42 protein-coding genes, 1 tRNA gene and 2 pseudogenes (1 of these 45 running past the window's edge) are annotated in these 57,671 nt (G+C 69.8%); 23 read left to right on the top strand and 22 right to left on the bottom strand.

Annotation, left to right across the window (positions count from 1 at the left end):
* Positions 1–1,651, top strand: partial view of an LCP family protein gene (locus tag IE660_RS08420; protein ID WP_203567920.1) — the 3' portion only. Its footprint begins 269 nt before the window's first position; the window shows 1,651 of its 1,920 coding nt (coding positions 270–1,920); the start codon falls outside the window, past its left edge; the stop codon is at positions 1,649–1,651.
* Between the two features lie 7 nt (positions 1,652–1,658).
* On the opposite strand, the gene IE660_RS08415 is transcribed toward IE660_RS08420, so the two are convergent.
* Together IE660_RS08415 and IE660_RS08410 are read right to left on the bottom strand one after the other, a co-directional pair.
* Complete coding sequence (locus IE660_RS08415) at positions 1,659–2,117, bottom strand: hypothetical protein (RefSeq protein WP_203567919.1); 459 nt, start codon at positions 2,115–2,117, stop codon at positions 1,659–1,661.
* 16 nt (positions 2,118–2,133) lie between these two features.
* Positions 2,134–2,219 (bottom strand) — tRNA-Ser (locus IE660_RS08410).
* Between the two features lie 202 nt (positions 2,220–2,421).
* Here IE660_RS08410 and IE660_RS08405 point away from each other — a divergent pair.
* Positions 2,422–3,426, top strand: a complete 1,005-nt coding sequence (locus IE660_RS08405; RefSeq protein WP_203567918.1) for an NAD(P)H-quinone oxidoreductase — start codon at positions 2,422–2,424, stop codon at positions 3,424–3,426.
* Positions 3,427–3,450: 24 nt separating this feature from the next.
* Here IE660_RS08405 and IE660_RS08400 read toward each other — a convergent pair whose 3' ends face one another.
* Complete coding sequence (locus IE660_RS08400) at positions 3,451–5,349, bottom strand: glycogen debranching N-terminal domain-containing protein (protein WP_203567917.1); 1,899 nt, start codon at positions 5,347–5,349, stop codon at positions 3,451–3,453.
* Positions 5,350–5,393: 44 nt separating this feature from the next.
* Here IE660_RS08400 and IE660_RS08395 point away from each other — a divergent pair, with 44 nt between their 5' ends.
* From IE660_RS08395 to IE660_RS08375, 5 genes are all read left to right on the top strand, one after another.
* Positions 5,394–6,614 carry an MFS transporter gene (locus IE660_RS08395; RefSeq protein WP_203567916.1) on the top strand — a complete coding sequence of 407 codons (1,221 nt, stop codon included), beginning with the start codon at positions 5,394–5,396 and terminating at the stop codon, positions 6,612–6,614.
* A gap of 61 nt (positions 6,615–6,675) precedes the next feature.
* A complete protein-coding gene (gene argG, locus IE660_RS08390) occupies positions 6,676–8,112 on the top strand; it encodes an argininosuccinate synthase (RefSeq protein ID WP_203567915.1) in 1,437 nt (478 codons plus the stop codon).
* A 132-nt stretch (positions 8,113–8,244) separates the two neighbouring features.
* Entirely contained in the window at positions 8,245–9,033 is a 789-nt protein-coding gene (locus IE660_RS08385; RefSeq protein ID WP_203567914.1) for an ABC transporter ATP-binding protein, read from the top strand.
* Positions 9,034–9,036: 3 nt separating this feature from the next.
* Complete coding sequence (locus tag IE660_RS08380) at positions 9,037–11,637, top strand: ABC transporter permease (RefSeq protein ID WP_203567913.1); 2,601 nt, start codon at positions 9,037–9,039, stop codon at positions 11,635–11,637.
* Positions 11,638–11,683: 46 nt separating this feature from the next.
* Positions 11,684–12,145 carry an SRPBCC family protein gene (locus IE660_RS08375; protein ID WP_203567912.1) on the top strand — a complete coding sequence of 154 codons (462 nt, stop codon included), beginning with the start codon at positions 11,684–11,686 and terminating at the stop codon, positions 12,143–12,145.
* Positions 12,146–13,159: 1,014 nt separating this feature from the next.
* Here IE660_RS08375 and IE660_RS08370 read toward each other — a convergent pair.
* Positions 13,160–15,082, bottom strand: coding sequence for an ABC transporter ATP-binding protein (locus IE660_RS08370; RefSeq protein ID WP_203567911.1), 1,923 nt, complete (start codon positions 15,080–15,082; stop codon positions 13,160–13,162).
* On the bottom strand, positions 15,079–16,995 hold the full coding sequence (locus IE660_RS08365) for an ABC transporter ATP-binding protein (protein ID WP_203567910.1): 1,917 nt from the start codon (positions 16,993–16,995) through the stop codon (positions 15,079–15,081). Before IE660_RS08365 ends, IE660_RS08370 begins: the two co-directional genes overlap by 4 nt.
* A 433-nt stretch (positions 16,996–17,428) precedes the next feature.
* On the opposite strand from IE660_RS08365, the gene IE660_RS08360 reads away from it, so the two are divergent.
* The 4 genes and pseudogenes from IE660_RS08360 (at position 17,429) to IE660_RS08345 (ending at position 19,717) form a co-directional block, all read left to right on the top strand.
* Positions 17,429–18,001, top strand: coding sequence for a WhiB family transcriptional regulator (locus IE660_RS08360; protein WP_203567909.1), 573 nt, complete (start codon positions 17,429–17,431; stop codon positions 17,999–18,001).
* Between the two features lie 87 nt (positions 18,002–18,088).
* The gene (locus IE660_RS08355; protein WP_203567908.1) at positions 18,089–18,871 is read left to right on the top strand and encodes an HAD family hydrolase; all 783 of its coding nucleotides are present in this window, start codon (positions 18,089–18,091) and stop codon (positions 18,869–18,871) included.
* A 253-nt stretch (positions 18,872–19,124) separates the two neighbouring features.
* Positions 19,125–19,415, top strand: a pseudogene (locus IE660_RS08350) (MFS transporter); the annotation flags it as partial.
* Positions 19,412–19,717, top strand: a complete 306-nt coding sequence (locus IE660_RS08345; protein WP_203567907.1) for a hypothetical protein — start codon at positions 19,412–19,414, stop codon at positions 19,715–19,717. The pseudogene IE660_RS08350 and the gene IE660_RS08345, both read left to right, overlap by 4 nt.
* A gap of 35 nt (positions 19,718–19,752) precedes the next feature.
* Here the strand turns inward: IE660_RS08345 and IE660_RS08340 are convergent, their stop codons facing one another.
* From IE660_RS08340 to serS, 3 genes are all read right to left on the bottom strand, one after another.
* Positions 19,753–20,583: a siderophore-interacting protein gene (locus IE660_RS08340; RefSeq protein ID WP_203567906.1), complete on the bottom strand. Its 831-nt coding sequence runs from the start codon at positions 20,581–20,583 to the stop codon at positions 19,753–19,755.
* Between the two features lie 12 nt (positions 20,584–20,595).
* Positions 20,596–21,873: a FecCD family ABC transporter permease gene (locus IE660_RS08335; protein WP_203567905.1), complete on the bottom strand. Its 1,278-nt coding sequence runs from the start codon at positions 21,871–21,873 to the stop codon at positions 20,596–20,598.
* Positions 21,874–21,943: 70 nt separating this feature from the next.
* Positions 21,944–23,224 (bottom strand): serine--tRNA ligase, encoded by a 1,281-nt coding sequence (gene serS, locus IE660_RS08330; RefSeq protein ID WP_203567904.1) that lies wholly within the window; start codon positions 23,222–23,224, stop codon positions 21,944–21,946.
* A 66-nt stretch (positions 23,225–23,290) separates the two neighbouring features.
* Between serS and IE660_RS08325 the strand changes: the two genes are divergently transcribed.
* Together IE660_RS08325 and IE660_RS08320 are read left to right on the top strand one after the other, a co-directional pair.
* Entirely contained in the window at positions 23,291–23,707 is a 417-nt protein-coding gene (locus IE660_RS08325) for an RbsD/FucU family protein (protein ID WP_203567903.1), read from the top strand.
* Between the two features lie 10 nt (positions 23,708–23,717).
* Positions 23,718–25,283, top strand: coding sequence for a diacylglycerol kinase family protein (locus IE660_RS08320; protein ID WP_203567902.1), 1,566 nt, complete (start codon positions 23,718–23,720; stop codon positions 25,281–25,283).
* A gap of 153 nt (positions 25,284–25,436) precedes the next feature.
* Here IE660_RS08320 and pheA read toward each other — a convergent pair whose 3' ends face one another.
* Both pheA and IE660_RS08310 read right to left on the bottom strand, forming a co-directional pair.
* Complete coding sequence (gene pheA, locus IE660_RS08315) at positions 25,437–26,339, bottom strand: prephenate dehydratase (protein WP_203567901.1); 903 nt, start codon at positions 26,337–26,339, stop codon at positions 25,437–25,439.
* Positions 26,340–26,370: 31 nt separating this feature from the next.
* Positions 26,371–27,225 carry a DUF2510 domain-containing protein gene (locus IE660_RS08310; protein ID WP_203567900.1) on the bottom strand — a complete coding sequence of 285 codons (855 nt, stop codon included), beginning with the start codon at positions 27,223–27,225 and terminating at the stop codon, positions 26,371–26,373.
* Between the two features lie 99 nt (positions 27,226–27,324).
* On the opposite strand from IE660_RS08310, the gene IE660_RS08305 reads away from it, so the two are divergent.
* A complete protein-coding gene (locus IE660_RS08305; RefSeq protein ID WP_203567899.1) occupies positions 27,325–28,629 on the top strand; it encodes a S8 family peptidase in 1,305 nt (434 codons plus the stop codon).
* A 28-nt stretch (positions 28,630–28,657) separates the two neighbouring features.
* Here IE660_RS08305 and eccCa read toward each other — a convergent pair whose 3' ends face one another.
* A complete protein-coding gene (gene eccCa, locus IE660_RS08300; protein ID WP_203567898.1) occupies positions 28,658–32,734 on the bottom strand; it encodes a type VII secretion protein EccCa in 4,077 nt (1,358 codons plus the stop codon).
* Between the two features lie 166 nt (positions 32,735–32,900).
* Between eccCa and eccD the strand changes: the two genes are divergently transcribed.
* Positions 32,901–34,331 (top strand): type VII secretion integral membrane protein EccD, encoded by a 1,431-nt coding sequence (eccD, locus tag IE660_RS08295; protein ID WP_203567897.1) that lies wholly within the window; start codon positions 32,901–32,903, stop codon positions 34,329–34,331.
* An 85-nt stretch (positions 34,332–34,416) separates the two neighbouring features.
* On the opposite strand, the gene IE660_RS08290 is transcribed toward eccD, so the two are convergent.
* From IE660_RS08290 to IE660_RS08280, 3 genes are all read right to left on the bottom strand, one after another.
* Complete coding sequence (locus IE660_RS08290; protein WP_203567896.1) at positions 34,417–35,073, bottom strand: hypothetical protein; 657 nt, start codon at positions 35,071–35,073, stop codon at positions 34,417–34,419.
* Complete coding sequence (gene eccE / locus IE660_RS08285; protein WP_203567895.1) at positions 35,070–36,248, bottom strand: type VII secretion protein EccE; 1,179 nt, start codon at positions 36,246–36,248, stop codon at positions 35,070–35,072. The genes IE660_RS08290 and eccE overlap by 4 nt, the downstream gene beginning before the upstream one ends.
* Before the next feature lie 74 nt (positions 36,249–36,322).
* Positions 36,323–37,843, bottom strand: a complete 1,521-nt coding sequence (locus IE660_RS08280; protein ID WP_328701902.1) for a DHA2 family efflux MFS transporter permease subunit — start codon at positions 37,841–37,843, stop codon at positions 36,323–36,325.
* A gap of 107 nt (positions 37,844–37,950) precedes the next feature.
* On the opposite strand from IE660_RS08280, the gene eccB reads away from it, so the two are divergent.
* A complete protein-coding gene (gene eccB / locus IE660_RS08275) occupies positions 37,951–39,351 on the top strand; it encodes a type VII secretion protein EccB (RefSeq protein WP_203567894.1) in 1,401 nt (466 codons plus the stop codon).
* A 15-nt stretch (positions 39,352–39,366) separates the two neighbouring features.
* On the opposite strand, the gene IE660_RS08270 is transcribed toward eccB, so the two are convergent.
* Positions 39,367–39,852 carry a hypothetical protein gene (locus IE660_RS08270; protein ID WP_203567893.1) on the bottom strand — a complete coding sequence of 162 codons (486 nt, stop codon included), beginning with the start codon at positions 39,850–39,852 and terminating at the stop codon, positions 39,367–39,369.
* Between the two features lie 286 nt (positions 39,853–40,138).
* On the opposite strand from IE660_RS08270, the gene IE660_RS08265 reads away from it, so the two are divergent.
* On the top strand, positions 40,139–40,447 hold the full coding sequence (locus IE660_RS08265) for a WXG100 family type VII secretion target (protein ID WP_203567892.1): 309 nt from the start codon (positions 40,139–40,141) through the stop codon (positions 40,445–40,447).
* A 48-nt stretch (positions 40,448–40,495) separates the two neighbouring features.
* Positions 40,496–40,786, top strand: coding sequence for a WXG100 family type VII secretion target (locus tag IE660_RS08260; RefSeq protein ID WP_203567891.1), 291 nt, complete (start codon positions 40,496–40,498; stop codon positions 40,784–40,786).
* A 149-nt stretch (positions 40,787–40,935) separates the two neighbouring features.
* On the opposite strand, the gene IE660_RS08255 is transcribed toward IE660_RS08260, so the two are convergent.
* Together IE660_RS08255 and aat are read right to left on the bottom strand one after the other, a co-directional pair.
* Positions 40,936–41,799 carry an Fpg/Nei family DNA glycosylase gene (locus IE660_RS08255; RefSeq protein ID WP_203567890.1) on the bottom strand — a complete coding sequence of 288 codons (864 nt, stop codon included), beginning with the start codon at positions 41,797–41,799 and terminating at the stop codon, positions 40,936–40,938.
* Complete coding sequence (aat, locus tag IE660_RS08250; protein ID WP_203567889.1) at positions 41,792–42,559, bottom strand: leucyl/phenylalanyl-tRNA--protein transferase; 768 nt, start codon at positions 42,557–42,559, stop codon at positions 41,792–41,794. The genes IE660_RS08255 and aat overlap by 8 nt, the downstream gene beginning before the upstream one ends.
* A gap of 131 nt (positions 42,560–42,690) precedes the next feature.
* On the opposite strand from aat, the gene IE660_RS08245 reads away from it, so the two are divergent.
* From IE660_RS08245 to IE660_RS08225, 5 genes are all read left to right on the top strand, one after another.
* Positions 42,691–43,362: an EcsC family protein gene (locus tag IE660_RS08245; RefSeq protein ID WP_203567888.1), complete on the top strand. Its 672-nt coding sequence runs from the start codon at positions 42,691–42,693 to the stop codon at positions 43,360–43,362.
* A gap of 72 nt (positions 43,363–43,434) precedes the next feature.
* Positions 43,435–44,538: an alanine racemase gene (alr, locus tag IE660_RS08240; protein WP_203567887.1), complete on the top strand. Its 1,104-nt coding sequence runs from the start codon at positions 43,435–43,437 to the stop codon at positions 44,536–44,538.
* 25 nt (positions 44,539–44,563) lie between these two features.
* Complete coding sequence (locus IE660_RS08235) at positions 44,564–45,331, top strand: DUF4282 domain-containing protein (protein ID WP_203567886.1); 768 nt, start codon at positions 44,564–44,566, stop codon at positions 45,329–45,331.
* A gap of 123 nt (positions 45,332–45,454) precedes the next feature.
* Positions 45,455–48,031: a circularly permuted type 2 ATP-grasp protein gene (locus tag IE660_RS08230; protein ID WP_203567885.1), complete on the top strand. Its 2,577-nt coding sequence runs from the start codon at positions 45,455–45,457 to the stop codon at positions 48,029–48,031.
* On the top strand, positions 48,022–48,804 hold the full coding sequence (locus IE660_RS08225; RefSeq protein WP_203567884.1) for a transglutaminase-like domain-containing protein: 783 nt from the start codon (positions 48,022–48,024) through the stop codon (positions 48,802–48,804). The genes IE660_RS08230 and IE660_RS08225 overlap by 10 nt, the downstream gene beginning before the upstream one ends.
* A 49-nt stretch (positions 48,805–48,853) precedes the next feature.
* Here IE660_RS08225 and IE660_RS08220 read toward each other — a convergent pair whose 3' ends face one another.
* From IE660_RS08220 to IE660_RS15840, 5 genes and pseudogenes are all read right to left on the bottom strand, one after another.
* A complete protein-coding gene (locus IE660_RS08220) occupies positions 48,854–49,756 on the bottom strand; it encodes a transglutaminase family protein (protein WP_203567883.1) in 903 nt (300 codons plus the stop codon).
* Positions 49,753–52,350 carry a circularly permuted type 2 ATP-grasp protein gene (locus IE660_RS08215; protein WP_203567882.1) on the bottom strand — a complete coding sequence of 866 codons (2,598 nt, stop codon included), beginning with the start codon at positions 52,348–52,350 and terminating at the stop codon, positions 49,753–49,755. Before IE660_RS08215 ends, IE660_RS08220 begins: the two co-directional genes overlap by 4 nt.
* Positions 52,347–55,922 carry a transglutaminase family protein gene (locus IE660_RS08210; RefSeq protein ID WP_203567881.1) on the bottom strand — a complete coding sequence of 1,192 codons (3,576 nt, stop codon included), beginning with the start codon at positions 55,920–55,922 and terminating at the stop codon, positions 52,347–52,349. The genes IE660_RS08215 and IE660_RS08210 overlap by 4 nt, the downstream gene beginning before the upstream one ends.
* A gap of 77 nt (positions 55,923–55,999) precedes the next feature.
* Positions 56,000–56,926 carry a transglutaminase-like domain-containing protein gene (locus IE660_RS08205; RefSeq protein ID WP_203567880.1) on the bottom strand — a complete coding sequence of 309 codons (927 nt, stop codon included), beginning with the start codon at positions 56,924–56,926 and terminating at the stop codon, positions 56,000–56,002.
* Positions 56,927–57,196: 270 nt separating this feature from the next.
* Positions 57,197–57,466 (bottom strand): annotated as a pseudogene (locus IE660_RS15840) (2-oxo acid dehydrogenase subunit E2); the annotation flags it as partial.
* Positions 57,467–57,671: the final 205 nt, after the last annotated feature.

Raw genomic sequence — 57,671 nt, 5'->3', positions numbered from 1 at the left:
CCGCCGGATGTTCCTCGGCGACCGCTCGGCCAACGCCCCCACCCGTGCTGAGGTCGAGGACGATGAGCCGCTGTTCGATCGCAACCACCCGTTCACCCGATCGCTGATCAAGACCGCCGCGAGCACGCTGGTCCCCGGGATCGGCCTGGTGCGCTCGTCGTCCGCGGCCCGGATCGTCGGCTGGGTCGCCGCCGGCACCTTCGTCGCGAGCCTGCTCGGTCTGGGCATCTGGGTCGCCAGTGACCCCGTCCAGGCCAGCACGACAGCAGTCAAGCCCACGGTGTTGCAGGGGGCCAGCACGGCGCTGATCGTGCTCGGCCTGATCTGGGTGACGCTGATCGTCGGCACACACCTGGTGACCCGTCCAGTCAGGCGAAACCGCACGCAGCGTGCGGTGGGAGCCCTGGCCGTCGGCGTGCTGTCGTTCGCCGTCGCCGCCCCGCTGGCCGTCGCGTCGCACTACTCGTCGCAGCAGGCCGGGTTGGTCAAGGACATCTTCGCTTCACAGGACGACAAGAAGTCCCAGACCCGCCCCACGATCGAGACCAAGGGCAAGAAGGCCGAGGACGTCTGGGCGGCCAAGCCTCGCCTCAACATCCTGTTGGTCGGGCTCGACAACACCGCAGTTCGTGACTACGACGAGGTCGACATCTCGACCGACACGATGATGGTCGCCTCGATCGACACGGCGACCGGCAACACCGTGATCATCCAGATCCCGCGCAACATGGCCCGGATGCAGTTCCCCAAGGGCACCGAACTGAACCGGCTGTACCCGCAGGGTTGGTACGACGGGGTTGACGGCGACAATGCCGCTTACTTCGCGAACTCGGTGTGGGCCCACGTGCCGGCCTCCCATCCCGACCTGTTCGCCAACACCGACTACAAGGGCGCCGACGCCCTCAAGCTGGGCATGGAGGGCACGCTGGGGCTCAAGATCGACTACTTCATGGCGCTCAACATCGACGGACTGGTGCAACTGATCGACGCCATGGGTGGGGTGCGGATCAACGTCAACCAGGAGATCCCGATCACCGACCGCTACGACCGCATCGTCGGCAAGATCGACCCGGGCCCCAACCGACTGCTCAACGGCTACTACGCCATGTGGTACGCCCGGGCGCGCAAGTACATGGACGGCGGCGACTTCTCGCGAATGAGCCGCCAGACCTGCGTGATCAAGGGCGTCATCGACCAGGCCGACCCAGCCACCATGCTCACCCGCTACGAGGCGATCGCCCGGGCGTCGAAGCAGATGATCAGCACCGACATGCCCCAGGAAGTGCTGCCGGCCATGGTCGAACTGGCTCGCCGGGTCAAGAACGGCAAGCAGACCCGGGTGCTGTTCGTCCACGACAAGGACGGATTCGTCACCTACAACCCCGACTTCGCGATGATGCGGGCGCGGGTGAAGCGGGCGATCGAGACCGTGGGCGATGCCCCGGGCGGCGCACCGGCGACCAAGGCCCCGACGAGTTCGGCGTCGTCGTCACCCGGGACGAGCGCTGGTCCCAGCAGTGCCCCTCCGTCACGCAGCAGTGCTCCCGGGAAGAGCGCGACGCCCGGTGCCACGCCCACGGTCGAGGCGGAGAGCCTGACCGATGCCTGCGCCTACAACCCGGTCAGTCCCAGCCCGACGCCGGGACGATAGGACCGCTTCAGCCGGGCACGATCAGGTTGGTGAGCCCACGGCTGTGGTCGAGCCGGCGTCCCAGGTCGGCTGTCAGGGCCTGCATCTGAGGGTCGTCGGCCCCACCCGGGCACCACAGGTGGGTGCGGCGCACCTCACCGTGGTGGAAGACCAGGCGAGCGCCCTCGTCGGTCTGCACCACCTTGGTCACGTCTCGCCAGGCCCCGGTCACGTCGGAGCCCGGGCCCTTGATCCGGTAGCCGTCGTCGTCGAAGGTGATCTTCATGCGCAGGGTTCGCATCGAGATCAGCGCCATCGCCAGCAGCACCACTCCGGCGGCCAACACCACAGCCGCGGCGACCACCGCAGCAATGTGCCAGCGCGACGACAACGCTGCCACCAGCAGACCGGCACCGACCATCGTGAGCACTGCTGAGACCAGGAATGCCCGCACGGGTAGTCGTGGCTTCAGCACATAGGTGGTCACGCGGTCTCCTTCCTTGTGGCGGCGAGGGTGGGATTCGAACCCACGGAGGTTGCCCTCGGCCGCTTTCAAGGCGGCTGCACTAGTCCACTATGCGACCTCGCCCTGGGGCCTGACGCAGGGTCCGGCTCGGGCCAGCCCCATGCTACTGCCAGACCCGCCCGGGGGCTCGCAGCCCCGACGCCATGCGTGGCTGGTGGCGCACGTCGCTGATGGTTTCGTGCCACGCGATCGCCGCAAACCCTTCGAATCAGGGCCTCTGCGTCGATCGCGTGGCACGAAACCATCACTCTGGCAGGCTGAAGGCATGCGCGCAGTCACCGTGGAACCAGTCGAAGGCACCGATGAGCGTGGGCGCCCGCGTCGCCCCGGACCGGAACAGCTGCGGATCACCGAGGTCGAGGCACCCACGCCGGCACCGGGCGAGATCCTGGTCACCACCGTGGCGGCCGGCATCAACCGCGCCGACCTGCTGCAGCGTCAGGGGCTCTACCCGCCCCCGAAGGGGATCAGCGACGTGATCGGGCTCGAGGCGGCCGGCACGGTCGCGGCGCTCGGCGAGGGCGTCACAGAATGGGCGGTCGGCGACGAACTGGTCGCCCTGCTCGCCGGCGGCGGCTACGCCGAACAGTTCGTCGTCCCGGCCGGGCAGGCGATGCGTCCACCGGCGGGAATGGACCTGGTCACCGCAGCCACAGTCGTCGAGGTCGCGACCACCGTTGCGTCGAACATGCGGCACGTGCACCTGCGTGAGGGCGAGACCTTCCTGGTGCACGGCGGGGCAGGGGGCATCGGCTCGTTCGCGATCCAGTACGCCAAGGCCAAGGGATGCCGGGTCGCCACCACAGCCGGGACAGCCGAGAAGCTCGAGTTCTGCCGCAGCCTGGGCGCCGACATCGCGATCGACTACCACGACGACTGGGTCTCAGAACTCAAGCAGGCCACCGACGGCCACGGCGCCGACGTCATCCTCGACATCATGGGCGCGAAGTACCTGCCGCTCAACGTGACCGCCCTGGCCCGTGACGGGCGCTGCGTGATCATCGGCATGCAGGGTGGTGCCAAGGGTGAGCTCAACATCGGCGAACTGCTCGGCAAGCGGGGCACGGTGACCGCCACCAGCCTGCGCTTCCGCCCCGTCGAGCAGAAGATCGAGATCTGCCGGATGGTCGCCGCCGAGGTGTGGCCGCTCTACGAAACCGGGACGATCGTGCCCGCACCGGTCGAGCGGTTCGCCTTCGACGACGTCGCCTCGGCCCACGCCCGACTCGAGTCCGGCGAGGTCACCGGCAAGCTGGTGCTCACGTTCTAGCTCCGTTGGCCAGGAGCGAGCGTCTCAGCGCAGGGCCTGCTCCACGACGGCCGCACTGGCCGCTGCCCAGGCCTGCGGCTTGCACGAGGCTGGGTACGGCAGCGGTGGGAACACCTCGTCGGCCGGCTGCCCACTGAACAGCTCAGGCAGCCGGTGGTCGTAGCCCTCGGCCGCCCGCACCAGTCCCTCAGCGACCGTGCGGGCCTGGTCGGTGAACCCCTCGCGCAGCATGCCGGCGACGATCCACGCGGTGTCGTGGGTCCACACCGAGCCGACGTGGTAGCCGATCGGCCAGTAGCCGCCGTTGGTCGTCGACAGGGTACGAATGCCGTAGCCGGAGAACATCGTTGGGTGCATCAGCCGGTCGACCACGATGCGCTGCTCGTCGTCGTCGAGGATGCCGGTGCCGAGCAGGTGTCCCATGTTCGACGCCACCCCGTCGACCGGCTGCTTGGCTGCGTCCAGGGCCAGCGCCGGGTAGCGGCCGAGGTCGTCCTCGACCCAGAACTGGGCGCGGAACCGCTCCTTGAGCGCAGCCGCCCAGGCCTCCCACTCGGCGGCCTCCTCGTCCTCACCGATCGAGCGCAGCAACTCCGCCGCACCCACTGCCGCGGCGTGGGCGTAACCCTGAACCTCGGCCAGCGCGATCGGGGCATCGGCCTGGCGTCCGTCGGCCCAGCGGATCGAGTCCCCGGAGTCCTTCCAGCCCTGGTTGGCCAGTCCCTTGGCGTTGACGTCGTGGTACTCCACGAAGCCGTCGCCATCGGGGTCGGAGTGGTCGCGCAGCCAGCCGAGCGTGCCGCGCAGCGCCGGCAGGAACTCGGCCAGGTCGGCCTGCCCGTCACGCACCAGGTCAGCGAGCAGCATCATCCACAGGCAGGTGGCGTCGATCGTCCCGTAGTACAGCGGGGGCAGCGTGACCTCGGCCCGCTCGCCCGCGTCCTCAGCGGTGTCGTGCAGGGTCAGCGGGGCACGGCGCACCTCATGAAGGATCTTGCCCGGCGCCTCGGCGGTGTCGGGATCGGTCGTCGCCCCCTGCCGGGCGGCGAGCGCACGCAAGGTGCCCAGGGCCGGTTCGGACGACCACGGCCGCGCCAGCGTCGCCGAGATGATCGAGTCGCGCCCGAACAGGGTGAAGTACCACGGCGCCCCAGCAGCGAAGAAGTTCTGCGCCGGGTCGGCCAGGTCGGCCATCCGCAGGCCGTTCAGGTCGGCCACCGACCGGCGGACGAGCCGCTGCACCGACGCCGGCAGGTCGTCCGACGGTTCGTGGACGATCGGACCCAGGCTGTGCGCCCCGAACGGGGTGCCGGTGTCTGACATCGCCAGCGACCACTCCACCCCGACGGTGCCGCGTGCGGGCACCACCACCTGCCAACGGAGGGCGATGTCGAGTCCGTCGACGACCACCTCGGCGCCCGGGGCGCTGACCGTGGCGCGGGTCTTCTGGTCGCGCCATGACCACGAGACACCGTCGTCGGTGACGTCGGGGGCAGACAGCCGCACCTCGTGCCCGCGACCGGACTTCACCTGCTCCATCTCGGTGTCGTCGCGGGTCAGGCGCATGACCAGCTCCAGCGGCAGGTCGACCAGGCCCGCGCTGGTCACCAGCAACTTCTCACGGATCGCCTCGCCGTCGACGCGACGGCTGCGCTGCACGGTGACCGCGGGGGCGACCCCGAACTCGGTGGTGCGCACCCCGTAGTAGTGCTCGACCGCATCGCCGCCGTACCGGTGGGCACCCATCGACTCGACCACCCGGTCGGTCACCGACAACTCCAACGACGAGACCACCCGCTGGTCGGCGCAGTAGAGCCCAGCGACGGTGATGTCCGCGGGAACGGTCTGGCCGCTGGCGTCGGACCACGCCTGCAGCGGGGCGTGCAGTTCGACCTCGAGGTCATGCAGGAAGGGCTGGTACATGGCACCCATCCAAGCACCGGAGGCGAGCGTGAAAGACTCGGCCGGTGAACTTCGACGCCTACCGCGAAGTGCTGCGGATCCCTGCGGTGCGGGCGATCGTCGCGCTGGGCAGCCTGGCCCGGGTTCCGCACTTCGCGCTGGGCATCGTGCTCACCCTCTACGTCATCGAACGTTTCGACGCCAGCTACGGTGCGGCCGGACTGGTCGGGGCAGTGCTGACCATCGGCATGGCGATCTCGGCGCCCTACCGGGGCCACCTGCTCGACAGCATCGGCCTGCGTCGCACGACGATCCCCTCGATCGTGGTGCTCGCGCCCACCTACCTCGGCATGGCCCTGGCCGACCGTTACTGGATGATGCTGCCGCTGGCAGCGGTTGCCGGGCTGATGAGCTTCCCGATCTTCTCCATCACCCGCTCGGCCGTGATCGGGGCAACCCCTCCCCCACTACGGCGTTCGGCGATCTCGCTGGACTCGACCGTGGTCGAGGTGGCGTTCATGGCCGGGCCACCCATCGGTGTCGCGCTCGCGACCACCTGGGACGCCCGCTGGGCACTGCTGTTGCTCGCCGGGCTGTTCCTGGTCGGCTGCTCGGTGATCACCTGGTGGAACCCGTCGATCCGCGACGCCCATCGCCCTGAGGGCGAAGTGGACGAAGCGCCACGACCTGCCGCCACGAACCGCCGGGCACGGGGCCTCGCCTGGGTGACGCCGCGAGCGGTCGGCATCCTGGCTGCGGTCGGTGTGACCGGGTTCATCCTGGCCGGCACCGACCTGGCCATCATCGCTGCCCTGCGCACCTGGGACCGGGCGCCGCTGATCGGCATCACGCTGGCGATCTGGGGCCTCGGCTCGGCGCTCGCCGGGCTGCTCTACGGCGCGCTCAGCCGCCCGGTACCGCTGCTGGCGATCGTCCTCGGCCTGGGCATCACCACCGCCCTGGTGGCACTGAGCACCGGTGTGGTGGTGCTCAACGTGCTGCTGCTGGTGGCGGGTCTGTTCTGCGCTCCCGCGCTGGTGGCAGGCGTCGACCAACTGCAGCAGGCCGTCTCGGACCGTTACCGCGGACAGGTGATGGGCTGGCAGGGCTCGTTCATGACCGGCGGCAACACGATGGCGCCACCGCTGGTCGGCCTGGCGATGGAGCAGTTCGGGTGGCGGGCCGGCTTCCTGCTGGCCGGACTGCTCGGGGTGGTGGCGGCAGTCGGACTGCTCGGCCTGGTCGGGCTGCGCCGTCGCGGACGCCGCGTCGTCCGACCCGCATGACCGGGTCCTTGAGCCCTGCCTGACCAGCGCACGGAATAGTTATTAGGTCGTCGGAATAGATATGCGATACGCTTCACGGGTGTCCAAAGTCCTGACCTCACTGCCCGCCGGCGAACGCGTCGGCATCGCCTTCTCCGGCGGCCTCGACACCTCGGTGGCCGTGGCCTGGATGCGCGAGCACGGCGCCATCCCCTGCACCTACACCGCCCACATCGGCCAGTACGACGAGCCCGACATCGAGTCAGTGCCCGGGCGCGCGATGCAGTACGGCGCCGAGCTGTCGCGCATGGTCGACTGCCGCGAGCAGTTGGTCGAGGAGGGCCTGTCGGCCCTGGCCTGCGGCGCCTTCCACATCCGCAGCGGCGGCAAGGCCTACTTCAACACCACCCCGCTGGGCCGCGCAGTGACCGGCACCCTGCTCGTCCGGGCAATGGCTGACGACCAGGTCAACATCTGGGGCGACGGTTCGACCTTCAAGGGCAATGACATCGAGCGGTTCTACCGCTACGGCCTGCTCGCCAACCCGCAGTTGCGGATCTACAAGCCCTGGCTGGACGAGGCCTTCGTCGAGGAGCTCGGCGGACGCCACGAGATGAGTGCCTGGCTCACCGAACGCGACCTGCCCTACCGCGACTCGCAGGAGAAGGCCTACTCCACCGACGCCAACATCTGGGGCGCCACCCACGAGGCCAAGACCCTCGAGAACCTCGACGTCTCGCTCGAGACCGTCGAGCCGATCATGGGCGTGAAGTTCTGGGACCCGTCGGTGACGATCGAGACCGAGACGGTGAGCATCCGCTTCGAGCAGGGACGACCGGTCGCCATCAACGGCCAGACCTTCGCCTCGCCGGTCGACCTGGTGATGGAGGCCAACACCATCGGCGGTCGCCACGGCATGGGCATGAGCGACCAGATCGAGAACCGGATCATCGAGGCCAAGAGCCGCGGCATCTACGAGGCCCCCGGCATGGCGCTGCTGTTCGTCGCCTACGAACGGCTGCTCAACGCGATCCACAACGAGGACACCCTGGCGAACTACCACTCCCAAGGGCTGCGGCTGGGTCGGCTGCTCTACGAGGGACGCTGGCTCGACCCGCAGTCGCTGATGCTGCGTGAGTCGATCACCCGCTGGGTGGCCAGTGCGGTCACCGGTGAGGTGACGCTGAAGCTGCGCCGGGGTGATGACTACACCATCGTCGACACCACCGGCCCCTACCTCAGCTACCACCCCGACCGGCTCTCGATGGAGCGCGTCGAGAACGCCGCCTTCGGTCCCACCGACCGGATCGGGCAGCTCACCATGCGCAACCTCGACATCGCCGACACCCGCGAGAAGCTCGAGCTCTACGGGGCCCAGGGCCAGCTCGGTGGCGCGCAGGCCAAGCTGGTCGGCGAACTCGAGTCCGGTCAGGCCGGCGTCATCCCGACCCTGGGTCTTCGCACCGAGGACGACGAGGCGCGCCTCGACCAGGCGGCCATCGACTCCGGCGTCGACTGAGCCGGGCCGTACGCGTTGTGCGCGTCACCTGGGGGTCACCTCAGGGTGGCTCAGGGGGTGAGCCCCATGGTCCAACAGCCCCTTGGGATGATCTGATCGAGGTATCAGAAACCTCACCCAAAGGGATGCACCATGTCGGTTCCGGCAGCCACCGCTGAACACCTCGTCAAGACCTACGGAACCGGTGATGCCCAGGTCGTCGCCCTCGACGACGTGTCGGTCGAGGTGCTGCCCGCGCGGCTGACCGCGGTGATGGGGCCGTCGGGCTCGGGCAAGTCGACGCTGATGCACTGCATGGCGGGCCTGGATCGTCCGACTTCTGGCCGTGCCCTGATCGGCAGCACTGACGTCGGCACCCTCAAGGACGCCGCGCTCACCAAGCTGCGCCGCGAGCGGATCGGGTTCATCTTCCAGCAGTTCAACCTGGTGGCCACGCTGACCGCCAAGGAGAACATCCTGCTGCCGCTGGCCATCGCCGGACGCAAGCCCGACCCAGAGTGGTACGACGCCGTGATCGAAGCGGTGGGGCTGGCCGATCGGCTGTCGCACAAGCCGTCGCAGTTGTCCGGCGGCCAGCAGCAACGCGTGGCCTGCGCCCGCGCGTTGGTCGGTCGTCCCGAGATCGTCTTCGCCGACGAGCCGACCGGCAACCTCGACTCGACCAGTGCGGGTGAAGTGCTCAACTTCCTTCGCCACAGCGTCGACGACCTGGGCCAGACCGTGGTGATGGTCACCCACGACCCGGTCAGTGCGTCCTATGCCGACCGGGCGCTGTTCCTGGCCGACGGACGCATCGTCGAGGACGTCGAGGATCCCACCCACGACCAGGTGCTCGAAACCATGCGTCGGCTCGATCCGCGCCGCACCGGACGCGCCGAGGCCGTCCGACTGCCACGCCACGCCGAGACGACGGAGGCCTGAGCGATGCGGAAGGCCACCTTCGGGTCACTGTGGAGCCGCAAGCTGCGGCTGCTCATGGCCGTCACCGCGATCGTGCTCGGTGTCGCCTTCGTGTCGGCATCGTTCGTGTTCTCCGACATGCTCAAGGGCTCCTTCGACCAGATCATCAAGGGCAGCATTCCCGACGTGCAGGTTGCGCCCGACACCTCCGCCCAGGTCGACGGTGCACAGGCGGGACGAAGCCGGCTCACGCCTGAGGTGATCGAACGGGTGAAGCAGGTGCCCGGTGTCACCTCGGCCCACGGCGAGATCGCCGGCATGGGCGTCATGATGATCGACACCAAGGGCAAGGCCCTGGCGACGTTCGGTCCCCCGCAACTGGGCTTCAACTGGGCGACCGCCCCCGCCTACGGGGGCCAGGACGGCGTCACCCTCTACTCCGGCCACGAGCCGCAGGCGGACGACCAGATCGTGGTCGACCCCGAGTCACTGCGAAAGTCGGGCCATTCGCTGGGTGATCGGGTGAAGGTGATCACCCCCAATGCAGGGACGATCGAGGTCACCGTGGTCGGCACCGGGGCGTTCGGTGAGGGCGGTACCGCCGGTGCCAGCTACACCTTCTTCACCACCCAGCGTGCCCAGGAACTGTTCCTGGGCGGCGAGAACACCTTCACCGGTGCCTGGGTGGTCACCGCCCCCGATGCCGACCGGGTCAAGGTCGCCTCCGACATCCAGCAGGTGCTGCCGGCCGGCTACGCCGCACGGGACGGCGACTCGCTGGCCAAGGAGCAGGAGACCTCGATCGGGCAGGCGCTCAACTTCGTCAACATCTTCCTGCTGGTCTTCGCCGGCATCTCCCTGCTCGTGGCGACCTTCCTGATCGTCAACACCTTCACCATCCTGGTGGCTCAGCGTTCACGTGAGCTGGCCATGTTCCGGGCGATGGGCGCCAGCCGTGGCCAGATCCGAGGCATGGTGCTCGCCGAGGCGCTGGTCATGGGCGTCGTCGGTTCGATCATCGGACTGTTCGCCGGTGTGCTGCTGGCGCAGGTGATCAAGGTGGCCATGGCCGCTGGCGGCTGGGACATCGGCGATGCCCCGATCAGCCTCGGACTCAACGCCGTCATCGCCTCTCTGGCGACCGGCATCGTGGTCACCCTGATCGCCGCCCTGGGACCAGCCCGCCGCGCCACCAGGATTGCCCCGATCGAGGCCATGACGCGTGCCCAGACCGAGAGTGACCAGGGATTGGGCAGGCGTGCCGTCGTGGGAGTGGCGATGGCACTGGCAGGCGCTGCCGCACTGGTGCTCGGGCTGTTCGTCGACGTGCCGAGCCCGGTCACCTGGGCAGGCGTGGGCATGGCGCTGGCCATGATCGGCGTGGCGGTGGCGACGCCAATGTTGGGACGACCGGTGGTCTGGCTGGTGGGCAAGGTCTACCGAGCCCTCTTCGGAGAGGTGGGCAAGCTCGCCGAGCTCAACTCCGTGCGCCAGCCACGTCGCACCGCGGCCACCGCCTCGGCCCTGATGATCGGTCTGACCCTGGTGTCATTGATGGCGATCTTCGGCGCCTCGTCGTCCAAGTCGGTCGCCGAACAGGTGAACTCGACGGTGCGCGGCGACTTCATGGTGGCCCGACAGGGGTTCCAGGAGTTCCCCGCACAGGTCAACGAGTCAGTCTCGAAGGTCGAGCAGGTCGACCGGGTGTACGCCATGAAGGCAGCGATGGTCTACAACGTGCCCGAGGGCCAGGCCATGCCGCCACAGGAGTACCTCAACGACGTGACCGGGCGGCACATGACGGTGGTCGGCGGCATGGAGGCAGACTCGCTCGACCAGGCCTTCCCGCAGAGGATCACCGAGGGCAGGATGTTCTCGGCTCCCGGCGAGATGATCGTCGAGGCCGACACCGCAGCGGCCGAGAAGTTGGGGCTGGGCTCGGTGCAGCGGGTCTACTCCCCCCAGGCCCAGCGGGTGCTGACGCTGACGGTGGTCGGGATCTACACCCGAGGCGATGGTTCGGCCATCGTCGAGAAGTGGGTGTCGACCAAGACCCTCACCGACATCGGGCTCGGACAGCAGGACATGTTCCTGTCGATCCACCTCAAGCCGGGGGCTGACCACGCCGCCGCGCGCAAGGCCTTGGACGAGACACTGGCCGACATGCCGCTGGTCAGCGTGATGGACGTCAACGAGTACACCGACCTGGTGCTGCAACAGGTCGACCAGACCATGGCGTTGTTGTACGCACTGCTGGCACTGAGCATCGTGATCGCCGTGCTGGGCATCGTGAACACCTTGGGCCTGAGCATCGTCGAGCGGACCCGCGAACTGGGCCTGTTGCGGGCGATCGCCCTGACCCGCGGCCAGGTGCGGCGGATGATCACGTTGGAGTCAGTGGTGATCTCACTGCTCGGCGCGATCGTCGGCGTGGGACTGGGCACGGTCTTCGGCATCTCGCTGCAACGTCTGATGGCCGACGACGGCATCAACCGCCTCGACGTTCCGGTGGGGCAGCTGGTCGCCTTCGTCATCGCTGCAGCGGTCGTGGGCGTGCTGGCCGCGGTCTGGCCCGCCCACAGGGCTGCCCGGACGAACGTGCTCGAAGCCATCGCCAGCGAGTGAGTGCAACTCGCTTGGCTGGCAGCCCGGTTGGTGGTGTGATCGGTGCATGACCGAGCAGAGCATGGCCACCATGATCGTCGCTGAGCGTCTGGTCGACGCCCCGGCAGCGGTGATCTTCGAACTGATCGCCGACCCCAGCCAGCAGCCGCGCTGGGACGGCAACGACAACCTCGCCGAGGCACCCGCCGCCCAACGGGTCACCAAGGTCGGAGACGTCTTCGTGATGCACAACACGTCGGGCAAGACCAAGGAGAACCACGTCACGGTCTTCGACGAGGGACGAGCCATTGCCTGGAAGACCGCCGACGCCGGCACCACTCCCCCTGGCCACCAGTGGGGCTGGGAGCTCGAGGAGTCCGACGACGGCACCCTCGTCCGCCACACCTACGACTTCAGCGCGCTGACTGATCCGCAGCGGCTCGAGCGGGCCCGGCGGATGTCGCCCACCAACCTGATGGCCTCGATCCAGAGGCTCGCCGCCCTGGCCGAGGGGGAAGCTCGACGCTGAGCCACCGACCTCGGTGTTCATGGACGACACGGCCCCGCCAGCTCATACTTGGCGGGGTCGTGTCCATTCCACAACCAGCCGGCCATCGCAGTGCGGCGACACACCGCAGCCTCGACGAAACCGATCCTCGGACGCCCACTCCGTGGGGCCGAGACGAAGGGGTGGGAGGGTCGCAGAGATGTCCACACCCATCAGTGGAGAACCTGTGCACATCTGCAGAATGCTGTGCACAAGTGGAGCGCTTCTGTGAACCGGGTTGTGGACGAGAAAATCCTTGGAGAAAGTTCTCGAAACACCCTTGCAACGCTTGCGAAAGCTCGATAGAACTCTCTTACGCAGTTCGCAAGAACGGCGGATCGGAACTCCAGGCACACCACCTGATTCCCGGTCAAGGACGGCTCCGGCCGCACCTGGCGGGGAGGGTCTCGAACCAGCGGGCCTCGGCCCAGTGTGGATCGTGGACCAGCACTCAGGTCGGTGCCGGACCTTCGGCCCTGTCGATCTGGTTGAGCACGAAGGCCCCTCGGGGCGGACGTGATCGCGAGATCTGACTCATGTGGCCGTGCGGTGCGGCGCTGGTCGCTCGTGGCAGCGGCGGCGGACCGTGTGGGAGCTGCGGTGTTGGCGGTGCCACACGCTGACGACCGGGGGCCTGGAGTACTCATACTACGCCAGGCCCCCACCCTTATGTCCGGCCCTCCCGGCGACATCAGAGCGCCCACCGCCTTGGCTGGTCGAGTGTGAACCGCCCCCTGCCCGTCCTCTGGCTGGTCGAGCAGTCCGCGAGGAACGAGCGGACGTGTCGAGACCACCCTGCCCCGCGTCCGTTCGAAGACTGTTTCGGCGTTTGACGCGTCGGCCCGGCCATCGCCGAACCTGACATCACGTGGAGTGTGAGGAACTGCTGGGTAGACCCAGCGATCCCTCACAAACGGTCTCGGGTGCCGGGGTCTCGAGACGCGCGCTCCTCAACCAGCGTGCAGTGGGCTCGCCCTCGAGCGACCTCGGCGCGACTCAGGTGGTCCAGGCCCGCCACAGGGCGGCGTACTCGCCGTCCAGTTCCATCAGTTCGTCGTGTGAGCCGAGCTCGGCGATGCGTCCGTCGATCACCACCGCGATCCGGTCGGCGTCGTGGGCGGTGTGCAGCCGGTGGGCAATGGCGACCACCGTTCGTCCGGTCATCAGCGAGGCCATCGACCCCTCGAGATGACGGGCGGTCTTCGGGTCGATCAGCGAGGTCGCCTCGTCGAGCACCAGCGTGTGCGGGTCGGCGATCACCAGCCTGGCCAGCGCCACCTGCTGCGCCTGGGCGGGCGTCAGCTTCTGGTTGCCCGAGCCGATCCTGGTGTCGAGCTTGAGCGGCAGTCGCCTCGTCCACTCGCCGGCATCGACGGCGTCCAGCGCCTCCCACACCTCGGCGTCCGTGGCGGTGTCCTCGCGGGCCAGCACGATGTTGTCGCGCAGGGTGCCGACGAAGACGTGGTGCTCCTGGGTGACCAACGCCACCTCGGTGCGCAGCCGGTCGAGCTTGAGCTCCATCAGGTTGGCGCCACCGACGGTCACCGTCCCGGTCCGAGGCCCGTTGATGCCGGCCAGCAGCCGCGACAGCGTCGACTTGCCCGAGCCGGACGGACCGACCACCGCGAGTCGCTCGCCGGGCACCAGATCGAGGTCGACCCCGTGCAGCACGTCGTGGCCCTCGCGGTAGGCGAAGCGCAGGTCGCGACCGACCAGGTGGGCGTCGTCGGGCTCGGCATCGGTCGGTGCCCGGTCGGCCGGCACCTCGGCGATGCCCAGCAGTCGGGTCGTCGACGCCATGCCGACCTGGGCTCGGTCGAGCACCTGCACCAGCCGGTCGATCGGCTCGACCAACTGCTGGATGTAGAGGGCGGCAGCGGCAATCTGGCCCAGCGTCACCCAGCCCTGGATGTAGCCATAGCCACCGAACACCACCACGAGCAGCAGCGGACCCTGGTAGGCGAAGTCCATCCGCAAGAACATCAGGTTGCGCAGGGTCATCGTGTAGCGCTCGGCCTGGCTTGACTCCTCGCAGTCCTCGTCGGTCAGTGCCGACCGTCTCGCCTGCAGCCCGAGCGCCTCGGCCGTGCGGGCACCCTCGACCGACTCGGTCAGCGTCGAGTTGATCACCGAGTAGGTGCGGCCCTCGGTGATGTAGCCAGCCAGCGAGTACTTCAGGTAGGTGCGAACCGCCGTGTAGAGCAGGACGAGCCCGAGCACCGACGGGATCGCCAGCAACGGGGAGTTGACGAACAGTGCCACCAGCGTGAGCACCGACATCGCCCCGGCGATCACGAACTGCGGCAGCGCCCACTGGGCCGCCGAGGCCATCGTCGACACGTCACGGGTGACCCGGGTGACCAGGTCACCGGTGCCGGCGCTCTCGACCCGCGACAGCGGCAGCTGCAACACCGTGCGGACGATCTGCTCACGGGCCGCCGACAACACGTCCTGACCGAAGATCGCCGTGATCCAGCGGGCGACGAAGGTGAACACCGCCTGCAGTGCGACCACCGCGAACGCGGCCCAGCAGATCGCCGCCAACTGCCCGCCCAGTGAGGGGTCCTGGCGCTGCACCCGGTCGACCAGTCGTCCGAGGATCTGTGGCACCACCAGACCGGCCACGCTCGACAGTGCGGCGAACACGGTCAACAGGACGACGACTCGGCTTCGGTCACGCAGCAGCCCGCGCAGGAAGGCGATCGCCTTGGAGTTCGACGCCACGGGCAGACCCAAGCGCGGGTTGCGGGAGTCGGCCAGCACCTCGTCGGCGCGAGCGCGGCGCAGGTCGTGGCGCCTGGTCCAGCCCTGCAACCAGCGCTCGCCGGGCTGGGTCCACATCGCCCGGTCAAGACGCTCCGAGGTTGCCGTGCCGTCACGCCAGGTCTCGGCCGAGGTGGCCAACGGTTGCTCGCTCATGGCTGCACCTCGAGGTCGGCCTCGTCGATCCCGCGCTCGACCACACTCCGGTAGGCCGGTGAGTTCGCCATCAGGTCGTGGTGGGTGCCGCGATCCACGCAGACGCCGTCGACCATGAAGACCACCTCGTCGGCCTCGTGCAGGATCAGCGGCGACACCGTCGTGATGATCGTGGTGCGTCCGCGGCGAGCGTCGGCCAGCCGGGTCGCGATCCGGGCCTCGGTGTGCGCGTCCACCGCCGAGGTCGGCTCGACCAGCACCAGCACCTCGGGCTCGGCGACCAGGGCGCGCGCCAGCACCAGCCGCTGCCGCTGTCCCCCGGACAGGCCTCGTCCGCGTTCGTCGATCCGTCCCTGCCACCCGTCGGGCAGGGCGTCGTAGACCTCTTCGGCGTTGGCCACGCGCAAGGCCTGCTCGGCGATGTCGCGGGTGGCTCGTCCGTGCGGGTCGATGAGTTCCTGCAGGGTGCCCGCGAAGATCATCGCGCCGGTGTCGCTGACCAGCACCCGCGAGCGGAACTCGGCCAGGTCGAAGCGGGAGGCGTCAATGCCACCAAACGTGACTCCCCAGGGACGATCGGCGATCTCGGCATCGCGTCTGGCCAGGTCGGCCAACTGGGCGTCCTTCTCACCGCGGGCGCGGCGGGCGGCTCGTCCCTTCAGCGCCTCGTCGACCTCGTGGCTGACGGGGTCCTCGACGCCGGTGAGGTAGCGACCGATCCGATCGGCCAGCGCCGCGGTGTCGTCGGGGACGGCCGAGACCACCACGGTCATCCGTCCCGGGTGCGCGACGAAACCACTGCGTTCGTCGACGATGTCGACCTCGCCAGGCAGCGGCACCGGATGCTCAGCGGTACGCCACGGGGCGGACTGCCCGAGCACGGTGACCGTCTTGCGGGCGGCGACCAGCGCCTGCACCAGCTTCTGGACGAACTCGAAGATCGTGCTCAACGGCCACACCATGAACACCGCGTAGCCGAAGAAGCTGACCAACTGCCCTACGGTGAGTTGCCCGCGCAGCACCTGCGAGACCCCCAGGTAGGTGAGCACGACCAGCAGGGTGCCGGCCAGCAGCACGGCCAGTCCGTCGACGCCGGCCTGCCACATGCCGGCCTGCACGCCGGACTGGCGCACGCGCTGCGACTGGCGGGCGTAGTTGTCGCCGAAGGTCTGCTCACCACCGACCCCGCGCAGGATCCGCAGGCCGGCCACGATGTCAGTGGCCATGCCGGTGAGGTCGGACGAGCGGGTGCGCTCGCGGGCGCGAGCGGCCTGCAGCGGCTTGAGCAGCGGTGCCGCCGACAGGACGAGCAGGGGCGCCCCGATCAGCACGGTCAGCCCGAGCTGCACCGACTGCTGCAGGATCAGCACGGTCACGAAACCGAAGCTGATCAGTGCACCGATCACCCGGGCGACGACCTCTTGGAAGGCCCCGAAGGTGTCGCCGTCGGACCCGGCGACCGAGAGCACCTCGCCCGTGGGCGTGCGTCGTGGCAGCACGTGGCCCATGCTCAGGGCCCGCCTGCTGACCAGACCGATGGTGCGGTAGATCGAGATCACCCAGCCGGCCACCGAGGTGGTGTGCATGGCGACCCCTGCGGCCACGCTGATGCAGACCACCAGGAACATGGCCCCTGCCCATGCAAGGGTGGTCGACATGTCACGGGCGGCGATGCCGGTGTCGATGGCTTTGCCGAGCAGCCAGGGATTGATGGCCGAGGCAGAGAACCAGAGCACCGACAGCACTGCCGTGACGGCCACGACCCCGGCCTGTCGGCGCAGGAACCAGAGCAGGAACCGCCCTGGGCTGCGGGTGTCGGGAACCTCGTCTGTGGTCGGCAGGACGTCGGTGTGACCGACCGGTGCGGTCGCGGGCAGGCCGTAGGCCCGGACGCGGGGTGGGAACAGGTGCATGACGAGTGACCAGCCTAGGCGTCGGCCCTCCGACGGCGCACCTCGACGGCAGGTCGAGCACCCAACCACGGATGCCTGTCAACATTCCTACATCTCGTAGTAGGCGCAAGTGGTGACATTCGTCACTCTCCGAGGTCTCTCAGGCGCCATTCGTTCACCATGTATGGCCCATTCGTTACAGGTCGATTGTGGACAAGAAGGTGCGACCCCCAGGCACTGAGTAGTCGTACTCAAAGGGCCGTGTTGCGACTACTCATCGCGGCATGAGGATCGCACCCAGACAAGTTGAGCGACCGCCGCCACTGGGCGCGCTTACCCGGTTCACAAGGCTGTGAAAGCCTAGTCAGGCGGCCGATCCGGGGGAACCAATCATCCAGATGAGGCCGTCTGACGCTTTGTCAGCACACATCTGGGAACGAGAGAAGCAACGCACATGAGCATCACCGCCCCCCGCGAAACCGTCACTCCTGCCTGCACCGAATACGCCGGTCTGTTCCAGCACCGACTGCTCGAGGACTCCGCTGCAGCAGGCTCTGTCGATGAGCGCCGCCAGCAGGCGATGATGACGCGCAAGGCCGAGAACCTCTGCCTCGAGTGCCCCCTGATGACCCAGTGCCTCTACAACGCCGTGGTCAAGTTCGACGTCGCCGGTTACGTGGCCGGCACCACCCCCCGCCAGCGCTCCGAGATGCGCAGCATCCTGGGCATCCGCGTGCAGCCGGAGGACTTCGACACCCTGGCCGGGGTCACCACCCCGAACCGCCAGGTCGACCACGACGAGGTCGTCCGCCTGCGCAACGCCAACCCCTACGAGTCGCTCGAGTCGATCGCCCAGCGCCTGGGCTGCTCGCTGTCGACCGTCAAGCGCCACCTGCGCAAGGCCCGCGCCGCCCAGGAGCAGCCCAAGGCCCGGCTGCGCCGCGTCGAGCCGACGCTCGCCCAGGTGATCGCCGCCTACCAGGCCGTGCTCACTCGCCGCAGCCAGCGCACCACCCGCGCCGCCTGATCCAGTCCAGGGCGCGACACCGAGTGTTCACTGCCCGGCCGGGCCGGTCGTCACCGAGCGTTTCCCCGCGACTGGCAGGCTGGTGACATGGCTTGGCGTCCCCAGCTCATCGCCCTCGACATCGACGGCACCCTGCTCGACTTCGACGGCACGCTGCCCGGCCACGTCACGCAGGCCGTCCGTCGGGTCGTCGACGCCGGCACGCCGGTGGTGCTCGCGACCGGACGAGGCTGGTACTCGACCCAGGGCATCCACGAAGCACTCGCGCTGCCCAAGGGCCCGGCGGTCTGCTCCAACGGCGCGGTCGTGGTCGAGCACCCTCCGTTCAGGCTGCTGAGCGTCGAGACCTTCGACCCGGGGCCGGTGATCCGACGGGTCAACGAGCTGCACCCCCAGGCCGCGATCGCGGTCGAGGTCGTCGGGCGCGGCTACCGGCTGAACAAGCCCTTCCCACAGGGGGACCTCACCGGCGAGCTGCACTACCAGTCGTTGGACGACCTGTGCGCCGAGCCGGTGAGTCGGGTGGTCGTCCGTGACCCGGAGGCCGAGCGTGAGGCCTTCTTCGCCCTGGCCGACCAGATCGGCATGCACTCGGTCAGCTATGCCATCGGCTGGTCGACCTGGCTCGACCTCGCCCCCGAGGGCATCACCAAGGCGCACGCCCTCAACCGGGTGACCGCCGACCTCGGCATCGCCGCTGACGACGTGCTGGCCATCGGCGACGGCCTCAACGACCTCGAAATGTTGCACTGGGCCGGCCGCGGTGTGGCCATGGGCGATGCACCCGACGAGGTCAAGGACGCCGCCGACCACGTCACCGGGTTGTTCGCCGAACAGGGCACCGCCACCGAGCTCGGCCTGTGGTTCTGACCGCTCACCGATCTGGACCGAACCCGCATCACCCGTGACCAGCCGGGGGCAGCGTGGCCCCATCGCGCCCACGCGCGGACTGGGGCCAGGCGAACGGAGAGCGGGATGGCCAGGTCTGGACGTGGGACTCTCTCGGGCGGCAAGGTCGCCGCCTACGCGCTGGGCGACGTGGCCAACAACCTGTCGTTCCTGATGACCTCGATGTTCCTGATGGTCTCGCTGTCGGCGGCGATGACCCCACGACGGCGAGTGGAAGACCGGCACCCGCTCCGAAGGCGGCAGCTACTCGATCCTGTCGTTCATCCGCAAGACCGGCCAGGGCGTCGGTGGCGCGGTCGGTGCGGCCATCATCGGCGCCTTCGGCTACGTGGCCAAGGCACCCACCCAGTCAGGCGAGGCCCTGCAGGGCATCCGGCTGGCGACCGGTGCCGCCCCGGCGGCGCTGGCCGTGATCGCCGGGCTGATCATCTTCGCCTACCCACTGACCGAGCGCTGTCACCGTGGACTGGTGGGCGAGCTCACGAGCGTCGTACCCAGCAGATGAGTGACAGCACGGTCGGTGACGTCCGCTCCGAGATGGTCGAGGTCGGCGATGGACGCACCACCCAGGTCACCCGCCGCGCCCCGGCCACCGCACCCGTGGTCACCCTGGTCGAGCAGGACGGGGCCGGCGCCACCGAGATCGGCCGGCTCTACGGCTGGGACGTCAACGACGACAGCTACGACGACCTGGTGCTCAACACCTCGACCTTCACCTTCGAGCACGTCGCCGGGCTGATCGCCGACATCCACCGCAGCAAGTACTCCGCCAGCGCGCCCCCGACCAGCCCGACCAGTTCGTCCTGAGTGGGCCACCACCCACGCGCTGAAGACCAGCACGGTCACATCTCGGCGCGGCCGAGCCTCCAGTAGCCCATGATCGCGCTGGTCTCGCGGGTGACCCCAGCCTGCTTCGCGGCCGTGGCGATCGCCCTCGCCCACCCGGCCTCGCCCGCCACCCAGACGTAGGAGTCGCGACCCTCACCCTCGCTCCAGAGCAGGGTGTCGGACTCGTCCTCCTCCCGCTCGCGGTCGACCCGGAAGGGCAGGCGCGACTGGACGCGCTGGCCACGATCACGCACCGCCCAGATGACCTCGACACCCGCCGGGCACGCCACCTCGCGGACGTCGTCAGCGTGCGGTACTTCGATCAGCACCCGACCGGTGCTGTGCTCGGGCAGTGCTCGGGCGATCATCGTGGCGGCCACCAGCGCGGTCTCGTCGGCCACCAGCAGGACTTCGCGGGCGCTGCCCGGGCGCCAGGCCACCCCGTCGGTCTCGTGGCCCTCACGTTCCGACGAGGCGGCCACCAGAACCGCGGACGAACCGAGCGGGGCGCTGTCCGCCCAGGTCGAGACCGGCCCGGCCGAGTCGGGGTGCACCACGACATCGATGTCCACCTCGTCCATCTCGGGTCGGCGACCCGAGATGGTGTAGGTGCGCATCACCCCTCGCCCGGCGGCCTGGAGGGTCCGCCAGGTCGGGAACCACTCCTCGGCCTCGGCCATGGTGCGCAGGTCGCCCGGTTCACCGAGCACGAGCTTCACCCGCTGGTCGAGCAGGGTCGGGCTGACCGTGGACAGTTCGGGTCCACCGAGGGTGATGCGGACGAAGGTGGTGCTCAGCCGGTGCCGGGCGACCAGGCTGACCAAGTAGGGGCGGTAGGACGACATGGGGTGTGCTCCTCAGCGGCGGGACATCAGGTGGACGAACAGGGGGGCGCCGACCAGCGCACAGGCCAAGCCGACCGGCACCTGGTGGGGGGCCAGTGCCGCCCGTCCGGCGGTCTCGGCGAGACTGCAGATCAGGGCACCGAGCAGCACCGCCACCGGCAGCATCCGGCGGTGCAACGGACCCACCAGCACACGAGCGGCGTGCGGTGCGACCAGCCCGACGAAACCGATCACCCCGACAGCTGTGGTCGCCGCGGCGGTCAACACCACCGCCCCGGCGAGCAGCAGCAACCGGTTGACCGGCAGGTGCACGCCGAGCAGCCTTGGGGTGTCGGCATCGAGTTGCAGCACGTCGAGTTGGCGGTGCACGGCCAACAGGGCGACCAGGGCAACCAGCAACAGGGTGGCCAGCAGGGCGAGGCGACCCAGGGTGGCGCCGTAGGTGGAGTCGAGGATGAAGCTGATCCGCCCCGAGGCGATGCCCTGCAGCCAGTTCTGCACATCGCCGAGCAACAGCCAGCCGTCACCCCCGAGCAGACCGACCACCGGGGCCGCTGCCACCAGCACGGCGAGCACAGCGGTGACCAGCCATGGCCGTTGCTGGGTGAGGCCGGGGCCGTGCGCCGTCGAGGCGGCGGCGAGCATCACCGCCAGGACCACGACCACCACCTTGACCAGCCGCACCGGCACGCCCAGCGCACGCGCGGGCTCGTCGCCCAGTTGCAGCAGGTCGAGCCAGCGGGCGACCAGTGCCAGGGCGATGGTTCCGGCGATCGCCACGGGCACCATCTGGATGATCGCCGCCGCACCGGGGTTGGACAACGATCCGGCCCCCCAGGCGAACAGGCCCTGCGTCTCGCGGCTCCGCAGCAGGAACAGCACCTGGGTGACCGAGGCCATAGCCAGTGCCAGGACCGAACCGACGAGCACCAGCCCGGCCGGGCCGCCCGCCCGACGCGACAGGGCGAGGGCGAGGTGGGCGCCGGCGTTGACGGCGAGCGTGTCGGGGGCGACCAGTGGGTTGCGGGTGCGCGCCTGCAGGCCGGCGCCGGCGGCGCCGAGGCAGCAGCCGACGAGCAGTGCGGCACCCCATCGCGGGATGCGGCCGATCGCGACCGCGTGGGCGATCGGGTCGTCGTCCGAGGTGAGCGCACGCAGGTACTCGGAGACACTGAGGTCGACCGCGCCCTGGGTGAGGTGCAGCCAGGTCAGCGACACCAACAGAACCGCGACCAGCACGGGTACGCCGACTCGGGCGGCCTGCGCCGCCGTGAGCCCTCGTCCAGTCACCCGGTCAGTCCGTTGAGTGTCAGCCCAGCACCTGGGCACAACGCTTGTCTTGCGAATTGGACGTTGCCGCTCAGTGAACCTCGACCGGGGTGAAGCTCTCCCGTCCACCGAGGTAGGGACGAAGCGCCTCGGGGATGCGGACCGAGCCGTCGGCCTGCTGGTGGTTCTCGAGCAGCATGATGATCATCCGGGTCATCGCGCACAGCGTGCCGTTGAGCGTGGCCAACGGACGAACCCCGTCGTCGAAGCGGGCCCGGATGCCCAGGCGGCGGGCCTGGAACTCAGTGCAGTTCGAGGTCGACGTCACCTCGCGGTAGCGGCTCTGGGTGGGCAGCCAGGCGTAGCAGTCGAACTTGCGGGCCGCCGACAGCCCCAGGTCACCCGAGGCGACGTCGAGCACCTGGAAGGGGATCTCGAGCGCGGTCAGGAACTCCTTCTCGAACTGCAGCAGCCGATCGTGCTCGGCCTCGGCCTGGTCGGGGTCGCAGTAGACGAACAGTTCCCACTTGTCGAACCAGTGCACCCGGAAGATCCCCCGGGTGTCCTTGCCGTAGGAGCCTGCCTCGCGCCGGAACGCCGGCGACAGACCCGCGTAGTGGCGCGGCAGGGTCGACGCGTCGAGGATCTCGTCGGAGTGGTAGGCCGCCAGCGGCACCTCGGCGGTGCCGACCAGGTACAGGTCGTCGGCCTCGAGCCGGTAGACGTCCTGGGCGGCCTGCCCGAGGAAGCCGGTGCCCTCCATCGCCGCAGGCTTCACCAGCGACGGCGGGATCATCGGGGTGAACCCCCACTCGAGCACCTTCGACAGCGCGAACTGCGACAGCGCCAACTCCAGCAGCGCCCCAGGCCCGGTCAGGTAGTAGAACCGCGAGCCCGACACCTTGGCGCCACGCTCCATGTCGATCGCGCCGAGCATCTCGCCCAGCTCCAGGTGGTCACGCGGCTCGAACCCCTCGGCCGCGAAGTCGCGGGGGGTGCCGTGCGACTCGAGGACGACCCCGTCCTCCTCGCCGCCCTCAGGCACCCCGTCGATGACCAGGTTGCCCAGCTGCTTCGACAACTCCAGGTGCCGGGCCTCGGCGGCGTCGGCGTCGGCCTGGGCCTGCTTGACCTGGGCGGCCAGTTCCTTGGTGCGGGCGAGCAGGGCCGCCTTCTCGTCCCCGGTCGCCTTCGCCACCTGGCGGCCGAGGTCCTTCTGCTCGGCGCGCAGGGTCTCGAAGCTGCTGATCCCACTGCGCCGGGCCTCGTCGGCGGCGAGCAACTCGTCCACCAACGACACGGACTCGCCACGGGCCTTCTGCGAGCGCCGGACGCGGTCGGGATCGGTGCGCAGCACCTTGGGATCGATCATGTCGACACCCTACCGAGCCGGGCGCCGGCGCTAGGCTGCTGCCATCGAGCGAGGAGGCCCGCGGACATGCTGCGCTACCGACTGATCCACCCCGACCTGCTGCAGGTGCTCGCAGCCGCCGGCCACGGCAGCAAGGTGCTGGTGGCCGATGCCCTCTACCCGCACAGCACCGGCGCGAACCCGGCTGCCAAGCGCATCCAGCTCAATGTGCGCGAAGGGCTGGTCGCCGCCTGCGACATCGTCGAACTGATCGACCAGGCCACCTTCATCGAGGAGGCCGCCTTCATGCAGACCGCCGAGGGCGCAGATTCCGAGGCGGTCGGCGACTACCGGCGGCTGCTTGGCCACCGCGACATCCCGTGGACCGGCATCGAGCGGTTCGCGTTCTACGAGGCGGCGATGTCGCCGAGCGTGGCCGCGGTCGTGGTGAGTGGCGAGACACGCCCGTACGCCAACCTGTTGCTGACCATCGGCGTGCCGTGACGGTGGGCCGGTGAGGCGTCACCGCTGGAGCTTGATCCTGCTGGCCCTCGGGTCGGTGGGACTGGTGCTGTGGAGTTGGCTGACGCTGGGCACGAACCGGTTGCGCTGGCTCGACCGGATGGCGCCACCACCCCTGCAACCCGACTCGATGGCCGGCGAGATCGCGGCGGCGGTCGCGGTGGCCACCCACCCGTTGGTGTTGCTGGTGGCGCTGTGGATCCTCGCCGCCTGGGCCCAACGCCGACGGTTCCGCAACCTCACCCAGGCGCTGCTGCTGGCCTCGGTGCTGGGCTGGGCGGTGCCTGCCCTGCTCAAGCGGCTGATCGGCCGCCCTCGTCCCGCTGGCCCCTTCGCCGACCACTTCACCAGCGCCGGCGCGGCCTACCCCTCGACCCACGCGACCATGGTGGTGGTGACCGCGCTGATGGTGGGCGCTGCAGCCGCCACCACCCGCCAGCCCCGCACGGTGCAGTTGTTCTGGCGCCTGTTGATGACGCTGGTGGTCGTGGTGGTCTCGCTCGACCGGTTGCTGATGGGTGCCCACTGGACGACCGACCTGGTCGCCGGCTGGCTGCTCGGTGGCACGATCACCGCGCTCTCGTCGTGGGCGACCGGGCTGCGCACCGTGCCGGCGTGGGAGATCATGCGTCCCCTGCCGACCATGCGGCAGGGCAGCGGCACTGCGGCCGTGATCTACAACCCGGCGAAGGTGACCGACGAGTTCGCCTTCAGACGACACGTGCGCGAAGACCTGACCAGCCGCGGCTGGGAGCAACCGCTGTGGCTGACCACCACCCCCGACGACCCCGGCTGGGCGATGGCAGCCGAGGCGATCGAGCGCCGGGTCGACCGGGTGCTGGTGGCCGGCGGCGACGGCACGGTGCGGGTGGTCTGCTCGGCGATGGCGCACTCCGGCATCCCGGTGGCCCTCGTCCCGGCCGGCACCGCCAACCTGCTGGCCAAGAACCTCGGGGTGCCGATGGACGAGCAGGCCGCCCTCGACATCGCCTTCGACGGCGACCCCTACGCGATCGACCTGGTCAGCCTGCGACTGGACGACCAGCCCACCGGCGAGCACTTCGCGGTGATGGGGGGTATCGGCATCGACGCCAAGGTGATGGCCGACACCAACGAGGACCTGAAGCGGGCGGTGAAGTCGGTGGCCTACTTCCTGGCGGTGATGCAGAACGTGGGGCATCGTCCGGTCGAGGCCACGGTCACCCTCGACGGACGCGTGGTCAGCCATCGTCCGTCGAGCCTGATGCTGGTGGGCAACGTGGGCGAGATCCAGGTCGGCCTGCAGATGTTCCCCCGAGCCAGTGCCAGCGACGGCCTGATCGACGTGCTGGTCTCGGGACCGCGCGGACTGGCCGGCTGGCTCCGGTTCGCCCTGGAACGGGTCTACCGGCAGCTCACCCAGAACGTCGACAGCCACCAGGGCAAGCATGTGCGCATCGAGGTCGCCGAGCCGCTGCCCTACCAGTTGGACGGCGACACCATGGGCACGGCGACCGTGTTCGAGGCCCAGGTGGACGAGCGCGCGGTCACGCTGATGCTGCCCCGCCGCCAGCCCTGAGCGGCTCCCTCCGCACGTTCCCCCGTGGCCGTGTTCTGAGGCCGACCCGCGTTCGGCGTGCAAGAAAATAGAGTGTGAGCACCAACGTTGGTGCTCACACTCGATTTTGGTGCGGGGGACGGACGTGCGGTTGCCCGGGAAGGGCTGGACAGGTCAGCCCAGCGACTCGTACCAGGAGCGGGCTGCCTGGTGTTCGGCGTTCGACGCCCCATGGGCGAGCTTGCCCGGCTCGTGGTCGGCACGCGGGTAGGAGCCCAGGAAGACCACGTCCTTGCAGACCCGCTTCAGGCCCATCAACGCCTCGGCCATCCGGGCGTCCTCGAAATGGCCGTCGGCGTCGATCGAGAAGCAGTACGAGCCGAGCGTGGTCTTGGTCGGACGAGACTCGATCCGCGACAGGTTCACCCCTCGCGAGGCGAACTGCTCGAGGATCTCGAGCAGGGCACCGGAGTGGTCCTCACGCATGTAGGCGACCAGCGTGGTCTTGTCGGCCCCGGTCGGGGACGAAGGCTGGTGCCCCGGCCCACCCACCAGGACGAAGCGGGTGATCGCCGAGTCGTTGTCGGCGATGCCGTAGGCCGCCGTCTCGAGCCCGTACATCTCGCCGGCCACCTTGGCGCAGATCGCTGCGTCGTAGCGCGACTCGGGATCAGCGACCTCGGCGGCGGCAGCAGCCGTCGAACCGCCCTCGGTGATCGAGGCCTGCGGCAGGTTCGTCTGCAGCCAGCGCCGGCACTGGGCGGCGGCGTGGGGGTGGGTGAGCACCCGACGGATGTCGTCCAGCCCCGTTCCCGGACGCACGTAGACCCCGAACTGCACCGCCAGCAGCACTTCGCGCACGATCCTCAGCCCATTGCTGGTGGCGAGGCTGTCGAGGGTGGCCGACACCCCGCCCTCGACCGAGTTCTCGATCGGCACCAGCGCCGCGCGGACGCGTCCGTCGGCCACCGCCGACAGCGCCTCGGCGACTGAGCCGAAGGGCTCGCCATCACCCTCGCCGAGGGTCAGCAGCGCCTGGTGGGTGAAGGTTCCCGCGGGACCGAAGTATCCGAGCACCCGCCAAGCCTATTGGCTGGCTGGAGGCACCTCAGGGGGTGCCCACCGTGGTCTTCTTCCAGGCGTCCTCGCGCTGGGTGCGGTGCTGGTCGCTGACCTCGGGGCCGTCGGTGGCGATCCAGCCGACCCAGCGTCCGGTCCTGGCCTGGACGATGCGCACCTCGACGACCGTCGAGCCACCTGCCCAGGCCACGTCGATGCGTGCCTTGGCTCCAGGGTGCTCGTCCCCGAAGTCGGTGAGGTCGGACGACCCGGCGGGGGTGTAGCGCACCTGGTCGAGCTTGCCGAACAGCCGCAGTGCCACCAGTTGCGCCAGCGCCTCGGCCGATGCCTGTCGGTCGGCGGGCAGGATCACCCAGCTGAGCGGTCCGACGCCGATCATGGTGCCGGGTAGCCCTTCGTCCTGTGGTCCGGGAACGGCCGCGAACACCGCCTGGTCGAACATGCCCTCGACCTCGTTGGGCGAACTGACGTCCCACCCCGGCGCGGGCACCTGGAAGACCACGTCGCCGCTGAGCATGCTGACCTTGGTGCCCTCGACCACGACCGCCTCGTAGGGATTGACCGTGACCACGGGGGCCGGGGTGTCGGCGGTGCTCCAGCCGGCCGGATTCCTGGCGGCGTCACGCCGGTTGAGGACCATGCCGGTCACCGTGAGCGCCACCGCAGCGACCAGCACGCCGACCAGCACCCACTTGAGCACCCGCACCAGCCGGTCCATCCGGTCCTCGACGGGACGAACCGGGGCCTGGTCGACGACCGGTGGGAAGGGTGCACGGTGCCGGTTGGCCAGCCACCGGGTCCAGCCCGTGCCGTCCCAGAACCGCACGCGCGCGGGCACCGACGGGTCGGTGTACCAGCCACGGCGCATGGGTCGGGGGGCCATGGACGCCACCTTAGTGGCCGACCGCGCCAGCTCCGTGATGCCGGCGAGGGCCAGCTCGGCCCAACGATTGGCGGCCCCGGGGCTCGGTACCCTTGCAGCGTGCCCAGCGTCCCCCGATCCTCCCTGCACCGACCGCGCGTCCGCTTGGCAACGGCGGCTGTGGTGGGGGTGCTGGTGGCCGGGCAGTCGACGATCGTGGCGCAGGCCCAGACCGGGGTCGACATGGATGCTCGACGGTGCATCGTCACGCCGGCCAGTTCGCCGGCTGGTTTCAAGCCCTGGCAACTCGACCGGCTGGGCATTCGTGACCTGTGGAAGATGAAGGACGCGCAAGGTCGTCCGCTCGACGGCACTGGCGTGAGCATCGCGGTGATCGACACCGGGGTCTCGAACGTCAACACCGCCTACTTCGACACCCGCAACGTGACCACGCTGAACTACATGCCGCCCGACGAGAACGCCGAGAAGGACGGGCTGGACTGCGACCACGGCACCGCCGTGACCGCACTCATCGTGGCGAAGCCGGACTCCGACCCCCGGACCAACTTCTCGGGGGTGGCGCCCGGGGCGAAGGTGGTCGCGATGCGCACGCTGATGGCCTCCGAACCCAAGGACGGGGTGCCGCAGGGCAACCCCGCACACATCGTGGCCGCCATCGACGACGCGATCGCCCGCAAGGTGCAGATCATCAACATCTCCCAGTCGATGCCGCGTGGCACCGCCGACTACGAGAAGGCGATCCAACGGGCACTCGATGCGGGGATCGTGGTCGTGGCCGCCGCCGGCAACGTGGACGACCAGGTGCCGGCCAGGGTCCGCGGACCGCTCTACCCGGCCAACTACCCGGGCGTGGTCTCGGTGGGCAACACCACCCCCGACGACCAGCCCAGCCCGGGGTCGTACTCGCACCCCAACCAGCACGTCACGATCGCTGCACCAGGCACGCTGGTGATGAGCCTGTTGCCGTCAGCGCCGGGGGACGATGACGACACCCAGGCCTACGCGCAGTTGAGTGGTACCTCGTTCGCCGCGCCGCTGGTCACCGGCGTCGTGGCGCTGATGCTGCAGAAGGAACCCGGGCTCACCCCGGCCCAGGTCAAGCAGCGTCTGATGGAAACCGCTGACCCGCCGACCCGGACCCTGCCCGACCCCCAGGTCGGCAACGGCGTGCTCAACCCGATGCGGGCGTTGACCGGTGTGATGGTGGACGCCAGCCAGGCCCCTCGTCCGACCCCGAGCTACACGCCAGTGGTCGAGACACCGCCCCCGACTCCCGATCCCACGCCGACGCGTGTGGCGATCGGCGCCGCTGTCGGGGCGGGGGTGCTGGCCGTGGTCGGGCTGGTGCTGCGCATCGTGCTGCCCGCCGCCGGACGACGCGGCTTCCGCGCCGCCGACCGCTGAGTGGCCTGGCACCCACCAGCTCTGCTGCTCAGCTGGCGGCGGCCTCGGCGCCGGGACCCATCCCGGTGCGGTCGGCGATCTGCACCAACACGTTGCCCGAGCGGGTGACCAGCGTGCCTCGTCCCGGCGGCAGCGGGCTGGGCCTGACGTTGCCGAACAGGGCGCCCTCGTCCTTGGTGCCGCTCATGATCAGGGCAGGGTTGATGGCGTCCTTCATCCGGGTGATCAGCGGGTCGGAGAACACGGTGCGTCCGGCGCCACCCATGCCACGGGCCATGATCAGGTGCAGGCCGACGTCCTGGGCCTGGCTGACCAGGTCGGCGAAGACCGCCATCGGGTTGCCGGTCGAGGTGGCCACCAACTCGTAGTCGTCGACCACGACGAACATGTCGGCGCCGCTCCACCACGACCGGTCACGCAACTGCTGCTGGCTGACGTCGGGGCCGGGCAGGCGGGTGCGCACCGCGTCGGCCGCGTTCTTCAGCAGCGTGGTGCTGGCCTGCTGCGAGGCGGCGTAGCCGATCAGGTGCTCCGACTCGATCTCGCCGAGCAGCGAGCGCCGGTAGTCGATGACGATGATCTTGGCTTCCTTGGGGGTGTAGCGCTCGGTGATGCCGTGCAGCAGCACCTTGAGCAGGTTCGACTTGCCGCACTCGGGAGCACCGAACACCACCAGGTGCGGGTCGGCGACCGGGTCGATGCCGACCGGGGCGAGCTCCAACTCGTCGATGCCGAACGGGATCGACCGGTTGACGCCGTCGTTGACCAACTGCGGCAGCGCGGTGAGCGGCAGGCTGGCCGGCAGCATCCGCACCTCGGCCGCGCGCGGGCCCTGCCACGCGGCGTTCATGCGGTCGATCATCGCCTTCTGCCCCGCCGCCACGTCGTCGGCCGACTCGACCGAGTCAACCCGGGGCAGTGCGATCAGGGTGTGCAGGCCGTCGGCGCTGATGCCTCGTCCGGGACGACCAGCCGGCACCAGGGCCTGGATCTTGCGGTTGATCTCGGACTCGAAGGCGTCACCGAGCTTCAACTCCAGCCGCGACTGGATGGCGTCACGGATGTGGGAGCGCATCTCGGACCACTTGTTGGTGGCGACGAACACGTGGATGCCGAAGCCCAGGCCACCGGTGGCCAGGTTGGTGATCACCTGCTCCTGCTCCTCGAACTCCTGGCGCACCGTGCTCCAGCCGTCGACGACCAGGAACACGTCGGTCGGGAACCGGTCGGCGGGAATGCTGCCGTCGCGGCGTCCCCGCCGGTAGGTGGCCATCGAGTCGATGCCGTTCTCGGCGAAGAACACCTCGCGCTGGGTGCGAAGCGAGGTCACCTCGGCGATCGTCCGGCGCACCCGGTCGACGTCGAGACGGCCACAGACCGAACCCATGTGCGGCAGGTCGCGCATCGAGGTGAGCGCACCGCCACCGAAGTCGAGGGCGTAGAAGCCGACCTCGGCCGGGGTGTGGGTGAGGGCCAGACCGGCCACGGCAGCGCGCAGCGCCATCGACTTGCCCGACTGCGGACCGCCGACCACCGCCATGTTGCCGCCGGAGCCGGAGAAGTCGATCCACATCGGGTCGCGGCGCTGGTGGCGCGGCCGGTCGATCAGCGCCACCGGGGCCCGCAGGTTGCCCAGGGCGCGAGTGTCGATCGCCTGCAGTCCTCGTCCGGGCACCTCGGTCACCCCACCGAGCAGCTGGTCCATGGTGGGCGGGGCGTCCAGCGGGGGCAGCCAGACCTTGTGCGCCGGCCAGCCGTGGCCCTTGAGCCGGTTGACGACCAGCCCCAGCAGGGTCTCCTCGTCCTCCTCCTCATCGGCCTCGACCTTGACCGGCTCGACCGGTTCGTCCTCGACGGCGACGACCACCGGCTCGGGGGCCGGTGGCGGTTCGACGACCTCGACATGGTCGGTGGTGAACGGCAGCACCGGCGGCACCCACCGGTTCTCGACGTGGCTGAGCAGCGGGTCGGCTCCTCCGGTGGACGAACTGGGCGCGCTGGGGCTGCCGTGCCACGGGCCCGACACGTAGGCGGCCTTGAAGCGCACCATGCCGACGGTGTCGAACTTGAGGTAGCCGTTGCCCGGGCCGGGTGGCAGCTCGTAGGCGTCGGGCACGCCGATGACGGTGCGCGACTCGGCCGGTGAGAAGGTGCGCAGCGCGATCCGGTACGACAAGAAGGTGTCCAAGCCCTTGAGCTTGCCCTCCTCGAGTCGCTGCGAGGCGAGCAGCTGGTGCACCGCGATCGATCGTCCGACTCGTCCGATCTGCAGGAACAGGTCGATGAACTCAGGTCGCGCGGTGAGCAACTCCGAGAACTCGTCGACCACGATGAACAGGTGTGGCATCGGCGGGATGTCGGCGCCGGCCTGGCGGGCGATCTCGTAGTCCTCGCGGTTCTTGAAGTTGCCCGCCGAACGCAGCACCTCCATCCGGCGGTCGAGCTCGCCACCGATCGCGTCCTGCATGCGGTCGACCAAGCTCATCTCGCCCTCGAGGTTGGTGATCACCGCCGAGACGTGTGGCAGGTCGTCCAACCCGAGGAAGGTGGCGCCACCCTTGAAGTCGACCAGGACGAGGTTGAGCTGCTCGGTCGAGTGGGTCATCGCCAACCCGAGCACCAGGGTGCGCAGGAACTCCGACTTGCCCGAACCGGTGGCGCCGATGCAGATGCCGTGCGGACCCATGCCGCCCTGCGCGGCCTCCTTGATGTCGAGTTCGACCGGACGACCGTCCTCGGCGTTGCCGAACGGGATGCGCAGGTGCTGGCGCAGCGGCCGGAGCTTCCAGGCCTGGCGCACGTCGAGGGTCAGCGGATCGCCCACGCCGACCATCGCCGGGTAGTCCTTGGGCGGCTCGAAGACCACCTCGGGAGCGTCCTCCTCCTCCGTGGCGGCAGCGGCCACCGGCAACCGGTAGGGCGCCATCGCCCGGGCCAGCATCTCCATGGCGACCATCGGCACCTGGTCGGGACGACCCAGCGAGGTGCGGGCGACCACGTTCTTGGGGGTGCGGCGGTGCAGGGTGACCGAGTCGGGCTTGACCTCGAGCACCGCGACCCGGTCGAGCATGCGGCGCGGCACCTGGGTCTCGCCGGTGACGTGGATGCCGACGGCGTGGGAGTTGGTGGTCTGGAACTGTGAGGCGACCACGTCGTCCACCCCGTCGACCACCACGACGATCTGGTGGGGGGCCTCGGCGCCGCCGATGTCGTGGGCGAGGTCCTGCAGGTCGTTGGCGCCGGTGGCGAACAGCCGCACGTTGCCGACGCCGTCCTTGGCGGTCGGGTGCTGCAGGTGCGGCAGCCACTTCACCCACTGCCACTTGGGCTGCTGCTCGGGCGCGGCCGCCACCATCAAGCGGATGTCGTTGGGGGCGTGCCAGGTGACGATCTGCCCGACCATGGCGTACGCGAGCTTGCGGCAGGCCTCCTCGTCGCCGACCAGACGGATCTCGCGGAAGCCGTCCAGGTTCATCGCCAAGGGCACCGACTGGACGAGCCGGTGGGTGCGGATGAAGCGACGCAGGGCCCCGGTGGTCAGGGGCTCGAGGTCTTCCAGCGGCTGCGACTCCGGCGGCGTGAGCCGCTTGGCGAACTGCTGCGGGCCGACCGAGACCCGGATCGAGGCGAAGTCGTCGTTGTCGGGACGACGCTCCCACATGCGCTTGTTGCCCACGATCGTCCACAGCGTCTCGGGGCTGGGGTGACGGAAGGCCACGGCGGCACGCTGCTGGTCGGCGGCGGTGCGCACCTGCTTGCGGGTCTGGCCGAGGTAGCGGAAGTAGTCGCGGCGACCGGCGTCGAGTTGGGCCGCCTGGTCGTCGTTGCCACGCCCGGTCTGGCTGAGCATCATGCCCAGCATCGAGATGGCGTACATGCCGCCGATGATCCCGCCGAGCGGACCACGGCCACCCATGCCGCCGCCCATCATCATCATGCCCATGGCCAGCGCGCCGGCGACCATCGGCAGCATCCGCAGCAGGTTGCCGAAGTTCTTGCTCGCCGCTGGCGGCGGGATCTCAGGCGGTGGCTCCAACAACAGATCGCCGCGCGGCATGGCCGGCGGCGTGGCCCTCTTGGGTCGGTTGAAGGTGATGACGCCCATGGAATCCTCTGGTCGGTGCCCTCCCATCATGCCCGGTGAAGGGCCCAAGGACGAGGGCAGCCGAGTGCGGCCAGCCTCGCGACGCCGCTTCGTCCACACGGGCGCGCACCCGCGACGCCCCCTCGTCCACCCGGGCCCGCACCCGCGACGCACTAGGCTGCCGTGCGTGAGCAGTGCGACAGAAGAGGACATCTCCAGGGTCACGGTGATCTCGCCGCAGCGGCGGGTCGACCTGGCCCTGCCCGGGTCGGTGACCCTGGGTGAGCTGCTGCCCAGCATCGTCAAGTTCGCAGGTTACGAGGCGTCGAACACCACTGACGCCGTGCACAACTGGGTGCTGCAGCGCTTCGGTGAGGATCCGCTGGACGCCGGGGCCCAGGTCAGCACGCTCGGCATCAACGACGGTGAGACCCTGCACCTGCGCCAGCGTGAGAACGCGATGCCCGACGCGGCCTTCGACGACGTGGTCGACGCGGTGTCGACCTCGACCGCACAGCGCCCCAGTTGGCACCCCAGGCACAGCCAGCGGATGGCGCTGGGCGTGCTGGTCATCCTGCTGCTCGGGCTGCCGATGATGGTGTTGTTCGGGCTCAACAGCCCCGACAAGGTCGCCCTGTGGGGGCGCCTGATCACTCCGGCTCCCGAGGTTTCGCTGGCGGCGGCCGCGACCTGCCTGGTGCTGGCCTTCGCCAGCGTGATCACCTCGATCTCGATCAGCCGCGCGGCCGGTGAGTACCGGGTCTCGTCCACGTTCGCGTGGGCCGCAGTGGTGCTGGCCTTCTTCGGTGGCTACGGCATGCTGTCGTCGAGCACCCCGGTGGCAACTCGGCTGACGCTGGCCCTGGCGGCGGTGCTGGTGACTGCCGCCGCCTGCGCCTTGGCGGCATCGGTGCAGGTCATGGGCCTGTTCACCGCTGCTGTCACCTCGGGCGTGCTGCTGGCCGCGACCGCCACCATGGTGCTGTTCCCCGGGCGCGAGCTCGTGGTCTGCGCGGTCGGGCTGACCGTGATGGTCGCCGTGACCTCGATGCTGCCCACCTTCAGCTACCGCCTGGCCCGGATCGCCCTGCCGGCTGTTCCCCCGGACGCGCAGGCGATGATGGCCGACGACACCCCGGTGCAGTCCGACATCGTCACCCGTGCCCTGCTGGCCGACCGCCTGCTGGCCTCGCTGCTGATCGCCACCTCAGTGACCACCCTGGTGCTCAGCCTGCCGCTGCTGCTGGGCGACGCCTCGTGGTGGACGCTGAGCCTGTGCGGGGTGGTGGCGCTGGCGATGCTGCTGCGCGCCCGCGCCTTCGTCGGGTTGCAGCAGCGGCTGTCGCTGCTGTCGGCGGGCACGCTGGTGATGCTGCTGGCGTTCTCGGTGGGGGTGGGACGACTGCCCGCGACCGTGCAACTGGCCGTGGCCGGCGCCGTGGCCGTGGTGGCCGTGCTGGTGCTCGCGGGCTACGCCACCGCCCAGTACTCCAAGATCATCACCCCGGTCTGGGGACGACTCGGCGACGTCATGGAGTGGCTGGCGATCATGGCGATCGTCCCGCTGCTGCTCGGCGTGCTCGACCTGTACGACAAGTTCCGCGCCCTGGGCGGCTGAGCCCCGCCCTGGGCCGTCGTCCCCCTGATCAGTCGAGAAATCGCTGGAGGACGACGAACTTCACGCCACCAACCGGTGCCCGACCTCAGCCGAACAGCGTGCGGTACTCGGTCGGGGTGGGCGGGAAGTCGACCCGCACCAGGCGTCGCGGCATCGCGAGCACCACGTTGCTCTGGCCCAGGTTGGTGGTCTGACGCAGCTGTGAGGGGTTGAGCAGGTAGGCGCGGCGCAGGTTCTCCTGGCCCTTGCTGTCGACACCGGCCACCAGTGCCATGTCGCAGTTGCGCAGCGCGTGCACCGCCGACCCGGTCTTGATCGACTGCACCACCGCGATCGCCTGCCAGGCCCCCATCGAGGCCTGGGTGCCGTCGAAGTTCGACGCGTCGTCGATCACCAGGCTGGGACGATAGGGGCGCCCGGCACCGGGGATCTTGTCGGCCGTGCGCAGCAGGTCGACCGTGCCGCCCTGGGCGGTGACCACGTCGGCCAGCGTGCGCCAGGGGCGATGGTCCTCGGAGATGATCGACAGGTGCGCGCCCAGGCACATCGCCCGGAAGGCGAGCAGCCACTTGGCGTAGTCGGGCACGTCCAGCAGCAGCCGGGTGCCCTGCGGACGAAACAGTCGCACCGCCAGGTCACCGCGTCCGGTGGTGCCGAGCAGCAGTCCGGACGGACCGGTGCGCACGACGGCGGACTTGCCGGTCTCGGACGCGCTCGGCGGTAGCTGCCACCCCTCGCTCATGCCACCGGCCTTCCCAACGGGACGGTCGCCAGCACCGCAGGCACCTGGGCACCTCCGGGGGCCGCCAGCTTGACGCTGCGGTCGAGCGCGGCGCTGAGGTGCTGCTGGGCCTGCTGCGCGGCCGCGGTGGTCGGCGTCACCAGCCGTACGCCGCCGGTCACCCGGCTGTCGGCATCTACGGTGTAGGAACTGACCGCGAACAGCACCGGGGTGCGGTCGAGGGTCTGCAACAGCGACTGGTAGCCCAGCGAGGTGTTGTCGCCCCAACTGCGCACCTGTCGTCCACTGTGCACCAAGCCGTCGCACGACCAGGTCGTCCAGCTCTCCGACGAACGGTCGGCGGCGTGGTCGGGGGTCGAGCCGGTGGTGAACGACAGCACCTCGTAGATCTCCATCGGGCTGAGTGCGCGGGTGATGATGCCCTGACGCTTCAGCGCGGCCTGCACCCGGTGCAACCCGAACCGCAGCGTGGCGTAGATGCCGTCGTTGCTCGCCCCGCGGCGGGCGACCGCCTCGAGGCAGAGCCGGGGGTCGAGCCGCACGCAGATCCAGGTGCGTCGCACGGCGGGGGGAACGTCTCCCCCGGACAGTTCGAGGTAGGCCTTGGCGGCGACCGAGTCGGGACGAAGCAGCGCCTGCACCGGGGCGGGCACGGTGTAGGTCACCAACTGCAACCCGGCGAAGACGATGTCGTCCTGACGGGTGAGGCCCTTGAGCGCGTCGAGGTCGACCCGCTCACCGGAGTCGGACAGCAACGCATCGTCGGTGGCCAGGGCCAGGATCGCGGTCCACGACTCACCGTCGGTGACCACGCCGACGTCGTGGCCCTGCGCCGAGCGGGTCTGGTTCACCTGGAGCCCTGGCACCCACTGGGCCAGCGGGACCAGGTCGACCGGCATGTCGCCGGGGTCGGTGACCCGCGCGCGACGGCGGCGCACGAAGCGCCACCGTGAGGCCAGCAGCGAGAGCAGGCTTCGTCCCCGCACCACGGGAAGCCCGACCACCAGCAGCAGCACCAGCAACCCGCCGGCGAGGTAGAGCCCGGTGGGACGCCACAGCAGGGCCACCAGGGCAATCACGACGAGCGCGAACTCCCAGGCCAGGGCCGTGGTCAGACCACGCAGCGTGCCCCGACGACGGGGGGCGCGGTGCGTGGTGGGCGCCGGACGAGGCATGCGGGCTGGCTCCTGGTGGCGGGTCGAGGACGAGCCCCACTCTAGGGCGTGCCGGGTCGTGGCAGTCGGTGACCTCAGCGGGCCGGAGGGCGCTGCAGGTGCTTGGAGTTCTCGTAGAACAGGGCGGCGACCAGCGCCAGCGCCACGACCGCGGCCGGCATCAGCATCGACTCAGCCATCGCCCGGGCGAAGGGCTCCCTCAGGGGGGCCGGCAGGGCTCCGGCGTGCTCGATCGGGCCACCCTGACCCGGTCCGCCTTGGCCGGCCCCGGGCAGGTGCGCGGCGAGCCGGGCCGTCATCAGCGCGGCGATGGCAGCACTGCCCATCACCGACCCCATCTGGCGGGTGGTGTTGTAGATCCCCGCCCCGGCTCCGGCGAGTTCGCGAGGCAGGTTGCGGTTGGCCGAGGTCGACAGCGGGCCCCAGACCGCCGACATGCCCAGCCCCATGGCGACGGCGACCACCATGATCAGCCAGGTCGGGCTGTCGGGACGCATCACCAGCGACAGCAGCGCCAGCGAGCCGGCGAGCACCGCCAGGCCGAGGCCGGCGACCAGCCGCGGGTGCAGACGGTCGACCAGTCGTCCGATGATCGGGGCCATCAGGATCGACACCACGGCCTGCGGGGCCAGCAGCAGGGCCGCACCCGTCGGCGACAGCCCGCGCACCAACTGGGCGTAGAGCATGAAGGGGAAGATCAACCCGGTGACCGCGAAACCGACCGCGGTCACGGCCACGTTCGACACCGAGAAGTTGCGGTCGCGGAACAGTCGAAGCGGCACCAGGGGTTCGCGCCGGTTGCGGGCCTGCCACCACAGGAACACCACCAGCAGCACGGCGCCGACGGCCAGCAGCAGCGGGATCGAGATCGGGCCCCAGAGCTGGCCCCAGTCGTAGGTTCGTCCCTCCTGGATGGCGAACACCCCACAGAACAGGCCCACCGCCGACAGCACGACACCGATCCAGTCGAAGCTGTGCGAGTGGGTCTCGAGGTTGGGGACCAACCGCCAGGCCAGGACAAGGCCGATGATGCCGACCGGCACGTTGATGAAGAAGATCCACTCCCAGCTGATCGCGTCGATCAGCAGGCCACCGGCGATCGGTCCGACCAGGGTGGCGACACCGGCCGTGGCACCCCACAGGGCCATCGCCGGTCCGCGCCTGGCCGCGGGGAAGGTGCGGGTGATCACCGCCATGGTCTGCGGCGTCATCATTGCCGCTCCGAGTCCCTGGATGACCCGGGCGATGATCAACCAGGTCAGGCTGGGTGCCAGTCCGCACAGCAACGAGGCCGCGGTGAACACCACCAGACCGACCATGTAGATGCGTTTGGGCCCGACCCGGTCACCCAGGCGCCCGGTGATCAGCAGCGGCACCGCATAGGCCAGCAGGTATGAGCTGGTCACCCAGAGCACACCGGTGACGTCGGCGCCGAAGGCCTCCATCAGCGCCGGTGTGGCCACCGACACGATGGTCGAGTCGACCAGGATCATGAAGAAGCCGAACACCATCGCCCACAGGGCGTGCCAGGCCTCTCGGGGCACCGGCTCGTCGCCGGGGTGCCCGGCCGGCTGCACGCTCTGGGGCTTGCTCACACCGCCACCGTAGAGCCCACGAGGGCGGTCGCAGCAGACGACCACGACCCGGCGTGAGGAACAATGGGGCTCGTCCGCATCGTCGAGCCACCGCAGGACAGGAACCGATGGCCACCCGCAAAGACCTGTTGAAGGCGCACAGCTTCACCACGCAGAGACTCGTGTCTGCGCTGGTGGACCGTGATCCTGACGCTGCCGTCTCGCCGTTGCGCCGGATCACCACCGCCACCTTCGTCTCGGTGCTGATCGGAGTGATCGCACTCGCGGGAACCTTCCTGATCGGCAAGTTGCGCCCTGGGCTGTCGAGCGACTGGCAGGACAGCTCGGTGGTCATCCAGGACATGGACGCCGGTGTGCTGTTCGTCTACAACGACCAGGCCAAGGCCCTGCAGCCGATGGCCAACATCACCAGCGCACGACTCAAGGTGGGCGAGGCCAGCGGCACCGCACCCCAGGTGCGCCAGGTCAGCAGCAAGCTGCTCAAGGGCACACCGCAGTTGCAGCGCCAGGGCATCCCCGGCGCCCCCTACCAGCTGCCCTCGGCCACCGACATCCAGCCGTACCCGCTGCGCAGCTGCGCGGCAGCACCCAGGCGCGTCGCCAACGGCACGACGACTCGTCCGATCACCCTCGAGATCGGTGACCTCACCGCCTCGACCGACGACGCCGCCGTGGTCGCCCAACTGCCCGACGGCACGCAGTACGTGGTCTTCCACGGCACCGCGCACAAGCTGTGGGCCGAGACCGGCGCCTCGTCCCCGTTGGTCGAGGGACTGCCGGTCGCCGAGGTGCCGCCGGCGTGGCTGGCCAGCCTGCCGCTGGGCGCGCCGATCGACCCGATCGTGGTGCCCAACCTGCGCGGCAAGCCCACGCGGGGCATCGCCGCGGGTCTGCAGGTGGGTGACCTGGCCCAGGTGGGTGCCACCGACTCCCCCGACGTGCGCCACTACATCCAGCTCGACCAGGGTCTGGCCCGGATCAGCTACCTCGACATGCGGCTGTGGGAGCACACCGCCAAGGTCGGTACCCCGCGGATGATCTCGGAGGGCGAGTTGGCCGAGGCGGTCGTCCAGGACCACATCGGCACGTCGGGGCTGCCGTGGGAGAAGCCGGTCGGTCCGTCCAGCAACGCAGGCCTGCAGGATCGTTCGGTCTGCGCGACCTACCACGGCGGCGAGCGGACGACCCCGACGATCAGCGTCGGCGTCGAGACCCCGGCCCTGCCCAACGACATCTCGATCTCGGGCACCAAGGCCGACGTGATCGACATGCCCAACCTCAGTGGCGCGCTGCTGCAGAACGACAAGCTCACCGGCACCGAGACCGCGAGCTTCCTGGTCTACCGGGGCATGAGCTACGGCATCCCGACCGGCAATGCCCGCCGTGCCCTCGGCTACGACAAGGACGTGCCGTTGGGCCGCGTGCCTGCCGGGCTGATCAGCCTGATCCCCAATGGGTTGGACGAGGGGCGTGAGCTGTCGACCGCCTCGATGACCGTGATGCCTTGATCTCAGGGCCGGGTGTCAGAAGTCGCTGGGGTTGCTCTTGCGCTGCCAGGGCAGCTTGCGGTCGATCTTGACCTGCGCCGGCGCGGGTTCGCTCTCGAGCCCGTCCTCGACCATCTCGGCGAACAGGGCGCTGACCTCGCTGGTCAACCGCTCGGTGGCGCGCTTGCGTGACTGGCCCTGCATCTGGGCGGTGAGCGCCAGCTTGCTGCGGATCCGGTCGATCCGGGCGCGACGCAGTTCGGTGGTCATCGGGTCGGGCGCCCCGTCGAGCTCGACGGCCTCGGCGATGGCGTCGAGTTGGCGGTTGAGTCGTGCCACCGGCTCGCGCTCGGCCATCCCCTGGCGTACCCCGCCGATCAGCTTGGTGACTGCCTCACCGGCGCGGTCGTCCTTGTTGACGATGTCCCACAGCTCCTTGAGCTTCTCGCCGTTGGCCACCGCGTAGTGGAAGAGGTTCTCGAGCACGGTGCGGGGCTGCTTGGCGGGGACGTTGCTGGCCATGCTTCAACTTTCTCACGCACGAACCCCCACGTTCAACGTTCGGCACTCAACCCACAGCCAACTGGCCGGTACTGCACCCCACTGAGTAATCGTGCTCAACTTCACCACACCGAACGCCTGTGACTAGGGACGATACCCCAAGTACCCTCGTCAGAGAGGTGCAAGTGACCCCTGAATTGCCTACTGTTTTTCTCAGACAGGACGCAGCGACGAGAGATCGAAGTTGCAGCCACCAGGCATCGAGGAACCCGACGCTCGATGCGCCAATCTTCGAAAGGTTTGAGTGATGTCCGGTAACCAGCAGGTCGACCGCGCTGAAATGAAGAAGGCCGCCGATCAGATCGAGGCCAAGCACCAGGCAATCCACCAGCTCCAGAGCACCCTCAGCGGGCAGATCAACAGCCTGCGCGCCGGCTGGGTCGGCAACGCTTCGGACGCCTTCTACAAGGCCTACACCCAGTTCGATGGCGAGTTCGAGAAGGTCAAGGGCGGCCTCGAGGAGATCCACGGCAAGCTCGTCGACAGCCAGATGAGCTACTCCGCGACCGAAGAGGAGCAGTCCGCGGCTGCCAACCCGATCCTCGGCATGCTCTGAGCATCCATCCACTGACCAACCACAGAACACAGATTCAGGAGAATCGACATGGGAGACTTCACTTCAGTCAACGCCAGTGCGATGGAGACCGGCATCCAGGACCTGGGCCAGGCGCACAAGGGGCTGACCAACAACCTCGACGAGCTCAAGGGCCAGCTGAGCAGCTCGCTCGCACAGTGGGACGGCGCCGCCCGTGAGGCCTACGCCGACGTGCAGCGCCAGTGGGACCAGTCGGCCGCCAAGATGAGCGAGATCGTCGCCAAGATGACCTCGGTGCTCGGCCAGATCACTGAGGGCTACGCCAGCAACGAGAGCAAGATCCGCGGCAACTGGAGCTGACCCTCCACACCGCACGCTTCCACGAGGGGCTCGATCCGCAAGGGTCGAGCCCCTCGTGCGCTTTCACTGTTGCGGGGGAGGACCCCCTGCACCCCCCACGGGGGAGGGCACCTTGCCCCCCGCCGGGAAGACCCCCTGCACTCCCCCGCCTACTTGAGCAGCTTCGACATCCGCCTGTCGGCCAGCGGCTTGCCGCCGGTCTGGCAGGTGGCGCAGTACTGCAGGGACGAGTCCGCGAAGCTCACCTCGCGCACCACGTCGCCACAGACCGGGCAGGGCTGCCCGGTTCGTCCATGCACCGCCATCGTCGCTCGCTTCGAATCCTTGAGTTCCTTGGCCTCCTTGCCACCGGCCCGCTCGACCGCCTCACGCAACACCCGACGCACCACCTCGTACAGTGCGGCCCGGCCAGCCTCGTCCAACGACGTGGCCGGGGTGAACGGACTCAACCGCGCCGCGTGCAGGATCTCGTCGGAGTAGGCGTTGCCGATGCCGGCGATCACCCGCTGGTCACGCAGCACGCCCTTGATCTGGGAGCGCCCGGCGCGATCGAGGATCGCCCCGAACGCAGCCGGTGAGAAGTCGTCGGCCAGCGGGTCCGGGCCGAGCGTGGCCACCATGGCCACCTGCTGCGGGTCGGTGACCACGTGCACCGCCAGGTGCTTCTGGGTGCCGGCCTCGGTCAGGTCGAAGCCCGACCCATCGTCGAGCACGACCCGCAGCGCCAGCGGGTTCTTGCTGGGACGAGGTGGCGCGGTGGGCACCTCGTCGCGCCAGACCAGCCAGCCGGCCCTGGCCAGGTGGAAGACCAGGTGCACGCCCTGGGCGTCCACGTCGAGGAACTTGCCGTGGCGACTGACGCCGGAGACCTCCAGTCCGTGCAGGGCATCCAGCGGTGGGGTGTGGGTCTTGAGCGCGCTGAAGGCGACCAACCAGACCCGGGTGATCGCTCGTCCGACCACGCGGTTCTCGAGGAGGCCGCGCAGGGCCTCGACCTCGGGCAACTCAGGCAACGTGCTCCCCTCTCGTCGTGTGCTCGCCCTCGAGCTGGGCGGGCAGGGCTGACAACTCCACGGCTCGTCGGGACTGGGCCGGCGATGGCCATCGTGGGCCCGGGGCGTCGAGCACCCGGTCGAGCCGCTCCAGGTAGCGCGTCCGGCTCACCTCGACCGCCCCGAGGCTGGCCAGGTGCTCGGTCACCCACTGCACGTCGAGCAGTCGGTCGAGGCCCAGGCGGTGCCGCGGCACTCCGGCCGCCAGTTCCTCGATCAGTCGGACCAGGGCCACCTTGGACGCGTCTCGTCCGCGCTCGGGGTCGTGGAACATGCTCTCACCGGCGAACAGCCCGCCCACGCTGACCCCGTACAGCCCCCCGACCAGCACGTCCTGGTCGTCCCAGACCTCGACCGAGTGGACGAAGCCCGCGGCGTGCAACTGGGTGAAGACCTCGACCACGTCGCGGTCGATCCAGCCACCCTCGCGGGCTGGATCGGCGCAGCGGCGCACCACCGCGGCGAAGGCCTGGTCGACCGAGGTCGTGTAGCGGGTCGCCGAGCGGCGCAGGCTCCGGCTCACCTTCAGCGCGGTCAGCGGCAGCACGCCACGCTGCTTGGGCGACCACCAGCCCATGTCGCCGGGCGCGCTGGCCAAGGGCATGGGGAAGACCCCCGACCGGTAGGCGGCCAAGGTGAGCGGAGCGTCGAACTCCTTCGAGAAGCCGATCAGGTCCTGGTCGGGCCACTCGCGCTCGTAGCCGAAGACGTGCGCCAACACGCCCCCAGTGTCGCACCGCCCCCTGACAACAGGCTGCGCCCACGGCGAACCGGGGGTGGCTCAGGGGATCACCCCGGTGACGGCGCACCGTCGGCGGCCTACTGTGGAAGGGAGTCTGAGGAGGCACCCCCATGGTCAACCCCGCCGACATCGGCAAGGTCATCGTCGAGGGACCCAAGCGCGGCGGCGCTGCCGCAGGTGGCGTGTTGCGCAAGGTGCTCGACCTGGCCATCGACGGCTACTCGGGTCTGCCCGGGGCCCGCGAGGCGGCCGTCACCCAGTTGCAGAAGAAGCAGGACCGCGAGGGTGCCATCGAGGCCCTGACCCGCCAGCACATCGCCATGGCCGGTGCCCAGGGCTTTGCCACCAACCTCGGCGGGCTGGCCACGCTGGCCGTCAGCATCCCCGCCAACATGGCCGGGGTGATGGTGATCCAGAGCCGGTTGGTCGCCGCCATCGCCCACCTGCGCGGCTACGACCTCAGCGACAACCGGGTGCGCAGTGCGGTGCTGATGTGCCTGCTGGGCGACGACAACGTGACCGCCCTGATCGAGTCGCACGACCTGCCGAGCACGCCGATGGGCATCGCCACCGCACCGGTGTTCGACCGTGACCTCGACAAGACCATCGCCGAGAAGGTGCTCGGCCAGTTGATGGCGCAGATGAGCGGCAAGAAGGTGAGCCTGCTGTTCGCCAAGCGGGTGCCGCTGATCGGCGGTGTCGTCGGTGCCGGCACCGATGGCTGGTCGACGCTGTCGATCGCCCGCTACGCCAGCGATCAGTTCGTCGTCCGCGGTCGCTGACGCACGTGCTGAGCGCACAACCCGGTCGAGCGCCTCGTGCAATGATCGTGCGGTGATCAGGATCGTGCGGTGGTGAGCGAGGCACGCGTCGAGATGGCGGCCATCCGCCACAACCTCGCCGTCGCCGCATCGCACCTGCCCACAGGCTGCGAGTTGCTGTTCGCGGTCAAGGCCAATGCCTACGGCCACGGCGCGGTCGCGGTGTCACGGATGCTCGAGCAGACGCGCACGGTGACCATGCTCGGGGTCGCCGAGGTGAGCGAGGTCGCCGAGTTGCGCGCCGCTGGGGTGGGCCTGCCGGTGCTCAAGCTGTCGGCCTGCCTGCCCGGCCAGTGGGAGGCCGCAGTGGCGGCCGACACCACCCTGACCGTCACCGATGCCGACACCATCGCGGCCGCCTCGGCCGCCGCTGCAGCCGCCGGTGCCACCGTGCCGGTGCACCTCAAGCTCGACACCGGCATGGGACGCATCGGCGCCCCGCCGCAGCAGGCGGTCGACCTGGCCCGCATGGTCGACGAGGCGCCGGGGCTCGTCCTCGACGGGCTCTTCACCCACCTGGCCACGTCGGATGCCGCCGACGACGACGGGTTCACCGCCGGGCAGTTGGCGTCCTTCCGTCAGTCCGTGGCTGCCGTCGTGGCAGCGCGCGGCGCGGTGCGCTGGGTGCACGCGGCCAACTCCGGTGGCGTGCTCTTCCACGACCAGGCCGGCATGACGATGGCCCGGCCCGGCATCATGGGCTACGGCTACGCCCCCGACCGCGACCACCAGCCCGACGACCGGTTGCGTCCGGCCCTGACGTGGACGACCAACCTGTCAGCCGTCAAGCTCGTCCAGCCCGGGACGAGCGTCAGCTACGGCCGCACCTGGACCGCCGATCGTCCGACCTGCGTGGGCACGATCCCGGTCGGGTACGCCGACGGCCTCGCCCGCCGCTTGTCGAACCGGGGCGAGGTGGTGGTGGGCGGACAGCGGCGTCCGATCATCGGACGGATCTGCATGGACCAGTCGCTGGTCGCCCTGTCCGGACCAGCCGACGTGGGCACCGAGGTCGTCCTGATCGGGCAGCAGGACGAGGCGGCCGTCACCGCCGACGACCACGCGGCCTGGCTCGACACCATCAGCTACGAGGTGCTGTGCGCCATCGGGGCCAGGGTGCCTCGACTTCCGGTCTGAGCCGCCGTGATGAAGAATGTGCCCCATGACGAATGATCAGTGGGGCACTCCACAGAACCCGGGGAGCAACCCCTGGCAGAATCCTCAGGACGACCAGCCGACCACGGTGCAGCCTCTCGTGACGGGACAGCCTTCCGCGAACCCGACTTCGCAGAACCCGACCTCGCAGAACCAGCCGGCTCAGCCGGTCAGCTCGACCTCGGCGAGTGCCTCGTGGGAGGACACCGGATGGCTTCCCGGCAGCTGGCAGGGCCAGCCCGGCGCCTCGGCCAATCCGCCGGCCAGCGCCGCCAGCGCGGCGCAGGTGCCCGGCGGGCAGTACGGCGCTCCCGCCCATGGCACCGACTACGGCACCCAGCAGCCCGGCCCGGTGCCCACCCAGGGCGGTTGGCAGCAGGGTCAGTACCCGACCCAGACCACCGCTCCGGCTGGGCCGTCACACCAGTGGGGCTCCGCCCCGACCGGGGCCAACGCCACGGGTCTGGGCGGCTTCTTCCGGTCGCTGTTCGACCTGAGCTTCCGTTCGTACGTGACGCCGTCGCTGATCAAGATCGTCTACATCCTGATCATCATCGCGGCGGTGCTCTACTGGCTGGGAGGCACCCTGTTCGCCTTCGCCATCGCCGCGGCCGGCGACCTGCCCAGCTCGATGGGCGTGTTCTCGCTGCTGTTCGGCTGGATTGGCCCGCTGCTGTTCATCGCGATGGCCCGGATCTCGCTCGAGTACATGGTGGCGATCATCCGCACCAGCGAGAGCGCGATGCGCATCGAGGACGCGGTCACCAAGGACTGATCCGACCTGGTGGATCAGGGCCCCACCGGCAGCAGCGCCGGCTGGGGCCCTGATCATGTCGTGGGTGTTGACTTCTGACTTCGCGATAACCCAACCGAAACACGTGTTCCCTAGACTCGGCCCATGGCCGACGAGTTCACGCTGCTGAGCAGCTACAGTCCGGTCGCCGGCGCCTTCGACGAGATGTTCTGTGACGACGGCCAAGTCCGTCCGCACTACCGGGTGGCGCTGGAGGAGCTCGGCAGGATGAGCGACGCCGAGGTGCTGGGCCGCTCCGACTACGTGGGCTCGTCCTACCTCGAGCAGGGCATCACCTTCGACGTGGGGGGCCAGGAGCAGCCCTTCCCGATTGACGTGGTCCCGCGGATCATGACCGCAGAGGACTTCGCGATCGTCGAGGCCGGGATCGCCCAGCGGGTCACCGCCCTCGAACTGTTCCTCTCCGACATCTACTCGACGGGCACCGTCTTCCTCGACGGCGTGATCCCTCGCCGGGTCGTGGTCTCGTCGACGCACTACCACCGCGTGGCCCACGGCATCCGTCCCCCGAACGGGGTGCGCATCCACGTCTCGGGGACCGACCTCGTCCGTGGGGCCGACGGGACCCTGCGCGTCCTCGAGGACAATGCCCGCGTGCCCTCGGGCGTGAGCTACGTGCTGACCAACCGGCGCGCGATGTCATCGGCGTTCCCCGAGATCATCTCCCGCTACCCGGTTCGCTCGGTGCACGAGTACCCGAACATGCTGCTCGCTGCCCTGCGCGCGGCCGCTCCGACAGGTGTCACCGACCCGACCGTGGTGGTGCTGACACCGGGCGTCTACAACTCCGCATACTTCGAACACGCCCTGCTCGCGCGCACCATGGGGGTCGAGCTGGTGGAGGCCAGCGACCTCACCTGCGAGAACGGTCGCATCACGGCGGCGACCACGCGCGGCAAGCGCCGTGTGGACGTCATCTACCGCCGCGTCGACGACGACTTCATCGATCCGGCCCACTTCCGCTCCGACTCGATGCTCGGGGTCGCCGGCATCCTCGCGTCCGCCCGGGCGGGCAATGTGACCATCGCGAACGCCGTCGGCAACGGTGTCGCCGACGACAAGCTGACCTGCACCTACGTGGACGACTTCATCCGCTACTACCTCGGCGAGGAGCCGATTCTTCCGGGTGTGCAGACCTGGCGCCTCGAGGAACCAGCTGCACGCGAGGAGGTCATGGACCGGCTCGCCGAGGTGGTGGTGAAGCCGGTCGACGGCTCCGGTGGCAAGGGCGTGGTGATCGGGCCGGCGGCCTCGGCCAAGGAACTGCAGGACCTGCGCGCCTCGATCCTGGCGGCGCCGCGCGACTTCATCGCCCAGCCGGTGGTGCAGCTGTCCACGGTGCCCACCGTGGCCGGGAAGTCGATCGGGCCCCGTCACGTCGACCTGCGTCCGTTCGCGGTCAACGACGGCGAGCGTGTGCGCGTGTTGCCCGGTGGCCTCACCCGCGTGGCCCTCCAGGAGGGGCAGCTCATCGTCAACTCCTCGCAGGGTGGCGGCTCCAAGGACACCTGGGTGCTCGCCGACGGCGAGGTCGAGCGGATCGAGGCACGGCCCGCCACCGACGGTCCGCGCCATCCCTCCCTCCAGATGGACGACGACTCCGTGCGGGCGAGCTCGTCCAGCCAGTCCCAGTCCCAGTCACAGCGCGGCGGAACGCAGCAGCAGTCGCAGTCGTCGTCCCGGGCCGCCCGCACCCAGCGTTCACAGACCGCGATGACGCTTTCCCGGATCGCGGACTCGCTCTACTGGGTCTCGCGGTACCTGGAGCGGGCGGAGGACACCTCACGGATCCTCGACGCCAACATCCAGTACCTGCTGGAGGATCCCACCGCCGACCAGGAGCAGGCCGCCCGAGCACTGCTCGCGGCGATGGGCGAGGATGCCGACGAGGTTCGCGGTGATCGACCGGTCGACATCCGCCTCGTGCTCGACCGTCTCTGCTACGACTTCGACGCGCCCTCGAGCCTGCGGGCCATCCTGCAGTACGCGCGAGAGTCGGCTCGGCGCGTGCGTGAGGTGCTCTCGCTGGACATGTGGGAGGCGATCAACACCGCCTACCTCGACGTGCGTCGGTCGAGCTTCCTGCGCAAGCCCGCGCACCAGGCGTTCCAGCAGGTCAGGCACGGGGCGGTGCTGGCCTCGGGCATGGCACGGCAGACAATGATCCATGACGAGGGCTTCGAGTTCATGATGCTCGGACGCTCGCTCGAGCGCGTCGACATGACCTCTCGCCTCATCCTCGCGGCCACGATGAACGGCGGCACCGCTGTGGCCTGGAACAACGCCGTGCGCGCCGCCGGCGGCCACCAGTCCTTCGTGCGCGCCCACACCGGCGAGGGCACTGGCGCGGACGCGGCGAGCTTCCTGCTGCTCAACGACCGCTTCCCGAGGTCGCTGCTCTACGGGATGAACTCGGTCGAGAGCGCGCTCAGGGAACTGGAACCCCGCAGCGGTTTCGCGCGACAGGACGAGGCCCTCCGCCTGATCGGCCGGGCGCGGGCCGAGATCGAGTACCTCCCCCCGGAGCGGCTGCACGAAGGCCTGACCGAGCGGATGGAACGGGTCCAGGCCACCTGCAACGAGGTGGGCACGCTGGTCGCCGAACGGTACCTCGGCGTGGGCGTCATGGACGCCTGGAAGGAGGCGCCGGCATGCGGCTGAGGATCCACTCGACGCTCACCCACACCTTCTCGCAGCCCGTGCGCTCCCGGTTGCAGGTCCGCCTCGCTCCTGCGGCCACAGCACGGCAGCTCGTTCTCTCCCACCCGCTGTCGGTGGAGCCGAGCGGGTTCTCCCTCACCTACGACGACTACTGGAGCACTCGGGTCACCGAACTCGAGGTGGCCGAGGAGCACACCCGCTTCCAGGTCTCGATGCTGTCCGACGTCAATGTCACCTCAGGTCCGTTCCGTCCGCTGGCGACGGACTTCAGCCGCGTCGACGCGGCCGGGGTCGAGGACGCCTTCCACGAGTTCCTGCAGCCCGGCCCGCTGACCGGGGCCACCGACGAGACGCGCGAGTTGGCCGTCGAACTCCGCTCCGCCTCCGGGAACCCGGCAGAGCTGGTGGAGCGCCTCTCCCAGGCGCTCGTCAGCGCCGAGTCCGACGACGAGCGCACGCACCTGACCATCGGCGCCCTGCGTGCGGCCGGTGTGCCCGCGCGGTTCGTCTCCGGGTACCGGGCCCCGTTCGAGTCGTTCGACCAGAGCCCTGAGCTGGGCACTGCGGCCGCGGGCGTCATCACGTCGTGGATCGACTACTGGGACGGTGCCTGGCACGGCTGGGACCCCACCACGGCCCAGGTGGTCGGCGAGCGCCACGTGATCATCGGGTGGGGTCGCGACCGCAAGGACTGTCCCCCGCTCCGCACGATCTACACCGGCGGCGGGGACGCCGAGTGCGACTCCGAGATCCTGGTGACCCGGCTCAGCTGACGGCCTGACCCCTCCCGGACGAACGCGGCGAACGCTCGTCCGACGAGGGTCAGTCGAGCCGCTTGACGGTGACGGCCACCCGGAGCTTGGACGAGCCGCCGTCGGTGAAGACGATCCCCTTCAGTGGGGAGACGTCGCGGAAGTCACGACCCCAAGCGGTCACCAGGTAGCGCGAGTCGGCGAGGTGGTCGTTCGTCGGGTCGAGATCGACCCACCCGCCACCGGGCACCATCACCGAGGCCCAGGCGTGCGAGGCGTCCGACCCCTCGAGCTTCACCTGTCCCGCAGGCGCTGAGGTCTCGATGTAGCCCGACACGTAGCGGGCTGGGATCCCCACCGCACGGAAGCTCGCCACGGCGAGGTGGGCGAAGTCCTGGCAGACCCCTTCACGAGCGGCGATCACCTCCGGGAGCGTGGTCGAGATCGAGGTGACGCCCTTGGTGTAGGTGAACTCTGCGTAGATGCGGCGGTACGCGGTCTCGATCGCCTCGCCCAGTGGCATGGACGAGGGCAGCAACTCCTCGGCGAAGCCGCGCTCCGTCTCGCCCAGCGTCACGATCCGCGACGGCAGCTGGAACGCCGCCCGCTCGAACGGGTCGATGGCCGGATCCGCGCAGATCGCGGCGGCAGCCTCAGCCACCGTCCACGCGTTCAGCGCCCCAAGGTCTGGCAGCGGCCACTCGACGTCGATGGTCGAGGTCTTGGTGACCGCCAGGGTGGTGTGGGGGTTGGAGATCTCGACGTAGTGGGAGTAGTTCCCGAACGCGTCCCGCGACTCCTCGAGCACGTCCGGCTCGGGCGAGATCGCCACCTCGTGCTGGTCGACCCGCTGCTGCGGGGTGTCACGTGGGCGCAGCATCGCGCGCCCGAACGACATCGTGACGTCCTCCTCGTAGGAGTACTCGGTCAGGTGGTGCACCGAGTACCTGCGCGGTCCGTGCAGGCCGTTCACGACGCGGCGCCATCCGGTCGATCGGCCTCGTCGCCGCTCCAGCGCTGTGCTGCCTGGCCGGTACCTTCGCGCTCGGGCACGGCGAAGGCGCGGCTCGGACGCTGTGGTGCGAAGTGTTCACGTTCGATGGTGCGCGAGAGGTCCCTGAGCCGGAGGTCGAGGTCGGTGAGCAGGTTCGCCAGGCCCTCGCGGTTGCCGGTGAAGATCGCATCGTGGTCGACGTCGGTGGTCAGTTCACGAGCGGCCTCGACAGCGCTGCGGATCGGGGCGCCGTCGTCGCCGGAGAAGTGGTGGACGAGGCGATCGAGCTGGTAGCGCACCGATCGTGGGTTGGTCGCGTCCTCGAGCAGCAGTTCGAGGGCGGCGATCGCCGGCACCACCGAGCCCACCCCGGCTGCCATCCGGCGCCGGTAGGTGATCAGCGAGTCGCTGACGCGCAACGCCATCTCGACGATCACGGCCTCGGCCACCGGTGAGCGCAGTTCCGCGATGGTGTGGCGCAGCAGCCCGACCATCGCCTGCGCCCGCTCCAGACGGCGTCCGGCGTCGACGAACAGCCAGATCTCGTCGCGCACGATCGATTCGCCGAAGATTCCCGCGAGGGCGAGACATGACTGCAGCACCGCGCTGGAGACGCCCTGCGCGTCGAACAGGTCGTCGCTCTCACGCTCCTGGTCGAGACGGTCGGTCAGGCTGCCGAGAATCCCGACGGTCTCGGGCGAGAGCAGTTCACGCACGGAGAGGGCGTTCTGCGTCGTCCGTTCCACCGCGAAGGAGACGGTGCCGAGGCGGTCCTGGTCGATCAGCAGGGTCCGCAGTTGCTCGATGACGGCGCCCTGCCGGTCGTCCGGATCGATCCGGGCGGTCACACCGGTGAGCTGGGAGACCGCGTCGAGCAGGGTCTCCAACGCCGTGTGCCCGGCCGACCCCGGCCTGGAGATGTGGTCGTCCACGAGGTTGTCCGCCACCGCCACCAGGCGGGCGGTGGACTCGGCACGCTCGGCGTAGCGGCCGAGCCAGTACAGGTCGCCGGCGGCGCGCGGCGTGAGCGCCGGCATGGTTGCGATGCCCGTGCCCTCCTCGCTCGGCACCAGCCGCAAGAAGCTCCAGACGGGGTCCTGCGCACCTTCGAGCACCCAGACGTCCTTGGTGATGACGCCGCGCTCGGTCTGCACCACAGGCTTCTTCTCGTTCGAGGCCACCTTGGCGAGGCCACCCGGCATCACCACGTAGTCGTCGTCGACTGCGATCCGGAACGTCCGGAGCACCATGGCCCGTGGGGAGAGGCCCTCCTTGGTGATCACCGGCGCCGTGGACGAGTCGATGAGTTCCTGCGCCGCCCAGGCCCACGGCTCCGCCTCGATCTGCGCCGCCATCTGTTCCCGGGCTGCGGCCGTCATCTCCCACCCGGGACGAAGGGTGGGCCGGTTGGAGCGCGAGATCGGCCGGAGGACGAGGCGCTCCATGTTGGTCAAAACGTGGCTCCGCGATGCTGGGTCACCGCACCACCAGGTCTGGGGCGCGGCGAGCTTGAGGTCTTCACCGAGCACCTCGCGGGCGACCCTGTTCAGGTAGGGCGCCATGCCGATGTTCTCGACGACCCCAGCGCCGATCGGGTTGACCACGCTCACCACCCCCCGTCTGGCCGCCGCCATCAGTCCCGGGACGCCCAGTCGCGACTCGGGTCGCAGCTCGAGGGAGTCCATCCAGTCACCGTCCACGCGCCGCTGGATCACGTGCACCCGCAGGCGCCGGCCCCCGGCGCGCAGCCAGACGGCACCGTCGCGCACCATGAGGTCGTCGGCAACGACGAGCGGGTGGCCGAGCAACGTCGCCACGAGGGCCTGGTCGTAGGCCGTCTCGCTCGAGGGTCCGGGCGACAGCAGCACGATCCGGGGCGAGGTCACGCCAGGCGGCGCTGCGCGGTGGAGCGCGTGCTGCATCACGTCGAAGAAGCCGCGGAGCGTGCTCGCCCGTGAGGCACGGAACAGCGGCTCCATGACCCGGGTGATCAGGCGGCGGTTGGCGAGCGCGTAGCCGATCCCGGCGGGTGCTTGGGTGCGGTCGGTCATCACCACCCAGCCGTCGGGCCCCCGCGCGATGTCCGCGCCCGCGACGGGCAGTTGGCGCGGCCCGGGGATCGTGACGCCGTCAGCAGGCAGCAGGTAGCCGTCGTGGCCGAGGAAGAGCTCAGCAGGCAGGAGGTGGCTCTTGAGCAGTCGTCGCTCGCCATACAGGTCGGTGAGGATCGCATCGAGCAGTCGGGCGCGCTGCTGGAGTCCCTCGGCCAGGGGGGCCCACTCGTCCTGGTCGAAGATCAGCGGGATCGGGTCCACCTGCCAGCGAGGACCGAGCGCCGGTGCGGTGGCGCCGATCCCCTCGTCGCGCGCCAGCCGGGCGACCTCCCGCCGTCGAGCCATCAGTCCCTGGGTTCCGAGGCCCTCCAGGTACTCCCAGGTCTTCGCCGCGCGGATCTCTCCGTCCAGCCCGATGGTCTCGTCGGGCGCCGAGTGGCCCTGCGCCGCGCGCCGCTGGGCGACCGCGGCGGCGTACCGCTCAGCCAGTGGGGCTCGAGGGACCTCGGCAAGACTCACCGCTCGCCCTCCGGCGCACCGGGGGCACCGTCAGCCGGGGTGGCGTCGGTCCCGTCACCACCCGCTGGGTGTCGGCCGCGGGAGAAGCGTCGCAGGTCGAGCGAGACCGGGAACTCCGACGGTTCCCCGCCCAAGAGCCCGTGCGGTTGCGGCCAGTTGCTGACGTCGACCTTGCCGGAGGTACGACGCTCCTCGAAGCGGTTGGTGCGACGCGACTCGGCCTCGACCGCGTTGACGGGGTAGCGGTCGTAGGCGAGCCCGCCCTGGTGGGTGACGTGGTAGGTGAAGCCGCCCAGCGAGGTGGCGTTGCGGACGTCGACCAGGTCGAAGTGGAGCGGCGAGTGGACCCCGATCGTGGGGTGCAGTGCCGAGGGTGGGTCCCAGGCGCGGAAGCGCACGCCACCGACACGCGCCCCTGCAGTCGCGTCGCGCCCGACACCCCAGCCGGTGGTGGCGATCGGGACGGTCGGCACGGGCACCCCGTTGCAGGTCAGCACGTGGCGACCCTCGGTCATGCCGACCGCCGACACCTGCACCCGCTCGACGCTGGAGTCGACGTAGCGCGCGGTGCCGCCGAGCGACACCTCCTCACCGAGCACCTGCCACGGCTCGATGGCCTGGCGCAGCTCGAGGGAGACGTCGCCGATCCGGACCTCGCCCAGGCGCGGGAAGCGGAACTCGAGGAAGGGCTCGCGCCACCGCTCGTCGAAGCGCGGCGCCGCGCCGCCGTCCGGTTGCGTCCAGCGGGAGGTGTGCTGGTTGAGCTCGGCGACCACCTCGCGCAGGTCGGCGGCGACGAAGGCGGGCAGCAGGTAGCGGTCGTGCAGTCGGGTCCCCCAGCGCACGAGAGGACCCTGGATGGGCTCCTCCCAGAAGCGGGCCACCAGCGCACGCACGAGCGCGGCCTGCACCAGGCTCATCCGGGCGTGGGCGGGCATCTCGAAGCCGCGCATCTCGACCAGACCGAGGCGGCCGGTGCGTTGGTCGGGGCTGTAGAGCTTGTCGATGCAGAACTCGGCGCGGTGGGTGTTGCCGGTGAGGTCGGTGAGCAGGTGCCGCAGCAGGCGGTCGACCAGCCAGGGCTGGGTGAAGCGCTGCCGGGCCACGCGTTCGTCGGGGTCCTCATCGGTGCGCCAGTCCTCGCGGACGACCGCCTCGATGTCGTGGTTGATCGCCGGATCGTCGACCATGGCCTCGAGCTCGGCGAAGGCGATCTCGAGGTCGTAGAGGGTCTCGGCCAGGCCCTCGTCCACGCGGGGGGCCTGGGACGTGGAGCCGATGAACTTGCCCGTGAACAGGTACGACAGTCCGGGGTGCCACTGCCAGTAGGTGACCAGGCTGCGGAGCAGGTCGGGGCGCCGCAGGAAGGGCGAGTCGGCCGGAGTGGGTCCACCGAGGGTGATGTGGTTGCCACCACCAGTCCCGGTGTGGGTGCCGTCGAGGTCGAACTTCTCGGTGGCCAGGCCCGCTTCGCGCGCGTCCTCGAACAGGGTGGTGGTGAGTTTCCGCAACTGCGGCCAGGTCTTCGTGGGGTGGACGTTGACCTCGATGACGCCGGGGTCGGGGGTGACCGAGATGGATTCCAGGCGCGGATCGTCCGGGAGCCGGTAGCCCTCGAGGACGACCGGGAGGTTTGCGTCAGCGGCAGCCTGTTCGATCGCGGCGAGCAGGCCCAGGCCGTCCTCGAGCCGATCGACCGGTGGGAGGAAGACGTGGGCGTGACCGGACCGTGGCTGGACGGCGACCGCCGTCCGGGGGGCCTCGTCGATGCCGACCTCTCGTGCCTGCGGTGCGGTGCGCTCCGGCGCAGCGGGAAGATCGCTGGTCAGGTCGCCCTCGTGGTTCCGGGTGATCTCGGGAGCCTCGCCCCAGGCCACCGAGTCCAGCGGCAGCCGGTAGCCGAGCGCCGAGGTGCCCTGGGTGAGGAAGATCGCGCGGCGGCGGGTCCTCCAGCGGGCAGTCGCCCACCCGTCCCCGTCAGGATCAACGAACACCGGAACCACCCAGCCGGCGGGCGGCTCGTCGGCCACGGCAGCCTCGATCGCCTCGACCGTGCTCGCCGGGTCGTCGTCCACGCCGGGCCGCTCCCCCAGCGGGAGGCGCGCCTCGTCGAGCACGGACTGGACCGGGTCCTCATGGGCAGCCAGCACGAACTCGTCGGAGATGCCGAGGCGGGCGGCGATCGCCTTCGCCAGGTGCTCGACGGCGGCTGCCCGCTCACCGTCGTCGGCGGGCAGGGTGGCAGGAGCTTCGGGATCGGCGAGCAGGTCGCGGCGCCGCCACAGCGGTTCACCGTCAGCACGCCAGGCGATCTGGGTCTGCCAGCGGGGCAACTCCTCGCCGGGATACCACTTGCCCTGGCCGTGGTGCACGATCCCCTGCGGCGCCCAACGCTCCACCAGCAGGTGGGCGAGGCGGGCGGAGAGCTCGCGCTTCTCGGCGCCGTCGGCCTCGGACTCCCACTGCGGGTGCGAGGTGTCGCCGGAGGTCACGAACGTGGGTTCGCCGCCCATGGTCAGGCGGACGTCGCCAGCGATCAGTCGCTCGTCGACGGCGGCCCCGAGGGCGTCGACCTGGGCCCACTGCTCGTCGGTGTAGGGCTTGGTGACGCGAGGGTCCTCGTGGATTCGGCGCACCTCGTTGACGAACGACATCGAGACCTCGACCACCTCGGTCGCGCCCGTGATCGGTGCCGCGGACTCCGGCTCCGGGGTGGCCGACAGCGGGATGTGCCCCTCGCCGGCAAGCAGGCCGGAGGTGGCGTCGAGTCCGATCCACCCGGCTCCCGGGATGAACGCCTCGGCCCAGGCGTGCAGGTCGGTGAAGTCCTCGGCCGGGCCACCGTCGCGGGCATCGTCGCTGGCCAGCTGGACGAGGTAGCCGGAGACGAAGCGGGCGGCGATCCCGCAGCGGCGCAGCACGCTGACCAGGAGCCACGCCGAGTCGCGGCACGAGCCGATCTGCTGCGCGAGGGTCTCGGCAGGGGTCTGCACCCCGACCTCCATGCGCGTGGTGTAGTTGATGCTGCTGCGGATCGCCTGGTTCACCGCCACCAGGAAGTCGACGATCCGGGTGCCGCCGTCGAAGACTCCCGTGGGGCGCAGGTGGGCCTCGATCCAAGCGTCGACGGCGTCGTCCGAGGGGTGGGCGGCCGCGGAGGCACCGGCGCGCGCGGTCGCCGCGGCGGCAGTGCCGTCCTCGTCCGCCCCCACCCGCCTCAGGTAGGGGGAGAGGTCTCGGCCGAGCGCGTCGGGGTAGGTGAAGGGGAAGGTTGAGGCGTAGTCCTCGACGAAGAAGTCGAACGGGTTGATCGCCGTCATGTCCGCGACCAGCTCCACCGTGAAGCTCAGCTCGTCGGTGGGCTGCGGGAAGACCAGGCGGGCCAAGTAGTTGCCGAACGGGTCCTGCTGCCAGTTGAGGAAGTGGTCGGGCGGCGTGACGCTGAGGGAGTACGCCTCGATGCGGGTCCGGCTGTGCGGAGCGGGCCGCAGCCGCACGACGTGGGGGAACACTCGCACCGGCCGCGCGAACCTGTAGGTGGTCTCGTGATGCAGCGCGACCCGGATACTCACACGCCCCACTCTAGGGGCGCCATGTTTCACCGGTGTTGCTGCGCACGCGCGGACGAGGAGCCGGCAGGGCCACCACCTCAGAGATGCACGGGCTGCGACGGATCCTCGTGCGGAAGCCCGCCGTTGGCGTAGGCGGTGACCCAGACGGGTCCGAAGTTCACGCCCCCTGACAGCACCGTGAAGAACGCGGTGTCGGCGGCGTCGCGACCGGTGGCGATCCGGATCAGGGAGGCTCGGGGTGCCATCCGAGTGGAGTCGACGACCTGCCAGCGGCCCTCGTGCGCAGCCTCGGCCACGGCATGGAAGTCCATCGGGACGAGCCCCGGGGCGTACACGGCCGTCAGGCGTGCGGGGACGCCCATCGCTCGGAGCATCGTCACGGTCAGGTGGGCGAAGTCGCGGCACACGCCCTGGCCCGCCAGGAGGGTGTCGATGGCGGAGTCCGCGCTGCCGGAGATGCCGGGGATGTAGCGCAGGTAGTCCCTGACCCACTCGCCGACCGCCGTGATCAACTCCTGGCCGGCAAGCCCGGGGAACAGGGTGGGGGCGAGCACGTTGAAGCGGTCGGACTCGCAGTAGCGCGAAGGGCGGACGTAGAGCACCTCCTCCTCAGGGGTCACCGCGTCCGCCTGTGCCCCCTGTCGAACCTCGGCCGCGTAGCGCAGTTCGAGTGCGCCCGGGGGCGCGAGCACTCGATGGAGCCGGGTGCCCGCGATGCTGACGATCTCCTCGACCTCGACCCTGGTGCCGTCCACGGTGATGGTGAGCGTCTCGTCCTCGATGGGTGTGTCGGCAGAGACGGCGACCGCGAAGAGCAAGGTGGCGTCCCGGGTCACCGTGGCATTGATGTTGGCGGTGACGGTGGTGGTCGCTGAGTCGGTGGTCGTGCCCGCCTGCGGCTGCTGCTCCTGCCTGGGTGGCCCCACGCGGTCGCCCTCGTCGGCCCCGGACGACGGAGCTTCGGTGGGCGCGTGGGGATCGGAGTGTTCGAGAGATCCAGACATGGGGGTTCCTTGGGGACAGGCGCAGGGGCGGGTGGACCCAAGGTTACGGCCCGCCGGGGATGGTGAGCGCCCGCTTGGGGGTGCAGGGGGTCATCCCCCGCGTGGGGGTGCAGGGGGTCATCCCCCGCGGGGGGGTGCCGGGGGTCATCCCCCGCGGGGGGGTGCCGGGGGTCATCCCCCGCGGGGGGGTGCCGGGGGTCATCCCCCGCGGGGGGGTGCCGGGGGTCATCCCCCGCGTGGGGGTGCAGGGGGTCATCCCCCGCAACAAACTCAGTACAGGAAGGCCAACTCCGGGTTCGACAGGATCGAGGCCACCTCGTGCAGGAACCTCGACCCCTGTTCACCGTCGATCAGCTTGTGGTCGAAGCTCAGCGAGATCGTGGTCACCCAGCGCGGCTCGATCCGTTCGTCGGCGCCCTCACCGACCACCCAGGGCTTGCGGTCGATGGAGCCCATGCACAGGATCGCCGACTCGTCCCGGTTGATCACCGGCGTTCCCGACTCGATGCCGAACACGCCGACATTGGTCAGGGTGAAGGTGACCAGCGCGCCGACCGAGCAGGGGCCCCATCGACGACCAGTCGGTGGGGCCCCTGCCGTGCGGTCAGGCTCCGGTGTCGGGCAGCGGCCGTGGCGTCGGCGACGGCTTGGGGCCGGGATCGGGCTTGGGGCCGGGGTCCGGCTTGGGGCCGGGATCGGGCTTGGGGCCGGGATCAGGCCCGGGGTCAGGATCAGGCCCGGGGTC

This window comes from Aestuariimicrobium ganziense (genome assembly GCF_015352975.1).
Lineage (GTDB): Bacteria > Actinomycetota > Actinomycetes > Propionibacteriales > Propionibacteriaceae > Aestuariimicrobium > Aestuariimicrobium ganziense.
This window is presented reverse-complemented; position numbering and strand designations above follow the sequence as displayed.

What these genes read in the sequence shown, in the direction of transcription:
- IE660_RS08405 (WP_203567918.1), top strand. Translation starts at nt 2,422, where the DNA reads ATGCGCGCAGTCACCGTGGAACCAGTCGAAGGCACCGATGAGCGTGGG.
- IE660_RS08400 (WP_203567917.1), bottom strand. Translation starts at nt 5,349, where the DNA reads ATGTACCAGCCCTTCCTGCATGACCTCGAGGTCGAACTGCACGCCCCG.
- argG (WP_203567915.1), top strand. Translation starts at nt 6,676, where the DNA reads ATGCGATACGCTTCACGGGTGTCCAAAGTCCTGACCTCACTGCCCGCC.
- IE660_RS08385 (WP_203567914.1), top strand. Translation starts at nt 8,245, where the DNA reads ATGTCGGTTCCGGCAGCCACCGCTGAACACCTCGTCAAGACCTACGGA.
- IE660_RS08380 (WP_203567913.1), top strand. Translation starts at nt 9,037, where the DNA reads ATGCGGAAGGCCACCTTCGGGTCACTGTGGAGCCGCAAGCTGCGGCTG.
- IE660_RS08375 (WP_203567912.1), top strand. Translation starts at nt 11,684, where the DNA reads ATGACCGAGCAGAGCATGGCCACCATGATCGTCGCTGAGCGTCTGGTC.
- IE660_RS08370 (WP_203567911.1), bottom strand. Translation starts at nt 15,082, where the DNA reads ATGAGCGAGCAACCGTTGGCCACCTCGGCCGAGACCTGGCGTGACGGC.
- IE660_RS08365 (WP_203567910.1), bottom strand. Translation starts at nt 16,995, where the DNA reads ATGCACCTGTTCCCACCCCGCGTCCGGGCCTACGGCCTGCCCGCGACC.
- IE660_RS08360 (WP_203567909.1), top strand. Translation starts at nt 17,429, where the DNA reads ATGAGCATCACCGCCCCCCGCGAAACCGTCACTCCTGCCTGCACCGAA.
- IE660_RS08355 (WP_203567908.1), top strand. Translation starts at nt 18,089, where the DNA reads ATGGCTTGGCGTCCCCAGCTCATCGCCCTCGACATCGACGGCACCCTG.
- IE660_RS08345 (WP_203567907.1), top strand. Translation starts at nt 19,412, where the DNA reads ATGAGTGACAGCACGGTCGGTGACGTCCGCTCCGAGATGGTCGAGGTC.
- IE660_RS08340 (WP_203567906.1), bottom strand. Translation starts at nt 20,583, where the DNA reads ATGTCGTCCTACCGCCCCTACTTGGTCAGCCTGGTCGCCCGGCACCGG.
- serS (WP_203567904.1), bottom strand. Translation starts at nt 23,224, where the DNA reads ATGATCGATCCCAAGGTGCTGCGCACCGATCCCGACCGCGTCCGGCGC.
- IE660_RS08325 (WP_203567903.1), top strand. Translation starts at nt 23,291, where the DNA reads ATGCTGCGCTACCGACTGATCCACCCCGACCTGCTGCAGGTGCTCGCA.
- IE660_RS08310 (WP_203567900.1), bottom strand. Translation starts at nt 27,225, where the DNA reads ATGGCCCCCCGACCCATGCGCCGTGGCTGGTACACCGACCCGTCGGTG.
- eccCa (WP_203567898.1), bottom strand. Translation starts at nt 32,734, where the DNA reads ATGGGCGTCATCACCTTCAACCGACCCAAGAGGGCCACGCCGCCGGCC.
- IE660_RS08290 (WP_203567896.1), bottom strand. Translation starts at nt 35,073, where the DNA reads ATGAGCGAGGGGTGGCAGCTACCGCCGAGCGCGTCCGAGACCGGCAAG.
- eccE (WP_203567895.1), bottom strand. Translation starts at nt 36,248, where the DNA reads ATGCCTCGTCCGGCGCCCACCACGCACCGCGCCCCCCGTCGTCGGGGC.
- eccB (WP_203567894.1), top strand. Translation starts at nt 37,951, where the DNA reads ATGGCCACCCGCAAAGACCTGTTGAAGGCGCACAGCTTCACCACGCAG.
- IE660_RS08270 (WP_203567893.1), bottom strand. Translation starts at nt 39,852, where the DNA reads ATGGCCAGCAACGTCCCCGCCAAGCAGCCCCGCACCGTGCTCGAGAAC.
- IE660_RS08265 (WP_203567892.1), top strand. Translation starts at nt 40,139, where the DNA reads ATGTCCGGTAACCAGCAGGTCGACCGCGCTGAAATGAAGAAGGCCGCC.
- IE660_RS08260 (WP_203567891.1), top strand. Translation starts at nt 40,496, where the DNA reads ATGGGAGACTTCACTTCAGTCAACGCCAGTGCGATGGAGACCGGCATC.
- IE660_RS08245 (WP_203567888.1), top strand. Translation starts at nt 42,691, where the DNA reads ATGGTCAACCCCGCCGACATCGGCAAGGTCATCGTCGAGGGACCCAAG.
- IE660_RS08235 (WP_203567886.1), top strand. Translation starts at nt 44,564, where the DNA reads ATGACGAATGATCAGTGGGGCACTCCACAGAACCCGGGGAGCAACCCC.
- IE660_RS08230 (WP_203567885.1), top strand. Translation starts at nt 45,455, where the DNA reads ATGGCCGACGAGTTCACGCTGCTGAGCAGCTACAGTCCGGTCGCCGGC.
- IE660_RS08225 (WP_203567884.1), top strand. Translation starts at nt 48,022, where the DNA reads ATGCGGCTGAGGATCCACTCGACGCTCACCCACACCTTCTCGCAGCCC.
- IE660_RS08205 (WP_203567880.1), bottom strand. Translation starts at nt 56,926, where the DNA reads ATGTCTGGATCTCTCGAACACTCCGATCCCCACGCGCCCACCGAAGCT.